Origin of the sequence: Oceanobacillus polygoni, from assembly GCF_008304605.1 — a bacterium.
Lineage (GTDB): Bacteria > Bacillota > Bacilli > Bacillales > Amphibacillaceae > Oceanobacillus > Oceanobacillus polygoni.
Genome location: NZ_PIJY01000030.1, coordinates 84,867 through 142,537, shown reverse-complemented (window position 1 = coordinate 142,537; position 57,671 = coordinate 84,867). Strand labels below are relative to the sequence as shown.

Annotated in this window: 51 protein-coding genes, 2 tRNA genes and 1 other annotated feature; of the genes, 47 read left to right on the top strand and 6 right to left on the bottom strand. The window is 37.8% G+C overall.

Annotated elements, in window-relative coordinates; genetic code table 11:
• Positions 1-24 precede the first annotated feature (24 nt).
• The 10 genes from polX (at position 25) to uvrC (ending at position 12,663) form a co-directional block, all read left to right on the top strand.
• Positions 25-1,743, top strand: a complete 1,719-nt coding sequence (gene polX, locus F1560_RS15440; RefSeq protein WP_149475541.1) for a DNA polymerase/3'-5' exonuclease PolX — start codon at positions 25-27, stop codon at positions 1,741-1,743.
• 40 nt (positions 1,744-1,783) lie between these two features.
• Complete coding sequence (locus F1560_RS15435) at positions 1,784-4,132, top strand: endonuclease MutS2 (RefSeq protein WP_149475540.1); 2,349 nt, start codon at positions 1,784-1,786, stop codon at positions 4,130-4,132.
• A 164-nt stretch (positions 4,133-4,296) separates the two neighbouring features.
• Positions 4,297-4,704 carry a DUF350 domain-containing protein gene (locus F1560_RS15430; protein ID WP_149475539.1) on the top strand — a complete coding sequence of 136 codons (408 nt, stop codon included), beginning with the start codon at positions 4,297-4,299 and terminating at the stop codon, positions 4,702-4,704.
• Between the two features lie 241 nt (positions 4,705-4,945).
• Entirely contained in the window at positions 4,946-6,649 is a 1,704-nt protein-coding gene (locus F1560_RS15425; RefSeq protein ID WP_149475538.1) for a long-chain-fatty-acid--CoA ligase, read from the top strand.
• A gap of 134 nt (positions 6,650-6,783) precedes the next feature.
• Positions 6,784-7,368 carry a fatty acid metabolism transcriptional regulator FadR gene (locus F1560_RS15420; RefSeq protein WP_149475537.1) on the top strand — a complete coding sequence of 195 codons (585 nt, stop codon included), beginning with the start codon at positions 6,784-6,786 and terminating at the stop codon, positions 7,366-7,368.
• Positions 7,369-7,417: 49 nt separating this feature from the next.
• Entirely contained in the window at positions 7,418-8,191 is a 774-nt protein-coding gene (locus tag F1560_RS15415; RefSeq protein WP_149475718.1) for an enoyl-CoA hydratase, read from the top strand.
• Positions 8,192-8,218: 27 nt separating this feature from the next.
• The gene (locus tag F1560_RS15410; protein WP_149475536.1) at positions 8,219-8,992 is read left to right on the top strand and encodes an electron transfer flavoprotein subunit beta/FixA family protein; all 774 of its coding nucleotides are present in this window, start codon (positions 8,219-8,221) and stop codon (positions 8,990-8,992) included.
• Between the two features lie 234 nt (positions 8,993-9,226).
• Positions 9,227-10,198, top strand: coding sequence for an electron transfer flavoprotein subunit alpha/FixB family protein (locus F1560_RS15405; RefSeq protein WP_149475535.1), 972 nt, complete (start codon positions 9,227-9,229; stop codon positions 10,196-10,198).
• A gap of 275 nt (positions 10,199-10,473) precedes the next feature.
• Entirely contained in the window at positions 10,474-10,788 is a 315-nt protein-coding gene (gene trxA, locus F1560_RS15400) for a thioredoxin (RefSeq protein ID WP_095307243.1), read from the top strand.
• A gap of 96 nt (positions 10,789-10,884) precedes the next feature.
• The gene (gene uvrC / locus F1560_RS15395) at positions 10,885-12,663 is read left to right on the top strand and encodes an excinuclease ABC subunit UvrC (RefSeq protein WP_149475534.1); all 1,779 of its coding nucleotides are present in this window, start codon (positions 10,885-10,887) and stop codon (positions 12,661-12,663) included.
• Between the two features lie 104 nt (positions 12,664-12,767).
• Here uvrC and F1560_RS15390 read toward each other — a convergent pair whose 3' ends face one another.
• The gene (locus tag F1560_RS15390) at positions 12,768-13,205 is read right to left on the bottom strand and encodes a YslB family protein (protein WP_149475533.1); all 438 of its coding nucleotides are present in this window, start codon (positions 13,203-13,205) and stop codon (positions 12,768-12,770) included.
• Between the two features lie 384 nt (positions 13,206-13,589).
• Here F1560_RS15390 and F1560_RS15385 point away from each other — a divergent pair, with 384 nt between their 5' ends.
• The 5 genes from F1560_RS15385 (at position 13,590) to F1560_RS15365 (ending at position 18,636) form a co-directional block, all read left to right on the top strand.
• Positions 13,590-14,210 carry a succinate dehydrogenase cytochrome b558 subunit gene (locus F1560_RS15385; RefSeq protein ID WP_149475532.1) on the top strand — a complete coding sequence of 207 codons (621 nt, stop codon included), beginning with the start codon at positions 13,590-13,592 and terminating at the stop codon, positions 14,208-14,210.
• A gap of 45 nt (positions 14,211-14,255) precedes the next feature.
• Positions 14,256-16,007, top strand: a complete 1,752-nt coding sequence (gene sdhA / locus F1560_RS15380) for a succinate dehydrogenase flavoprotein subunit (RefSeq protein ID WP_149475531.1) — start codon at positions 14,256-14,258, stop codon at positions 16,005-16,007.
• Positions 16,008-16,023: 16 nt separating this feature from the next.
• Positions 16,024-16,788 (top strand): succinate dehydrogenase iron-sulfur subunit, encoded by a 765-nt coding sequence (sdhB, locus tag F1560_RS15375; RefSeq protein WP_149475530.1) that lies wholly within the window; start codon positions 16,024-16,026, stop codon positions 16,786-16,788.
• 162 nt (positions 16,789-16,950) lie between these two features.
• Entirely contained in the window at positions 16,951-17,391 is a 441-nt protein-coding gene (locus F1560_RS15370) for an acyl-CoA thioesterase (RefSeq protein WP_149475529.1), read from the top strand.
• Between the two features lie 579 nt (positions 17,392-17,970).
• Complete coding sequence (locus F1560_RS15365; protein WP_149475528.1) at positions 17,971-18,636, top strand: Ltp family lipoprotein; 666 nt, start codon at positions 17,971-17,973, stop codon at positions 18,634-18,636.
• 261 nt (positions 18,637-18,897) lie between these two features.
• Here F1560_RS15365 and F1560_RS15360 read toward each other — a convergent pair whose 3' ends face one another.
• Positions 18,898-19,122 (bottom strand): helix-turn-helix domain-containing protein, encoded by a 225-nt coding sequence (locus F1560_RS15360; RefSeq protein WP_010651078.1) that lies wholly within the window; start codon positions 19,120-19,122, stop codon positions 18,898-18,900.
• A gap of 482 nt (positions 19,123-19,604) precedes the next feature.
• Between F1560_RS15360 and F1560_RS15355 the strand changes: the two genes are divergently transcribed.
• The 17 genes from F1560_RS15355 (at position 19,605) to F1560_RS15275 (ending at position 37,128) form a co-directional block, all read left to right on the top strand.
• Complete coding sequence (locus tag F1560_RS15355) at positions 19,605-20,021, top strand: MarR family winged helix-turn-helix transcriptional regulator (RefSeq protein ID WP_420874431.1); 417 nt, start codon at positions 19,605-19,607, stop codon at positions 20,019-20,021.
• Between the two features lie 21 nt (positions 20,022-20,042).
• A complete protein-coding gene (gene racE / locus F1560_RS15350; protein ID WP_149475526.1) occupies positions 20,043-20,867 on the top strand; it encodes a glutamate racemase in 825 nt (274 codons plus the stop codon).
• A 93-nt stretch (positions 20,868-20,960) separates the two neighbouring features.
• Positions 20,961-22,028 carry a GerMN domain-containing protein gene (locus F1560_RS15345; protein ID WP_149475525.1) on the top strand — a complete coding sequence of 356 codons (1,068 nt, stop codon included), beginning with the start codon at positions 20,961-20,963 and terminating at the stop codon, positions 22,026-22,028.
• Positions 22,029-22,232: 204 nt separating this feature from the next.
• Positions 22,233-22,991: a ribonuclease PH gene (gene rph / locus F1560_RS15340; RefSeq protein WP_149475524.1), complete on the top strand. Its 759-nt coding sequence runs from the start codon at positions 22,233-22,235 to the stop codon at positions 22,989-22,991.
• Positions 22,992-23,001: 10 nt separating this feature from the next.
• Positions 23,002-23,595: an XTP/dITP diphosphatase gene (locus F1560_RS15335; protein WP_149475523.1), complete on the top strand. Its 594-nt coding sequence runs from the start codon at positions 23,002-23,004 to the stop codon at positions 23,593-23,595.
• A 68-nt stretch (positions 23,596-23,663) separates the two neighbouring features.
• Positions 23,664-24,173: a metallophosphoesterase gene (locus F1560_RS15330; protein WP_149475522.1), complete on the top strand. Its 510-nt coding sequence runs from the start codon at positions 23,664-23,666 to the stop codon at positions 24,171-24,173.
• 212 nt (positions 24,174-24,385) lie between these two features.
• A tRNA-Gly gene (locus F1560_RS15325) sits at positions 24,386-24,459 on the top strand.
• Positions 24,460-24,471: 12 nt separating this feature from the next.
• Positions 24,472-24,545, top strand: a tRNA-Arg gene (locus tag F1560_RS15320).
• A 392-nt stretch (positions 24,546-24,937) separates the two neighbouring features.
• Complete coding sequence (locus F1560_RS15315) at positions 24,938-25,936, top strand: metal-binding protein ZinT (protein ID WP_149475521.1); 999 nt, start codon at positions 24,938-24,940, stop codon at positions 25,934-25,936.
• Positions 25,937-27,078: 1,142 nt separating this feature from the next.
• Positions 27,079-28,062 (top strand): tetratricopeptide repeat protein, encoded by a 984-nt coding sequence (locus F1560_RS15310; protein WP_149475520.1) that lies wholly within the window; start codon positions 27,079-27,081, stop codon positions 28,060-28,062.
• Between the two features lie 135 nt (positions 28,063-28,197).
• Complete coding sequence (gene tig / locus F1560_RS15305; protein WP_149475519.1) at positions 28,198-29,487, top strand: trigger factor; 1,290 nt, start codon at positions 28,198-28,200, stop codon at positions 29,485-29,487.
• A gap of 350 nt (positions 29,488-29,837) precedes the next feature.
• Entirely contained in the window at positions 29,838-31,115 is a 1,278-nt protein-coding gene (gene clpX, locus F1560_RS15300; protein ID WP_149475518.1) for an ATP-dependent protease ATP-binding subunit ClpX, read from the top strand.
• Positions 31,116-31,359: 244 nt separating this feature from the next.
• Complete coding sequence (gene lon / locus F1560_RS15295; protein WP_149475517.1) at positions 31,360-33,690, top strand: endopeptidase La; 2,331 nt, start codon at positions 31,360-31,362, stop codon at positions 33,688-33,690.
• Positions 33,677-34,264 (top strand): ribosome biogenesis GTP-binding protein YihA/YsxC, encoded by a 588-nt coding sequence (gene yihA / locus F1560_RS15290; RefSeq protein WP_149475516.1) that lies wholly within the window; start codon positions 33,677-33,679, stop codon positions 34,262-34,264. The genes lon and yihA overlap by 14 nt, the downstream gene beginning before the upstream one ends.
• A 563-nt stretch (positions 34,265-34,827) precedes the next feature.
• Complete coding sequence (locus F1560_RS15285; protein WP_187773747.1) at positions 34,828-35,637, top strand: transporter substrate-binding domain-containing protein; 810 nt, start codon at positions 34,828-34,830, stop codon at positions 35,635-35,637.
• Between the two features lie 70 nt (positions 35,638-35,707).
• Entirely contained in the window at positions 35,708-36,370 is a 663-nt protein-coding gene (locus F1560_RS15280) for an amino acid ABC transporter permease (protein WP_187773746.1), read from the top strand.
• Between the two features lie 17 nt (positions 36,371-36,387).
• Entirely contained in the window at positions 36,388-37,128 is a 741-nt protein-coding gene (locus F1560_RS15275; RefSeq protein ID WP_275955860.1) for an amino acid ABC transporter ATP-binding protein, read from the top strand.
• A 37-nt stretch (positions 37,129-37,165) separates the two neighbouring features.
• Here the strand turns inward: F1560_RS15275 and F1560_RS15270 are convergent, their stop codons facing one another.
• On the bottom strand, positions 37,166-37,645 hold the full coding sequence (locus tag F1560_RS15270; RefSeq protein WP_149475514.1) for a LiaI-LiaF-like domain-containing protein: 480 nt from the start codon (positions 37,643-37,645) through the stop codon (positions 37,166-37,168).
• A gap of 279 nt (positions 37,646-37,924) precedes the next feature.
• Between F1560_RS15270 and hemA the strand changes: the two genes are divergently transcribed.
• The 8 genes from hemA to F1560_RS15230 all read left to right on the top strand — a co-directional run bounded on the left by hemA (position 37,925) and on the right by F1560_RS15230 (position 46,805).
• Positions 37,925-39,298 carry a glutamyl-tRNA reductase gene (hemA, locus tag F1560_RS15265; RefSeq protein WP_149475513.1) on the top strand — a complete coding sequence of 458 codons (1,374 nt, stop codon included), beginning with the start codon at positions 37,925-37,927 and terminating at the stop codon, positions 39,296-39,298.
• A gap of 158 nt (positions 39,299-39,456) precedes the next feature.
• The gene (locus F1560_RS15260) at positions 39,457-40,266 is read left to right on the top strand and encodes a cytochrome c biogenesis protein (RefSeq protein ID WP_149475512.1); all 810 of its coding nucleotides are present in this window, start codon (positions 39,457-39,459) and stop codon (positions 40,264-40,266) included.
• 31 nt (positions 40,267-40,297) lie between these two features.
• On the top strand, positions 40,298-41,227 hold the full coding sequence (hemC, locus tag F1560_RS15255; RefSeq protein ID WP_149475511.1) for a hydroxymethylbilane synthase: 930 nt from the start codon (positions 40,298-40,300) through the stop codon (positions 41,225-41,227).
• A complete protein-coding gene (locus F1560_RS15250) occupies positions 41,227-41,982 on the top strand; it encodes a uroporphyrinogen-III synthase (protein WP_149475510.1) in 756 nt (251 codons plus the stop codon). Before hemC ends, F1560_RS15250 begins: the two co-directional genes overlap by 1 nt.
• 6 nt (positions 41,983-41,988) lie before the next feature.
• Positions 41,989-42,975 carry a porphobilinogen synthase gene (gene hemB, locus F1560_RS15245; RefSeq protein ID WP_149475509.1) on the top strand — a complete coding sequence of 329 codons (987 nt, stop codon included), beginning with the start codon at positions 41,989-41,991 and terminating at the stop codon, positions 42,973-42,975.
• 15 nt (positions 42,976-42,990) lie between these two features.
• Complete coding sequence (gene hemL, locus F1560_RS15240; RefSeq protein WP_149475508.1) at positions 42,991-44,280, top strand: glutamate-1-semialdehyde 2,1-aminomutase; 1,290 nt, start codon at positions 42,991-42,993, stop codon at positions 44,278-44,280.
• A gap of 284 nt (positions 44,281-44,564) precedes the next feature.
• Entirely contained in the window at positions 44,565-45,737 is a 1,173-nt protein-coding gene (gene spoVID / locus F1560_RS15235) for a stage VI sporulation protein D (RefSeq protein ID WP_149475507.1), read from the top strand.
• Positions 45,738-45,800: 63 nt separating this feature from the next.
• Positions 45,801-46,805, top strand: a complete 1,005-nt coding sequence (locus tag F1560_RS15230; protein ID WP_187773745.1) for a protein kinase family protein — start codon at positions 45,801-45,803, stop codon at positions 46,803-46,805.
• On the opposite strand, the gene F1560_RS15225 is transcribed toward F1560_RS15230, so the two are convergent.
• A complete protein-coding gene (locus F1560_RS15225; RefSeq protein ID WP_149475505.1) occupies positions 46,802-46,990 on the bottom strand; it encodes a hypothetical protein in 189 nt (62 codons plus the stop codon). The genes F1560_RS15230 and F1560_RS15225 overlap by 4 nt on opposite strands.
• A 147-nt stretch (positions 46,991-47,137) precedes the next feature.
• Positions 47,138-47,373: a binding site (T-box leader), on the top strand.
• A 49-nt stretch (positions 47,374-47,422) separates the two neighbouring features.
• Between F1560_RS15225 and F1560_RS15220 the strand changes: the two genes are divergently transcribed.
• A complete protein-coding gene (locus tag F1560_RS15220) occupies positions 47,423-50,068 on the top strand; it encodes a valine--tRNA ligase (RefSeq protein WP_149475504.1) in 2,646 nt (881 codons plus the stop codon).
• A gap of 52 nt (positions 50,069-50,120) precedes the next feature.
• On the opposite strand, the gene F1560_RS15215 is transcribed toward F1560_RS15220, so the two are convergent.
• Together F1560_RS15215 and F1560_RS15210 are read right to left on the bottom strand one after the other, a co-directional pair.
• The gene (locus F1560_RS15215) at positions 50,121-50,972 is read right to left on the bottom strand and encodes an ATP-grasp domain-containing protein (RefSeq protein WP_149475503.1); all 852 of its coding nucleotides are present in this window, start codon (positions 50,970-50,972) and stop codon (positions 50,121-50,123) included.
• The gene (locus F1560_RS15210) at positions 50,969-51,859 is read right to left on the bottom strand and encodes an ATP-grasp domain-containing protein (RefSeq protein ID WP_149475502.1); all 891 of its coding nucleotides are present in this window, start codon (positions 51,857-51,859) and stop codon (positions 50,969-50,971) included. The genes F1560_RS15215 and F1560_RS15210 overlap by 4 nt, the downstream gene beginning before the upstream one ends.
• A 56-nt stretch (positions 51,860-51,915) precedes the next feature.
• Between F1560_RS15210 and F1560_RS15205 the strand changes: the two genes are divergently transcribed.
• The 6 genes from F1560_RS15205 to mreD all read left to right on the top strand — a co-directional run.
• The gene (locus tag F1560_RS15205) at positions 51,916-53,187 is read left to right on the top strand and encodes a bifunctional folylpolyglutamate synthase/dihydrofolate synthase (protein WP_149475501.1); all 1,272 of its coding nucleotides are present in this window, start codon (positions 51,916-51,918) and stop codon (positions 53,185-53,187) included.
• 141 nt (positions 53,188-53,328) lie between these two features.
• Positions 53,329-54,210 carry an SPOR domain-containing protein gene (locus F1560_RS15200; protein ID WP_149475500.1) on the top strand — a complete coding sequence of 294 codons (882 nt, stop codon included), beginning with the start codon at positions 53,329-53,331 and terminating at the stop codon, positions 54,208-54,210.
• Between the two features lie 197 nt (positions 54,211-54,407).
• The gene (radC, locus tag F1560_RS15195; protein ID WP_149475499.1) at positions 54,408-55,097 is read left to right on the top strand and encodes a RadC family protein; all 690 of its coding nucleotides are present in this window, start codon (positions 54,408-54,410) and stop codon (positions 55,095-55,097) included.
• Positions 55,098-55,323: 226 nt separating this feature from the next.
• Positions 55,324-56,361 carry a rod shape-determining protein gene (locus tag F1560_RS15190; RefSeq protein WP_149475498.1) on the top strand — a complete coding sequence of 346 codons (1,038 nt, stop codon included), beginning with the start codon at positions 55,324-55,326 and terminating at the stop codon, positions 56,359-56,361.
• A gap of 16 nt (positions 56,362-56,377) precedes the next feature.
• Positions 56,378-57,259, top strand: coding sequence for a rod shape-determining protein MreC (mreC, locus tag F1560_RS15185; RefSeq protein WP_149475497.1), 882 nt, complete (start codon positions 56,378-56,380; stop codon positions 57,257-57,259).
• Positions 57,259-57,671 (top strand): rod shape-determining protein MreD (mreD, locus tag F1560_RS15180; protein WP_246811942.1); only part of this gene is annotated, 413 nt, incomplete at its 3' end. The genes mreC and mreD, both read left to right, overlap by 1 nt.

The window sequence follows — 57,671 nt, the reverse complement described above, 5'->3', positions numbered from 1 at the left end:
TTACTTTGGGAATAGGTGATAGTTGTGGCAATTAATAAAAAAGATGTTATTCAATTATTAGAAAGAATAGCAATTTATCTAGAGTTAAAAGGAGAAAATCCATTTAAAACATCTGCATATCGCAAGGCAGCTCAAGGATTAGAACAAGATGATCGATCTTTAGCAGACATTGAGGATTTTACGAAAATAAAAGGGATTGGTAAAGGAACAAGTACCGTCATTGTAGAATTTATTGAACAAGGCGAATCCAAGACATTGAAGGAACTTACTGAGCAAGTTCCACCGGGGTTAATTCCGCTATTAAACTTACCTGGTCTTGGTGGGAAAAAACTTTCTAAGCTTTATCAAGAACTTGGTGTTATTGATGCGGATACATTGAAAGAAGCGTGTCTAAGCGGGAAAGTAGAAAATCTTGCAGGTTTTGGCAAAAAGACAGCAGAGAAAATTGTTGCAGCACTAGAGGAATCAGGAAAACGTCCAGAGAGACTGCCAATAGCAATCATGCTTCCGTTAGCTGAAAGAATTGAAGCGTATCTCGCTGAAATTGAAGAAATTGAATCCTTTTCACGAGCTGGAAGTCTTCGCAGAATGCGGGAAACGATAAAGGACCTTGACTTTATCATTGCAACTTCCAATCCACCTGCTGTAAGAGAAGCGCTGCTTGCCATCCCTAATTTAAAAGAAGTCATCGCTAAAGGGGACACAAAGGTATCGGTGACATTGGAGGATGTGTATGATATCAATATCGATTTCAGAATGGTCTCAAAAGCAGAGTTTGCAACGACATTGCATCACTTCACAGGTTCAAAGGATCATAATGTAGCATTAAGACAGCTTGCTAAATCTAGAGGTGAGAAAATTAGCGAATACGGAGTAGAAGTAGAGGAAACAAATGAAATGCTTACATTTTCGAATGAAACAGAATTCTTTCAACACTTTGGACTACAATTTATCCCACCAGAGGTAAGAGAAAATACGGGAGAAGTTGAAGCATTTAAAAAAGAAAAAAGATTGATTGAGCTTAACGATATAAAAGGCGATTTACATATGCATACGACATGGAGCGATGGAGGACAATCACTAGAAGAAATGGCAAACCAAGTTCGGGCAATGGGGTATGAATATATGGCAGTTACAGATCATTCCAAATACCTTCGAGTAGCAAATGGACTAGATGAATCGCGTTTATGCAAGCAACGAGAAGAAATTGCAGCATTAAATGAAAAGTGGACAGACTTTCATATTTTCGCAGGGGTAGAAATGGATATTTTACCGGACGGATCTCTTGATTTCTCTGATGATTTTCTTCGCGAAATGGATTTTGTGATCGGCGCCATTCATTCGAGTTTTAATCAATCACAAGAGAAAATTATGAAGCGACTTTATACAGCATTAGAAAATCCATATGTATCCTTAATCGCCCATCCAACCGGAAGACTAATAGGAAGACGCGCTGGATACAACGTAAATGTGGAGAATTTGATTGAAAAAGCAAAAGAAACAAATACAGCGTTAGAAATCAATGCTAATCCAAATCGACTTGATTTATCTGCTGAATGGGTGCGTAAAGCCCAAGAGGCTGGTGTAACAATCGCAATCAATACAGACGCGCATAGCTATCAAATGCTCGACCACATGTCTTATGGGGTTGGTATAGCTAGAAAAGGATGGATCCATAAAGATACTGTTATGAATACGTGGTCGAAAGAGAAACTGATGGATTATTTTAACCGTAATAAATAAAAGAATTAATAAAGAAGCCTATTTAAAGGAGTAAATAAGCATGAACGAACGGATTCTCCGTGTACTCGAATTTAAAAAAATAATAGAAAATCTATCCACACATGCAGCTACAACATTAGGAAAAGGGCTCGTATCTCAGTTAAAGCCCGCAACAGAATTAGAACAGGTTATCGAGCTGCAGGATGAAACAGACGAAGTGACCCAAATTGTTCGCTTAAATAAAGCTATTCCATTAGGGGGCATTACAGATATTCGTTCCAGCATAAAGCGTAGCGCAATCGGTGGTGTGCTTTCAACAGAGGAATGTCTAGATGTTGCCAATACCATTTATGGTGGAAGACAAGTCAAGCTGTTTGTTGATAATCTCGATCTTGAAGAAAAAGAATTACCTATTCTTGAAGGATTGGTGGAACAAATAACACCGCTTCGTGAATTAGAAATGGAAATAAAAAATTGTATTGATGACCGTGGTTATGTAATGGACAGCGCATCAGCCAGCTTACGTAGTATTAGAACCTCCATTCGTACGTTTGAGAATCGAATTCGGGAAAAATTAGAGAGCTATACAAGAAATAATAGCAATCTGCTTTCTGATGCGATCATAACGATCCGAAATGATCGTTATGTGCTTCCGGTTAAGCAAGAGTATCGAGGTGCAATTGGTGGAATCGTCCATGATCAATCTTCCTCAGGGCAAACATTGTTCATGGAGCCTAAAGCTATTGTCGACTTAAATAATCAATTGCACGGAGCGATTACAAAAGAAAAGCAGGAAATTGACCGGATTTTAAGAGAATTAAGTCAGAAGATCGCAGCTGAGGAGCATGATTTAGATCAAAATGTCACCATACTCGGACAAATTGATTTCATTTTTGCGCGTGCTAAATTAGGTCAAGAAATGAAAGCTGCCCGACCAAAAATGAATAATCATGGATTTATTCAAATGAAGCAGGCAAGACATCCATTAATTCCAATCGATGAAGTGGTTGCAAATGATGTGGAGATTGGAAAAACGTATTCCTCGATTGTAATTACCGGCCCGAACACGGGAGGGAAGACAGTCACATTGAAAATGGTTGGTCTTTGTACATTAATGGCCCAATCGGGATTACAAGTACCAGCACTCGATGGCTGTGAGCTCGCAGTATTCAACGAAGTGTTTGCAGATATCGGGGATGAACAGTCGATTGAACAGAATTTAAGTACATTTTCATCCCATATGACAAATATTGTAGATATTATCAAACATGTAGATGATCGATCACTTGTACTTTTCGATGAGCTTGGTTCAGGAACAGACCCACAGGAAGGTGCAGCACTAGCGATGGCAATTCTCGATGAAGTTGTATCTCGTGATGCGCGTGTCATTGCAACAACACATTATCCAGAGTTAAAAGCATATGGATACAATCGCAGCAACGTTGTCAATGCATCCGTTGAATTTAATGTTGAAACCCTACAGCCTACCTACCGATTGCTTATCGGTGTACCCGGTCGAAGCAACGCATTTGAAATATCGAACCGGTTAGGCTTGGAAAGTCGTATTATCGAACGGGCGAAAGGACTTGTCGGTGTCGATTCGAAAAATGTTGAGACAATGATCGCTTCTTTAGAAAAATCTCATCTTGAGGCGGAACGAGATTATGAAAAGGCCCACGAAGTACTACTTGAAACCGAGAAATTACGAGAAGATATCGCAAAAGAATGGAAGCAATTAGAGCAAAAGAAAGAAGAGCTATATAAAAAAGCAGAAGAAAAGGCAGAAAAAGCACTAACGAAAGCTCGAAAAGAGGCAGAGCGAATTGTTAGTGAGATCCGTCAAATGAAATCAAATGTATCTCTAAAAGAACATGAGTGGATTGAAGCTAAGAAAATGCTTGAGGAAGCTCAGCCGCACCTAACGAAAAAGCAAACGAAACAGCCTGACAAAAAAGCTGCTGAACAAAAAGAGCTTCAGCCAGGTGATGAAATTAAATTATTAACCGTAAATCAAAAAGGTGAAGTTTTAGAAAAAGTAAGTGATAATGAGTTTTTAGTTCAAGTAGGAATCATGAAGGTTAAAGTGAAACGACATGAATTGCAGTTTCTCGGAAAACCAAAGCAAACAATGGATAAACCAGTAGCTACGATTAAAGGATCGAATTATCATGTAAGTACAGAGTTGGATTTGCGTGGAGAGCGCTATGAGGATGCCTTGTTAAAATTGGAAAAGTATATCGATGATGTCCTATTAGCTGGCTATCCGAAAGCTTCTATTATTCATGGTAAAGGAACTGGCGCTTTAAGAAAAGGAGTCCAGGAATTTGTAAAACGACATCCTCAAATTAAAAATGCACAGTCTGGTGGAAGTGGTGAAGGCGGAAGCGGCGTAACCGTGCTTGAATTTTGATGGGCTTGCAAAAATCACCTAGCAATAACCGGATTTTGATGCAATCTATTCATATTCTCCTTTTACAGTTAGGGAAGTATACAGCTTTCTTAACTGTATCAGTAGAATTAAAGAAATTTTCAAAGAGGACGAATATACAAATGAAATAGGAGAGGTCGACTGTTATGGAAGGATTTTGGGAACATGTCATCGTAGTTACAGCAGCTCGCTACAGTGTATTTGTTTTATGTACACTTGTGTTTTTAGCAGTATTTGAACTGGTAACATCCTATAAAAATTGGGAAGAGATAAAAAAAGGTAATCTTGCTGTTGCGATGGCAACGGGAGGAAAGTTATTTGGAATCGCAACGATTTTCCGTTATTCGATTGAACATAATGATTCTTTATTGCAGTCTGTTGGATGGGGAGTACTTGGGTTTGTTTTATTATTAATGGGTTACCTCATGTTCGAATTTCTTACACCAATTATGAAAGTTGATGAAGAAATCGGAAATGGAAATAAGGCTGTTGGCTTCATTTCGATGATTATATCTGTCGGACTAGCATTTGTTATCGGAGCAAGTATTGGATAAAGAGAGGGGAGACCAACAGTGGTACTAGATCGATTAGCAAAAATATTATTTGTTGTAGCAGTTATTTTTGTAGTGGTAGGTATTTTTTACTTGATTTAAGCGGTTGTTCAATGGCACGCTTCTCACTCACTCCTCTTTTATTTTGATACATAATAAAAAATCAAAAATTAATTAAAAAGATTTCAAAAAATAGAAATTAATCGGTATAATAGTTATAGTATAGTATAAAGGGGAGTGAAAAATGAAATTTAACCGAAAATGGCATGAACATTACCCGTCTGAAATACCTACGTCAATGGAGTATGAGAAAAAAGCCCTGCATGTTTACCTGGAAGAAAGTGCTAAAGCGTACAAAGAAAAGAAAGCGCTTTATTTTATGAGGAAGGAGCTTTCCTATAACGAATTGTTTGTAAAATCCAAACAAATGGCGAACTATTTACAGTCCCTCGGAGTGAGAAAGGGGGATAAAGTAGCCATTATGCTGCCGAACTGTCCGCAGGCAGTGATTAGCTATTATGGAATTCTTATGGCCGGAGGAATTGTTGTTCAGACAAACCCACTGTACACAGAACGCGAATTGGAATATCAGCTAAATGATTCTGGTACTTCGGTGATTATTTGTTTGGATATTCTACTTCCACGGGTAACAAAAGTAAAAGGAAATACGGAATTAAAGCATACGATTGTTACAGGAATAAAAGACTACTTGCCATTTCCGAAGAACCTAATTTATCCGTTTATCCAGAAGCGAGAGTATAATATGGTCGTAAAAGTAGAACAAAGTGCGGACACCCATGTATGGCAGTTAATTATGGAAAAGGCACCTTCAGACTATCTGGAGCCAGAGATAGACCCAGTTGAGGACCTAGCATTATTGCAATATACAGGTGGTACAACTGGTCATCCGAAAGGGGTTATGCTTACGCATTATAACCTTACATCGAATGTTGAAATGTGTGAGAGCTGGTTGTATAAAACGGAAAACGGCAGTGAAATCGTGATGGGCGTACTCCCGTTCTTCCATGTATATGGGATGACGACTGTCATGAATTTATCTATTAAGCAAGGTTCAAAAATGATTCTCATGCCAAAGTTCAATGCGCTTGATGTACTTAAGGCAATTGATAAACAGAAGCCGACCTTATTTCCTGGTGCCCCGACCATTTATGTTGCTTTATTGAACCATCCAGAATTGAATAAATACGATCTTTCATCGATTAAAGCCTGCATTAGTGGATCAGCTCCATTACCAATTGAGATACAGGAGCAGTTTGAAAAGGTAACTGGAGGAAAGCTAGTTGAAGGTTACGGATTAACTGAATCGTCACCAGTAACGCACGCGAATTTTGTCTGGGAAAATCGTGTTAATGGTAGCATTGGCGTACCGTGGCCTGACACAGATTGTAAAATATTCAAAATGGACGCAATCGAAGAAGAAGCTGAAGTTGGGGAAGTTGGGGAGATTGCTGTAAAAGGTCCACAAATCATGAAAGGCTATTGGAATAACCAAGAAGAGACGGATAATGTATTAAAAGACGGATGGTTATTTACGGGAGATTTAGGTTATATGAATGAAGAAGGATACTTTTATATTGTTGATCGTAAAAAGGATATGATTATTGCGGGAGGATATAATATTTATCCACGTGAAGTCGAAGAGGTACTTTACGAGCATGAAGGTATTCAAGAAGCAGTTGTAGCAGGTATTCCAGATGCTTATCGCGGAGAGACAGTTAAAGCGTATATCGTGCTGAAAGAAGGTTACAGTCTCACTGAGGAAGCGTTAAATGAATATTGCAGAAAACATCTCGCAGCATACAAAGTTCCCCGAATATACGAATTTCGCAAAGAGCTTCCTAAAACTGCAGTCGGTAAAATCTTACGTAGGAAGTTAATTGACGAAGAGGTAGACAAACAGACGCAAGAATCCGTAACAACGATTTGAGCCTCGTGCTCTTTTTTCTTTAGTTGATAATGGACAAGGTTGTTATTGACAGAATAATCTGTAGGAGTTACAATAAAATTATGAATGACTATTCACTCAGTTTGTGGGGTTAAACACATCTTAGGAGAAGACGCATGAAAAATAATAAACCGAAATATAACCAAATAATAGAAGCAGCGGTAAAAGTTATCGCAGAAAATGGCTATCATGGATCCCAAGTATCTAAAATTGCTAAAGCAGCTGGTGTTGCAGATGGTACGATCTATCTTTATTTTAAAAATAAAGAAGATGTACTTGTATCTGTTTTTGAAGAGAAGATGGGGGAATTTATTAAGCGGATCGAAGAATCAACCAATCTAAAGCAGAATGCAAATGAGAAATTATTTACATTGATCCAGATGCATTTTGAACAGCTTTCTGCTGATTATCATTTAGCGATTGTTACCCAGCTAGAATTAAGGCAATCCAATTATGACCTCCGGATTCAAATCAATAACGTTTTAAAACGATATTTAACTGTCTTAGACAATATCCTTAAAGAAGGAATTGAGCAACGGTTGTTCCGGGATGATATAACGATTCCATTAGTACGGCAAATGATATTTGGTACCTTAGATGAAATCGTAACAAATTGGGTTATGAATGAGCAGAAGTATGATCTTAAGAGTCAAGTACCAGCCGTTCATGATTTATTAATGAAAGGGCTTTCTCGAGGTTGAAAACGAAACAAATTATTTCTCATGTATATAGAAGGAGGATATGAATAAATTGACAATGATCACGTATGAAGTTGAAGGAAATGTAGCACACTTAACGATTAAAAGTCCACCTGCAAATGCATTATCACGCGGACTTCTAAAAGATCTAAGTGAACAGCTTGACCGAATTGAACAAGAAAATAGTGTAAAAGCTGTTGTGTTAAAAGGGGAGGGGAGATTTTTCTCTGCAGGAGCGGATATCAAAGAATTTACCGAATTACAGAATGCATCCGATTATACATCACTTGCGACAAACGGTCAGCGTGTTTTTAGTCGAATGGAGCAGTTTCCTATACCGATTATTGCGGCAATTCATGGTGCAGCATTAGGTGGAGGATTGGAACTAGCGATGGCTTGTCATATCCGCCTCGTAACAGAGAAGACAAAACTTGGCTTACCAGAGGTGAATCTTGGAATTATACCTGGGTTTGCAGGAACGCAGCGCTTGCCTAGATATGTTGGTGCTGCAAAAGCATATGAAATGATACTTACTGGTGAACCAATAAATGGAAAGCAGGCAGTTGAATGGGGACTTGCAAACCATGTAGTCGCTGAAGAAAATCTTTTGAACGAAGCTACGAAACTAGCAGAGAAGATAGCAGCTAAAAGTAAGCCTGCTATTCAGCATATTATGCATCTTGTTTCTGTATCAAAAACAGAAGCATTTTCCAAAGGAGAAGAAGAAGAAGCGAAGGCTTTTTCACAAGTGTTTGGAAATGAGGATGCAGGAGAAGGAATCCAAGCCTTTTTAGAAAAGCGTCAAGCTAATTTTCTAGATAAATAATAGTTTAATTGATTAGGAGGATACTAGATGAATATTTATGTGCTTTTAAAGAAGACATTTGATACAGAAGAAAAAATTACTGTATCTGGTGGTGCTATTGAGGATGATGGTGCTGAGTTCATCATTAACCCATATGATGAGTATGCGGTTGAAGAAGCAATTACACAGCGTGATGCGCATGGTGGTGAAGTAACCGTAGTCACAGTTGGGGACGAGGACTCTGAAAAACAGTTGCGTACAGCCTTAGCAATGGGAGCAGATAAAGCAGTGTTAATTAATACAGAAGAAGACTTAGAAGAAGGTGACTCTTTTACAACCGTAAAAATTTTAGAAGCTTTCTTTGAAGATAAAGAAGTCGACCTAATTCTAGCTGGAAACGTGGCAATTGATGAAGCTAGCGGGCAGGTGGGACCACGATTAGCTGAATTACTTGGATTCCCATATGTTACAACCATTACGAACCTGGAAATTCAGGATAAGACCGTTACGATTGAAAAGGACGTTGAGGGTGATGTAGAAATCCTTGAAACAAGCTTGCCTTTATTAGTAACTTGTCAACAAGGCTTAAACGAACCACGTTATCCATCGCTTCCAGGGATTATGAAAGCAAAGAAAAAGCCATTGGAAGAACTTGAAATTGACGATTTAGACTTAGATGAAGATGATGTGGAAGCAAAAACGAAAACAATCGACATTTATTTACCGCCTGAAAAGGAAGCTGGAAGAGTGCTAGAAGGCGAAATATCGGATCAGGTTAATGAGTTAGTATCGCTACTTAAAAATGAAAAGAAAGTATTGTAAAGCCATAAAAACGAGTTCAAAAAGAAGATAACAAGGATCGCGAAGTTCGAGGCGGTGAAGCTCCTCGTAGCGGAACGTATGTAATTAATACGTGAGGAAGGGGCTTATACAGGATGTACTGACTTCGACGTTCGACACAGGACGTGTCGGTAGTTAGTCGAAGGCCCCTTGTACGATGTGTCATTTTTACTGGACTTTTTGAACAACCTCTTTAAGGATGAAAGGAGTAATGACATGAGTGATAAATATATAGTAGTTAGTGAAGCGAGAGACGGGGAATTACGTCATGTATCATTTGAAGCAATCGCAGCAGCAAAAGAAATTAATTCTGATGCTGAAATCGTTGGTGTAGTTGTTGGTGATGGCAGTTTGGAAGACTCGGCAAAGGAACTAATTTATTATGGTGCAGATCGTGTAATCAGTGTTTCGCATGAAAAGTTGAAAACGTATACATCAGAAGGCTATGGGCAAGCGATAATGGCCATTGTTAATGATGAAAATCCATCCGGTATCGTTATGGGTCATACTTCTATTGGGAAAGACTTATCTCCGAAGTTAGCGAGTAAATTAGAGACCGGGCTCATTTCAGATGCTGTTGCAATTGAGAAGGACGGAGATCAGTCCGTATTTATTCGTCCAATTTATTCAGGTAAAGCTTTTGAAAAGAAGATTATTACTAATGGAATTACCTTTGTGACAATTCGACCGAATAATATCGCGGCACTAGAAAAAGACGAATCGCGCTCTGGAGATATTAGCACGAAAAGTGTGGATGTAACAGATATCCGAACAATCGTAAAAGATGTTGTTCGTAAAGCTGCTAAAGGAGTCGACTTATCAGAAGCAAATGTAATTATTGCAGGTGGTCGTGGTGTTAAAAGCGAAGATGGATTTAAGCCATTATATGAGCTTGCAGAGGTTTTAGGTGGAGCAGTTGGTGCTTCACGCGGGGCTTGTGACGCAGAGTATTGTGATTACGCTTTACAAATTGGGCAGACTGGAAAAGTTGTAACACCGGATCTCTACATTGCGGTTGGAATCTCAGGTGCTATCCAGCATTTGGCTGGGATGTCTAACTCTAAGGTAATTGTTGCAATCAATAAAGATCCCGAAGCAAATATCTTCAATATTGCTGATTATGGAATCGTTGGTGATTTATTTGAAGTAATTCCACTATTGATTGAGGAAATTAAAAAAGTAAAATAACCCTTTGGGGCTGGGACATAACGAAAGTGTTAAACGTTAAAAAAAGAACGATGCACAAACTTAGCTCCGGAAATATACTCCGCGTATCCAGCGGAGATATTTCCGGAGCAAGTTCTTTTCGCCAAGCATGTTCGGATTTTATACGATAAAAACACTTATGTCTTGGCCTCATCTTTTTTTATCAATTGAAGCAAACTATTAGGAAGTATATACATCAGGTGATATACTCATAATAAGATTCACTTAATCTTGACTTTATTAGGAGGTATATAATAATGGCAATTAAAAATGTATCAGATCAAAACTTCGCACAAGAAACTTCTAAAGGACTTGTATTAGCTGATTTTTGGGCACCATGGTGTGGACCATGTAAAATGATTGCTCCAGTATTAGAAGAAATTGATGGAGAAATGGAAGAAAAAGTTCAAATCGTTAAGTTAGATGTGGACGAAAATCAGGAAACTGCTGGTAAGTTCGGTGTAATGAGTATTCCAACACTACTATTATTCAAAGATGGTAATGTAGTGGACCAAGTAGTAGGTTTCCAACCGAAAGAAGCTTTAGTAGACTTAATTAACAAACACGCGTAAAACGTGTATAATAAAAGTAGAACAAATCCCTTGTTACGAATGTGACAAGGGATTTTCTAAAGAAAAAGGGGATTACTTAAAGGATTTGAATGCAGAATGAATGAAACGATAAAAAGCAAACTGGCTATATTGCCAGCACAGCCGGGCTGTTATTTGATGAAGGACAGGCACGGAGTCATTATATATGTCGGTAAATCAAAAATGTTGAAAAATCGAGTTCGCTCTTACTTTAGGGGTGCGAATGACCGGAAAACGCAACGTCTTGTACAAGATATAGTGGACTTTGAATACTTTGTAACTTCTTCTGAAATCGAAGCACTTATACTTGAAATGAACTTAATTAAAAAATATGACCCGAAATACAATGTAATGCTAAAGGATGATAAGTCTTATCCATATTTGAAAATTACATCGGAACGGCATCCGCGTTTACTCATTACACGCAAAGTTAATAAGGATAAAGGAAAATATTTCGGTCCGTATCCAAATGTCTTGGCTGCGAGAGAAACAAAGAAGTTGCTTGATCGACTTTACCCACTAAGGAAGTGTAATAATCCAGCAGGACGCCCTTGCTTATATTATCATATGCATCAATGCAAGGCATGCAGTGAAAATCCCCCATCAAAAGAGGAATATCAATCCATTGTTCAGGAAATTACTTCCTTTCTACAAGGTGGATTTAAGGATATTAAGTCGAGAATCACTACGAAAATGTATGATGCGAGTGAGCAGCTTCAATTTGAACGTGCGAAGGAATTGCGTGACCAAATTCAGCATATTGAAATCGTAATGGAACAACAGAAAATGACGATGAATGATCGAGTGGATCGAGACATATTTGGCTATAGTTACGATAAAGGTTGGATGTGTATTCAAGTCTTCTTTGTGAGACAAGGGAAGTTGATTGAAAGAGATGTAACAGTTTTCCCGTTTTTTGATGATCATGAAGAAGCTTTTATTAGCTTTATTGGAAGATTTTATTTACATGAAAATCACTTAAAACCAAAAGAAATTCTCGTCCCAATTGGTACGCAAGATGAGTTGCTTAGAAAGCTACTCGAAATCGATGTGCATACACCATTGCGCGGAAGGAAAAAAGAACTGGTCGAGCTAGCTACAAAAAATGCTGAAATTGCTTTAGAAGAAAAGTTTCTATTAATTGAACGAGATGAAGAACGAACGATTCAAGCTGTTGAGAAGTTAGGAGAAAGACTTCATATTGAAACACCTCGTCGAATTGAGGCATTTGATAATTCCAATATTCAAGGGACAGATCCGGTATCAGCGATGATCGTTTTTGAAGATGGCAAACCGAATAAAAAAGCATATCGTAAATATAAAATTAAAGATGTAGAAGGACCGGACGATTATGAAACCATGCGCGAAGTAATTCGCAGAAGATATACAAGAGTATTGAAAGAAAATCTGCCACTACCTGATTTAGTTATTGTTGATGGTGGAAAAGGTCAAATGTCAGCAGCATTAGATGTATTGGAAAATGAGCTTGGTCTTGATATTCCGCTTGCAGGACTTGCTAAAGATGATAAACATAAAACAAGTGAGTTACTGTATGGATTGCCTCCCATTGTCGTTCCACTAGAACGACAATCTCAAGAATTTTATCTTGTACAGCGTATCCAGGATGAAGTACACCGTTTTGCCATTACATTTCATCGTCAGCTTCGCGGTAAAAATTTATTCCAATCGGAGTTAGATAAAATACCTGGAGTTGGAGAGAAGCGGAGAAAGTTATTGTTAACACATTTCAAAACGGTAAATGAAATTCGGAATGCGGAAATAACAGACATTACAAAATTGGGGATTCCTAGTAATATAGCAGAAATTGTGATTAGTCACCTAAATAAAGAAGATTAACAGAAAAGGCAGAAGCACGTTTTATATAACATGCTTCTGCCTTTTCAATGATAAGCCACACTGCGCTGGTAAAACTATATGTTGCGTACGAATGGTTTTGTAATTTAATTTGTTATGAAAACGGAAAACTCAATTTGATGAATGCGTTTGTTGGTTTCCTCTACACATTCACACTCGATTCCTTCTACTTGTTGAATAGCTTCTGCTAGAAATCCAGCTTCAAGACGAAAGTCAACATGGAAAGGAGCGTTTAACCGTAAAACGACGGAGTCAGATAATAAGTGAAAAACAAACATTTTTTTATCCTGTTTGATCAAGTCTAGTGTTCCCCAGCCAAGTTTTTCGAAGAGATATACAACATCGTCAAGTGTCGTAATTTCAAACTTACGTGCCAGATTTCTTCCCATAAAATAAAGGATTGGCTCTGTTTCTTGTCCAAGTAGGTCAGGTAAGCTTACATAACGCAGGATGTCGTAGCCAGCCCCTGGTGTGTGTAATTCTTCAAGATGTGACAGATTTAATGGTTGATGCTTTTTTGACATCCTTTTCATCCTCTCTAACAAATACAAAATAGTTTCCTTTCTCACTAGGAATACGATCAGAAGAGCTACCCATATTATCTATTTAAATTGATAAAAAAACAAGTCATGCTATTCATTTTTACATATTCTCAATTAAAATAACAGTCTGTTATCCATTATTTTAGTGGGAAAGTGCAAACTTATTGAACTAGAAATCTCGACTCTAGGTAACTCTAATTGAGAATCTAGTTTTCTTGACGCTTTTTGTAGTTAGAAGTACAATTAATGTGTTGCGAATTTGTGCTATTTTATAAAGTTCTGCTTTTTTAAATAAAAGCGCTTCACTGCTTTGTAAATAGCTACATATTTATTTTAAATTATTGAATGAGACTAAGGGGGGTAAACATGGCAGAGCATCGTGAGTTTTTTTACAGAAGATTGCATTCATTGTTAGGTGTTGTTCCAATCGGTCTTTTTATGGTTCAGCATTTAGTAATCAATCATTTTGCTGTGTATGGAGAAGAGAGTTTTAATCGGGCAGCAGGATTTATGGCAGGGCTTCCATTTGTATTGCTATTGGAAATCTTCGTTATCTATCTACCAATTTTGTTTCACGCAATCTTAGGGGTATATATTGTTTTTGTTGCACGAAACAATACGAGAACTTATGGCTTCTTCCGTAACTGGATGTTTAGGTTGCAGCGAATCACTGGTATTGTAACGCTTGTTTTCATTGCATGGCATGTATGGGAAACGAGAGTGCAAATCGGCTTAGGTAATGCAGACCTTGATTACAGCTTGATGGAAGGGATTTTAACAAACCCGTTCATGTTCTGGTTCTACGTTATTGGGGTAGTTTCCGCAGTATTTCACTTTGCTAATGGTTTATGGAGCTTTTTGGTTTCATGGGGCATTACGCAGTCACCGAAATCGCAGAAGATTGCTACATATGCTGTAATCGTTGTCTTTTTTGCAGTCAGCTATCTCGGTGTTAGAACATTGATTCAATTTGCGTACGGTGTTTAATAGAAGGAAGAACCTCTAGAAAGAGAATAGGAGTGAGCTAACAAAATGAATAATCGTAAAGTCGCTGTTGTCGGCGGTGGATTAGCTGGTTTAATGGCTACCATAAAAGCAGCCGAGGCAGGCGTAAAAGTAGATGTTTTTTCTATCGTTCCTGTTAAACGCTCTCACTCTGTGTGTGCTCAAGGTGGTATTAATGGTGCTGTTAATACAAAAGGAGAAGGGGACTCTCCGATGATCCACTTTGACGATAGTGTTTATGGTGGAGATTTTCTAGCAAACCAACCGCCAGTAAAAGCAATGTGTGAAGCGGCACCTGGAATTATACATATGCTCGATCGTATGGGAGTTATGTTTAATCGTACACCAGAGGGATTACTAGATTTTAGACGTTTCGGTGGTACACAGCATCACAGAACAGCATATGCAGGTGCAACAACAGGGCAGCAGTTATTATACGCGCTTGATGAGCAAGTTCGCCGATTTGAAGTAGAAGGCCTAGTTACGAAATACGAAGGCTGGGAGTTCGTAAAAGCAATACTTGATGAAAAAGGTGTTAGTCGAGGACTCGTTGCTCAGGATATTAAGACACATGAAATTAAAGCATTTCGATCAGATGCAACGATTTTTGCTACCGGTGGACCAGGAATTATATTTGGTAAGTCAACAAACTCCATGATTAATACAGGGTCTGCAGCAAGTATTCTCTATCAACAAGGAGCTAAATATGCCAATGGTGAGTTTATCCAAATTCATCCGACTGCAATTCCGGGTGATGATAAGCTCCGCTTAATGAGTGAATCTGCTCGTGGTGAAGGTGGTCGAGTTTGGACGTATAAAGATGGTGAACCATGGTATTTCTTAGAGGAAAAATATCCTGCATATGGAAACCTTGTACCACGTGATATCGCGACACGTGAAATCTTTGACGTATGTGTAAATCAAAAGCTTGGTATCAATGGCGAAAATATGGTTTATTTGGATTTGTCGCATAAGGATCCAAAGGAATTGGATATTAAACTAGGTGGAATTATTGAAATCTACGAGAAGTTTGTTGGTGAGGATCCACGTAAAGTACCAATGAAAATCTTCCCGGCAGTTCATTATTCCATGGGTGGACTTTGGGTTGATTATGATCAAATGACAAATATTCCAGGGATTTTTGCAGCGGGAGAATGTGATTATTCTCAGCACGGTGGAAATCGTCTTGGAGCAAACTCTCTATTGTCTGCAATCTATGGCGGAATGGTTGCGGGACCGAAGTCAATCGAATATATTGATAAGCTTGACGTCCATGTCGATGATTTATCTGAAGAAATGTATACATCCTATGAAAGTGAAGAAAAAGCTAACTTTGAAGCGCTTATGAATATGGAAGGAACAGAAAATGCGTACCAAATTCATAAGGAACTTGGCGAGTGGATGACCGATAACGTAACAGTAGTTCGGGAAAATGCGAAGCTTGAGAAAACCGACGAGAAGATAAAAGAGCTGCTCGAGCGCTGGAATAACATTAATATTAATGATACATCTCGCTGGAGTAACCAGGGCGTTATGTTTACACGTCAGTTGAAACAAATGCTTCATCTTGCTCGTGTTATTACGATTGGTGCTTTAAATCGTAATGAGAGTCGTGGAGCACACTACAAACCGGAATTTCCGGAACGTAACGATGAAGAATGGCTGAAAACAACAATTGCTGCATTTAATGCAGAGACAGAGTCACCAGAATTCAGCTACGAGGAAGTCGATGTATCGTTGATAAAACCTCGTAAACGTGACTACACTACAAAACACTAAGGGGGAGTAAGTGGAAATGGCTGAGCAAAGTACAGTTACTTTTATTATAACTAGACAAGGCGGCCCGGATTCTACTCCTTATGAGGAAACGTTTGAAATACCTTACCGGAAAAATATGAACGTTATATCCGGACTCATGGAGATCAGACAAAATCCAGTGAACGCAAAAGGGGAAAAATCAACACCTGTTATGTGGGATATGAACTGTCTGGAAGAAGTTTGTGGGGCATGTTCCATGGTTATCAACGGAACGGCTAGGCAATCATGCGCAGCTTTAGTAGATCAGCTCGAACAACCGATTCGTTTAGAGCCAATGTCAACATTCCCGGTTATCCGCGATTTAATCGTAGACCGTGATCGTATGTTTGACGCTCTGAAACAAGTGAAAGCATGGATTCCAATCGATGGAACACATGATTTAGGACCTGGCCCAAGAATGCCTGAAAAGAAACGCCAATGGGCTTATGAGCTTTCTAAATGTATGACGTGTGGGGTTTGCTTAGAGGCTTGTCCGAATGTTAACGATAAATCGAATTTCATTGGACCTGCTGCTATCTCTCAAGCGCGTTTATTTAATGCGCATCCAACAGGGGAAATGAATCAAAGTGATCGTTTGAATGGATTGATGGAAGACGGCGGGATTGATGGTTGTGGAAACTCACAAAACTGTGTACAGGTTTGTCCAAAAGGTATTCCACTAACAACATCTATTGCAGCAATGAACCGTGCGACAAATATTCAAGCGTTCAAAAATTTCTTTGGTAGTGACAACGCACATTAATTACTAGGTTGATAGATTATAAATGACCCTCTCCGTATTGGTGGTGAGGGTCATTTCTTTAACCTCATAATTCGGGTCTGTTATATAAACTTAGACGGCATGACTATTTTTTACTTATGTTGTTGATAGAGTTTTGATAGTAACTAGGTAGGAGGTGATCGCGTGAAATCGGTTAATTATATTGAAGATATGGATAAATGGCGTTCTGAGTTTAGCTTTTATACCCCTATAAAAGTACGCTTTTCAGAAACGGACTTGTATGGACATGTAAATAATGTCTCTGCGTTTATTTATTTTGAGGAAGCACGAATCGACTTTCTAAATTCACTCGGTATTTTCAATAATTTCAAGGCAGAAGAGGAAGCAATCATTGTAGCAGATTTGCAATGCGATTATTTTCAACAAATGTATTTCGATGAACGTCTAAAAATGTATGTAAAAGTAGCGACGATTGGCAATACCTCGTTTGATGTGCACTATATGGGTGTAAAAGAAAACGAAGAAATTGCGTTAACAGGACGAGGACGAATCGTTTACATCAATCCACAGAAAGGTCGTCCCACCCCAATGCCAGACGAAATGAAACAGCTTATAGCCAAATAAATTCGAGTCTCCTTTTAATAGGGAACTCGAATTTTCCAAAGATTTAATTCTCCCCATGCGAAGAAGTTCAACTACGGCTTGAGACTGCCTTTTACCAACTAAATCTTTGCATGGCATTTGTAATGCATACCATTAGCAGACAGCTTGAACCATTGATATATCAACATTTTAAATTTCAGAAACAATCTTTTAATGAAAAAGGATATTTCATTAAATTTGATCCATTCTTTCCTAGCATAATTCTTCGCTTACTTTGAAATTGAGTGAAAGATTCTGTATTATATATGGATTCTTAAAAATTATATTTTTTACCGTGAAATGGGGAGTAGCATACAATGTAAATCGATTTGCTCTCATTCTTGTATCTCCCTGAAAGCCTTTAGCATCAAAGATTGATGACCAATATGACGTAATATATGGAAGAAATACTTTTTGAAATACAAGAGATATTGCATTAATCTACCAGATATCTAATAACGTAGGCAAAAGAAAGATAATTTAGGTCAAAGGTCTTGCAAGTATTCATTTAATGTAAGATAATATACCCATAAATACGTACATACATATGGGGGATTACAAATGAAAAAATTATCAGTTTTATTGCTGTCGTTACTTGTTATTTTTGTTTCGACAGCATGCGGAGAAACGGAAGAAGCAGAAATTGATAAAGTTGACTCAGCAGGTGAAAATCAAACAGAAGAAGATGTAGAGAGTGAAGAAGAAATTGAGGAAGTAGAAGAAGTCATTGAAGAAACGTCAGAGGAAGAAATAGTAGAAGATTTGGCTACAGAAGAGACTGCAGTAAACACTGATGAAACATTATCACAAAAAAATGCAGTAGATATGGCAGAAAGCTATTTGAGCTATACAGCTTTTTCTAAAAGTGGTCTAATAGATCAATTAAAATTTGAAGGCTTTGATGATGAGGACGCTACTTATGCAGTAAACCAAATAAGTGTTGACTGGCAAGATCAAGCATTAACAATGGCTCAAGATTACTTAGGCTATACAGCTTTTTCTGAAAGTGGTCTAATAGATCAATTAAAATTTGAAGGGTTTAATGATGAGGACGCTACTTATGCAGTAAACCAAATAAGTGTTGATTGGCAAGATCAAGCAGCAATAATGGCTCAAGATTACTTAGACTACTCAAGTTTCTCAAGAAGCGGTTTAATAGAACAGTTAGAGTTTGAAGGTTTTAGCAATGAGGATGCTACTTACGCTGTAGATGAAATAGGACTTTAAAAATTCCATTTAGTATTCTCAAGATCGATAATAGTAGAGTAAATAAAGAAACAAAGGCATCCACATCTATATTTAGATAAAGAATTAAAAAATTGGCTCCGCTTAAAATATAATTTAATTAATTACATTTACTCTTACTTGGATTCATAAAGCAGTTAATTTTATAGTGCGAACAGCCCGTCCCACTCCAATTCCTGAAGAAATGAAACAGCTTCTAGCCAAACAAATTCGACTCCCCTTTTAATTGGGAAGTCGAATTTTTCAAAGCTTTAATTCCCCCATGCGAAGAAGTTCAACTACGGCTTGAGACCGCCCCTTAACTCCCAATTTTTGCATAGCATTTGAAATATGGTTCCGGACAGTTTTTTCGGAAATAAACAATTCTTGTGCTATTTCTTTTGTTGTCTTATCCTGCACTAATAGTTCAAACACTTCTTTTTCGCGTTTGGTCAGTAATTGCTTCGGTTTATACTCGTTGTCCTTCAAATGTTACCCCCTCCTTGCTCTATAGAGCTACAGTTATGAAGGGAAATTATTTAGTCAATAATAGCTTATGAAGACTGCCAGAATCGGTGCGTACATTTATCGGAAATGTACAATTAAAATGGAATAACTCGTTTTTGAAACGGTTTATAATAAAAATCACGAGTGACACCTATACATATCTTTTTCAATTGAAATTATTGGGAAAAGTAATGATTAGTTCCCAATTTAACGGATATCGTTTAAGATATAATAAAGTAATTCATAAAATGTGTGTTTATTAATGAACTGTTTTTTAAATTATGCTTATTTTGGACAAGTCGTTACTTTCCTCTGATAGGCAAATTATCTCATTTTGAATATACTGTGCAAAGAATATATTCTTTTTTTAGGATAACGTGTGATAAACTACTCGTTAAGGAAAGATCTAGGGGGTAACACTTTTGGAAAAGGAAGTATTAGAAACAGCTGAATCTGTAAAAAAAATGGAGAAGCAGCTCCGTTATATATCTGGAATGATCAAGCAGAATGGTCGGAAAATCTTAAATAATTATCCAATCACATCACCGCAATTCGTTGCTTTACAATGGTTATTAGAGGAAGGTGATTTAACGATAGGAGAGCTATCCAACAAGATCAGTCTGGCTTTTAGTACAACAACGGATTTGGTTGATCGCATGGAGAAAAATGAACTTGTTGAAAGAATACGCGATACAAATGATAGAAGGGTCGTTCGGATCCATTTATTAGATAAAGGGAAAACCATTATTCGTGAAGTAATTCAGGAAAGACAAGACTATCTAGGCAAAGTCCTCAATAAATTCAGCGAAGAAGAGAAACATTCACTAAATCAATTGTTAGATTTTCTCTACCAGGAAATGAAAATAGTGAATGGAAAATAACAACAAAGAGGAGAAACAAATTTGGATAGAGCAATTGGTGTAATCGACTCTGGGGTTGGTGGCTTAACGGTAGCTCATGAGCTCATGCGTCAGCTGCCAAAAGAGAAGTTAATTTATTTAGGGGACACTGCTAGGTGCCCATACGGACCAAGATCTGAAAAGGAAGTAATGCAATTCACATGGGAAATGGTAGAATTTTTATTAACAAAAAATATTAAAATGCTTGTTATTGCATGTAATACCGCAACAGCATTTGCGTTGAAGGATTTAAAGGAAAAATTAGATATTCCAGTCATTGGTGTCATAAAGCCTGGTGCAAGGGCAGCAATTAAATTTACTACGAATAATCAAGTTGGGATTATCGGAACAGAAGGTACGGTAAGAAGTGGTGCATATGAATTAGCGTTAAAAAAAATTAAGTCAGATATTCAGGTAAATGCACTTGCATGTCCTTTATTTGTCCCGATGGTAGAAAAAGGGATCCTGACAGGAAACCAAGCGGAAGAGGTAGTTCAGGAATCGTTGAATCCACTAAAAAAAGATAAAAATATGGATGTATTAATTTTAGGGTGTACACATTATCCTCTTTTAAAAAATACGATACAAGAAGTTATCGGAAAACATGTGACAGTGATTTCTTCAAGTGAAGAAACTGCAAGAGAAACAAGTACCATTTTGGATGTTCACCATTTGTTGAATAAAGAGGAGCATACTCCTGTTCATCAATTTTATGCAACAGGTGATTTGGAAATTTTTATCGAAATTTCGAAAAGTATTTTTAAGGATGCGAATTTCCAAATGCTTACAATCAAAAAAGCAAATCTCAATAAAAATCAGGTATTCTGAAAAAAACAGATGCCTGATTTTTTTCATTGATTGGTCTATTTTCGTAGGGGGCTCGTATATATAATAGTACAAACCATCGTAGGAGGTAATGGCATGCACAAGCGAGCAAAGCTTTTGATTGGTACAATTAGTATTTCGGTGATTCTATCTGGCTGTTTTCAGGGAGAGCAATCGATGGAAGAGATGGACCCACCTCCGAATGCTGAGGCAGTTGATAATTTGGAACATATATCTGAGGAAGACGTTATGGATGAAGAAAATGTTGAAGGAGAGGTCGATCCGGAAGAAACAGTTGCAAGGCAGTTATATTTGGTTGATGCAAATGGGATGGTGGCTCCGCAAACGATTGAATTGCCAAACACAAAACAAGTTGCTCATCAGGTAGTTGAGTATCTTGTCAAAGGTGGTCCGGTAACAGAGATATTACCGAATGGTTTCCAAGCTGTCTTGCCTGAAGGAACAGAGGTCCTCGGGGTAAATCTACAAGAAGATGGTACATTAATTGTTGATGTTTCAGAGGAATTTAAAGACTATGAAGCTGCGGAAGAGCTTAAAATTTTAGAATCGATTACCCATACACTGACGCAATTTGAAAATGTATCGAAAGTCAAGCTCTGGATAAATGGGCATCCACAAAACGAAATGCCGGTAAACGGTACACCGATTGGTGAAGGATACTCGCGAACAAATGGCATTAACATTGCAGACACAGACACGTTAGATTTACTTGAAAGTCAAGCAGTAACCATGTACTACCCATCGGAACATGGAGAAACACGCTATTATGTACCGGTTACACAATATATTGAAGTGACGGAAGAGAATGAATATAGTTCGATTGTCCAAGCGCTTATTGATGGTCCTGGATTTAAGACAAATGTTGTTCATGTGTTTAACCCCGATACACTATTAACAAATGCCCCTGATTTAAACGATGGTGTACTTGAACTTGTTTTTAGCAAGGATATTTTACAGGATTCGGACCAAGCTGTAATCGCAGATGAAGTGATGGAAACACTTGTAAGGACATTAACGGAACAAGAGAATGTCGAGGCAGTTGATGTGAAAGTGGAAGATGTAGATCAACTCGTCAATGAAAATGGTGAGGAATATACAGAACCAGTAACAAAGCAAGCGTTTACTCCAACAGAAAAGCTTTAATCTAGAGAGGCTGCAAAATTTTTGCAAGCCTCTTTCTTAAATAGAGGGTGCAAAATTAGCTAATGATTAGAAAACTGTCCATTCAAGCGAGTTAACTTCTAGGCGTTATCTATAAGTACGAAAGTTACATAATATAAAATGTATCAGCGTGTTGCTTTTGCAGAAAATATGATAAGCTATTGATTGTATGAGGAGGAATTTTTTATGAGAAATGATCAACGAGAAGTGAATAATTTAAGACCCATAACAATTACAAAAAACTATATCAGTCATCCGGAGGGGTCTGTCTTAATAGAGGTTGGCGATACGAAGGTGATTTGTAATGCCAGTATTGAAGACCGTGTTCCTCCGTTTATGCGAGGGCAAGGTAAAGGATGGATTACCGCAGAATATGCAATGCTGCCACGAGCAACCGCTCAACGTAATATTCGTGAATCGTCAAAAGGGAAAGTAAGCGGAAGAACGATGGAAATCCAACGATTAATCGGTCGAGCGTTACGTGCAGTAGTTGATTTAGATAAAATTGGTGAGCGAACAGTATGGGTAGATTGTGATGTTATTCAAGCAGATGGAGGCACACGAACGGCATCGATTACAGGAGCATTTGTTGCAGTTGTTCTTGCTTTTGGAAAGCTGCTAGAAACAAAAGCGATCTCAAAAATGCCAGTACGTGATTACTTAGCTGCAATTTCCGTAGGTGTTTTACCGGATGGTATGGAAATATTAGATTTAAATTACGAAGAAGACTTTCAGGCGCATGTCGATATGAATATCGTCATGACTGGTTCCGGTGAATTTGTAGAAATACAAGGTACCGGAGAGGAAGCGACGTTTTCTAATAAGCAGTTACAGGCGATGTTAGGCCTAGCTGAAGAAGGGCTACAACAAATCGTTGAAATTCAGAAGGAAATGATTGGTGATCTTGCAGGTCGCATTGGAGAAACAAATCCCGTGAAAAAATAGGAGAACGATCATGAAACAAATTATTATTGCTACAAAAAACAAAGGAAAAGCAAAAGAATTCAAGGAATTTTTTGCAAAGAAATCAATCGAAGCATTATCTTTGCTTGATTTAGATCAAGCAATTCCAGATGTGGAGGAAACAGGATCTACCTTTGAAGAAAATGCTGCTTTAAAAGCGGAACAAATTTCTAGTTTGTTAAAAATACCAGTACTTGCCGATGATTCTGGTTTAATGATTGATGCATTGGATGGGCGTCCCGGCCTATTTTCTGCAAGGTATGCTGGTGAGCCGAAAGATGACAAGGCAAACATTAAAAAAGTTCTAGAGGAATTGAAAGAAGTAAGTGAAGACAAACGTACTGCACGGTTTATTTGTGTGTTAGCTGTTGCTATTCCTGGTGAAGCGACAACTTTCCGGACAGGGTACTGTGAAGGGAAAATAACGGATTCGGAAAAGGGAGAAAATGGTTTCGGCTATGACCCAATTTTTGTACCTGAGGGGTATGACGTGACGATGGCAGAATTGGATTCAGAAGAAAAAAATCAAATCAGCCATCGTAGAAATGCGATTATTCAATTGGAAAAATGGATACATACGTTATAAGTACTTGTATAGAATTCGCACCTCTGTAAAGTGCTTAAGTGTAAAGATGCAAAGCTGGAGGTGATTATTTGGCAGAGGTCTTAATTTTAAGTGATAGTCATGGGCTGGCGAAAGAAGTGGCTACAATTAAAGAAAGGCACGATGTGAAGTGGTTGATTCATTGTGGCGATTCGGAGTTAGATTTTGATGCGGAGGAGCTACAAGGATTTTACCGAGTAGGTGGGAATTGTGATTTCGATATCCGGTATCCAGATGAACAAACAATTGAACTTGATGGATTAACCTTCTATATTACACATGGGCATCTTTATGATGTGAAAATGAATCTCATCCGACTGTCGTATCGAGCGGAAGAAGAAAATGCACAAGTAGTTTGCTTTGGACATTCGCATATTGCCGGTGCAGAACAAGTGGATAATAAGCTTTTTATCAATCCAGGGAGTATCCGATTACCAAAAAACAGAGTTGAAAAGACGTATGCGATTATGCGTTGGAATGACCCGTCTAATATAATCGTTCAATTTTATAATTTAGATGGAGAACGTGTGGAAGATTTGACGATACATGCATCGTTATAAGGTATAAATGCTTTTCAGGAAGTGTTGAAACACTTCCTGAAAACTTTTTTGTGGAAAGTGTTGACAAAAGATTAATTACTGCCTATAATAATTCTTGTCCGCTAAAAACGGCAGAATAAAATCGAAACATCTTTTACATAATTGTAAGTTGATACAACTTACCAACCGTTAAGAAAAACATATTCTCACTTATAAAAAAGATAAAATTTGATGCGGGTGTAGTTTAGTGGTAAAACCTCAGCCTTCCAAGCTGATGATGAGGGTTCGATTCCCTTCACCCGCTCCAAAATATTTAATTGTCCCAGTAGCTCAGCTGGATAGAGCAACAGCCTTCTAAGCTGTGGGTCGCAGGTTCGAATCCTGCCTGGGACGCTACTTAAAGCCTTGTAAACATTTGTTTATGAGGCTTTTTTTGTTGTTTTTTAGTGATTGCAGTACAAGATACCGATTCGATATCAATCACGCTTATCTCTAATAATGAATCAGAAACTTCGACTACTTGAATTGAAAATCTAGCATTCTTCATTCATTCTTAGCTACCCTCATTCGTCATCTATCATTTTCAAACATTGTTCAAATTCGCTAACCTACCGTTTCTATTTCGTTTACTTTCTTTTATTTCTAATCTACTTCAACTTATAAATTAACTATTATTTTAAAGTTTATATTGACGCATATGAATAGAAGTGTGTATAATTTAAATCGTAATAATTACGAATAGTAATAGTTACGGTTTAAAATAAATGGTAGAGGAGAGATTATGAATGAAATTTTTATCTGTAAAGGGGTTAAGTGTATTAACGCTTAGTATTCTGTTATTGATTGGTTGTCAGAATGCTGATTTACAAGAAGGAGAAGAGCAAAAGGCGTCATCTGCTACGGAACATGAACATGACAACAGTAACGATCCTCAAGCTCCTGAGGAAGTTGATATCCAAGGGGTGGCTGACCATTATCACACAGGAGATATTGTTGAACTAACTGCAGTATTAGAAGAAGAAAGCGATTTTGATCATTGGCACTGGTACATAAGAGATAATCAAGATGATGAGTGGGATCTTGCCCCTGAGCAAGAAACTAGCAATTTTAAAGGTGAGGCAACTAATAATGGTCAACAGATAAAAGTAGTTCTATATAATGATGAACATGAAGCTTATGTACAATCAGAACCGATAGAAATTGTTATTGATGACCATGATGATCACGACCATAACCATTCACATGATGATGAAATTTACAATGGCTATTTTGAGGATAGTCAGGTTAAGGATCGTGCACTCTCTGATTGGGAAGGAGACTGGCAGTCTGTTTATCCATATCTGCAAGATGGGACACTAGACGAAGTATTTACTCATAAATCAGAACAAAGTGGAGATATGACTGCTGAAGAATATAAGGAGTATTACGATTATGGGTACGAAACAGATGTTGACCGTATTATTATTCAGGAAGATACTGTAACGTTCTTTAAACAGGATAATGAGTTAACAGGTGAATATGTTTATGATGGATATGAAATTTTAACATATGAAGCAGGAAATAGAGGAGTTAGATTTATTTTTAAATTAGCAGAGGATAACGATGAGCTTCCTCAATTTATTCAATTCAGTGATCATAATATCTATCCTACAGATTCTGGACACTACCATCTATATTGGGGCAACGATCGTGAAGCATTATTAGATGAAGTAGAAAACTGGCCGACTTACTATCCAACAGAAATGGATGGGGATGCTATTGTTCATGAAATGATAGCTCATTAAAAAAGTTATACGATTTAATTAAGTTGACTGAAGTTAAAGGTAGTAAATGCATAAGATAATGAAGTTAATCTTGAAAAAATAGAGTTTGAAAGTAAGAGAATGGATTGGCAGGTAAATCTGATATGAAATCGGAATCATACCTGCCCATTTTTTTGCGAAAAATCTGCAGCATAGAAGGCTGTTACTCTATCCAGAAAAAGAAACGCGCCAACTTCATTTTCCCTCTTGCTATATTGCAAATGGTTTAGCTTTTTTATCTCAAACAACTTGCCTATAAAATGGATTAGTTAGCGCAAAACGTGATATATCTTACCCCGCTAAAATGTTCATTTACCCTAGACGGTTTGTCCAATCAAACCGCTCGGTTCTACAATATATTATTAGTATGGCCGGCCGATATTTACGTTTTAAGGGAGGGAAAAGTATGTGTTGTTTTGATAATTTCTTTTTCGGAGATGTCAGAGGTCGCAGAGATCGTGACCGCGATCGCGATCGATTACGATTTGTTTGTGAATGCCGAGAAGTGAGGGGAGATCGTGACAGAGACCGTGATAGACGGGGTGACAGACGCGACAGTTGCGGATGCAATAGCCGTAGGCGCTCTCGTAGATGCTAGAGTTTTCTAGAATTCCAGATTAACGTTATAAACGGACTTTTCCTCACAGACAGGTGTTGTATGTGGTTTAAAACAGTCAGCTCACATCCCTTAATGTATTAGTTCGGACCCTCGCCAGGATTTGGCGGGGGATTTTCATTTCTGTCATCACATCTTTATGCACTTCAATTAATGGTTAGAAAGGAGGCTTAGATCTGATGTATTTTCTGAATAATCAACTAGATACCTTTGTTGCGCATTGCAATCATTTTCATCTTCATTTATACTTAAATCAGTTAAATGATCAAGCTTCGGAGCTGATTGTTACATAAGCAAGTGATAATGAGTCGAAATAGTAGCGCTTACAAATGGTTTATTTCCTAATTTGTAGCATGGCATCTTACTTGGAACGCTGCTAAAGAGAAACCTATCATCATAAATTAGGTTTCTCTTTCTATATTCTTATGTTTAATTTCTTTAATTTGGGGTATTTATACGAATTAAAGAAATTTATATACTAAAGGTTAGAGAGAAAAGAGGTGAATAAATGAGTTCGAATTCAGAAAATGTAATTCTTTTTCCGAAGCTGCAGAAAAGACTTGAAGAAGAAAGCTTGTTTGCTTTACAAGAGAAACGCTATGAAGAGGCTTTGGGGAAGCTTGATCTCCTGTTAAGTTACCATATCGATAATCACGAAATTCTAATCGGTAAGTTAATTTGCCTAATGGAACTAGGTCGAACAGCAGAGGCGCAAGATTTATGTGAAGAATTGCTTCAGCTTAAGAACGAGGATTATTATCACTATGTACATATTTATTTAACGATCCTATTTCAGACCAATCAGTATGACTTGTTGATGGAACAGGTAAAATATGAATTTGAAAATGGTCCTGTTCCCGATTTGCTTGAGGAGCAATTTAAGCAGTTGTACGATATGAGTGAAAAGATGAAAATGGATTTAGCGGTAGAAAATAAAAGCTCTATTATAGAAGAATTGTATGAAGCTATTAATCAGGATAATCATCTAGAGCAGTGGCGTATTGTTGATCGAATGCGGAGTATGAAAGTACAGCCAGATCGGGAAGTTCTTCCACTTCTAACGAATGAACATGTTCATCCCGTTATTAAAACGGCTCTCCTAATTTGGTTGAAAGAAAATAAAGTCTCTGATGAAATAGAAATACATAAATTTAGTTTAAGTATGTATGTAGTGCCATTTGATTTGCAGGATATGAAGAGCAATGACATTTATAAGCGAATCTTAACTATTTTAAGAGATATGGAGCAAGCGAATCCGACTTTATTTCAATTATTGGAGCAGCTTTTATATCGCTATGTTTATGTTGTTTATCCGTTCATGCCATCCCCTAATGAGGCAGGTGATATTGCAGAAGCGATAAAGAAAATAGGAGAACAGTACTTACATATACCTACAAGTTATGACGAAGAAGAAGTATCTGAAACAATAGCACGTATAATGAAAGAAATTAGTATGTGTGATTCTTTATACTTAAGTATCATCGAAGAATAGACTAACTCGCAGTAAATGCTTGAAAGCCATGCGAATTATGTTATAATGAGATGGTTGCAAATTCGAATATATCTATCATTCACACATTAAATTATGAAAAATGGATTGATACAATAGATTTTGGAGGGATTTTTAATGACAGCAAAATGGGAAAAACAAGAAGGTAACAAAGGACAACTAACGTTTGAAGTACCTGCAGATGAATTTAATCTTGCATTGGACAAAGCGTTCAAAAAAGTATCGAAGGATGTACAAATTCCTGGATTCCGTAAAGGGAAAATTCCACGCGGAATGTTTGAAAAACGTTTTGGTGTAGAGTCACTTTATCAAGATGCTGTAGATATCGTTTTACCTGAAGCATACTCTAAAGCAATTGACGAAACAGATATTTTCCCAATTGCACAGCCAGAGGTAGACATTGAGCAAATTGAAAAAGGAAAAGATTTGATTTTCACTGCTATTGTTGAAGTGAAACCTGAAGTTACATTAGGTGACTATAAAGGACTTGAAGTTGAAGAAGAATCTGTAGAAGTTACAGATGAAGATGTTGAAAACGAAATTAATGCGATCCGTGAACGTCATGCAGAGCTTGTTGTGAAAGAAGAAGGGAAAATTGAAGATGGCGATACAGCTGTCATCGATTTTGAAGGATTCTTAGATGGCGAAGCATTCGAAGGCGGTAAAGGTGAATATCATTCCTTAGAAATTGGTTCAGGTTCATTTATTCCTGGATTTGAAGAAAAATTAATTGGTAAAGAAGCAGGAGAAGAAACAGAAGTCGAAGTTACTTTCCCTGAAGAATACCATGCAGATAACTTAGCTGGTAAAGATGCTGTGTTTAAAGTTACTATTCATGAAGTGAAATCAAAAGAACTTCCAGAGCTTGATGATGAGTTTGCTAAAGATGTTGATGATGAAGTAGAAACACTTGATGAACTTAAAAATAAAAAGCGTGAAGAACTTGAATCACAAAGAAAACAAGATGCAGATAATAAAAAACGTGAAGCTTTAATCGGGCAAGCGTCTGATAATACGGAAGTTGAAATTCCTGATGCAATGGTTGAGACAGAACTTGATCAAATGGTAAGAGAATTTGAACAGCAATTACAAATGCAAGGTATGACACTTGAAATGTACGCTCAATTCTCTGGCCAAGATAAAGATGCATTGAAAGAGCAAATGAAAGAAGATGCAGCAAAACGTGTTAAAACAAATCTTACACTAGAAGCAATTGTTAAAGCTGAAAACATTGAAGCGTCTGATGAAGATGTTAATGCAGAGCTTGAAAAAATGGCTACTATGTACGGCACAGAGGTTGATCAGCTTGTACAAATGCTTGGTGGAAGCAATGAAACAATTAAAAACGACTTAAAAATAAGAGCAGCAATTGATTTCCTTGTGGACAACAGTAAGGTTGCAAAGTAATAACATCAAATTAGTAAAACAAGGTGCGATTCATATCGCACCTTGTTTTCCATTATTAAGAGATATAAATAAGTGAAATTTATCTTGTGCCTACATCATATAGTAACAATAACCGAAATGTTGAAGTTAAATTTATTGACTTTTTCTGTTATATATCCATAATAGATAAAACAAGGTAATTTAATTGCTGATTTTTTACATTTGTTGTTTTTTAACACTTGAAGAAGACAAGTTTATCGTGTTTAGCTTAATGGAAGAAGTATATTGTTTTGTTTTTTAAATTGTATCTGATATGATGACTATAAAAGTTGATAGCTGAATTTATTTAGCTCGTTTAGGGGTGAAATGGAATGTTTAAATTTAATGAGGAAAAAGGACAATTGAAATGTTCATTTTGTGGAAAGAGTCAAGAACAAGTACGTAAACTGGTCGCCGGACCTGGTGTTTATATATGTGACGAATGTATTGAGCTTTGTACAGAAATCGTTGAAGAAGAGCTAGGTACAGACGAGGATATGGAAATGAATGAAATTCCAAAACCGAAGGAAATCTGCAATATTCTTGATGACTATGTAATTGGTCAAGATAAAGCAAAACGAAATCTTGCTGTAGCAGTATATAATCATTATAAACGGATTAATTCCACAAAGAGTACGGATGATGTTGAAATATCAAAAAGTAATATCGCGATGATCGGACCAACAGGTAGTGGGAAAACATTACTTGCTCAGACGCTCGCTCGTATTATTAATGTTCCGTTTGCGATGGCAGATGCAACTTCATTAACTGAAGCTGGTTATGTTGGGGAAGATGTCGAGAATATTTTGCTCAAACTGATTCAAGCTGCAGACTATGATGTTGAAAAGGCTGAAAAAGGGATTATTTATATTGATGAAATAGATAAGGTTGCTCGTAAATCCGAGAATCCTTCGATTACACGTGATGTATCTGGTGAAGGGGTACAGCAAGCATTGCTGAAAATCCTAGAAGGTACAGTTGCAAGCGTGCCACCACAAGGGGGACGTAAGCATCCACATCAAGAATTTATCCAAATTGATACGACTAACATTCTATTTATTGTTGGTGGAGCATTTGATGGAATTGACCAAGTAATTAAGCGTCGTCTTGGTAAGAAAGTAATCGGATTTGGCTCAAATGAAAAACAAGAAGACCTGGATATGGGTCAATTACTTTCCAAAGTATTACCGGAAGATTTATTACGTTATGGTTTAATTCCGGAGTTTATTGGACGTATTCCAGTAATCGGAAGTTTAACTCCATTAGATGAGGATGCGTTGATTCAAATTTTAACAAAACCAAAAAATGCGCTTGTTAAACAATATCAAAAATTATTCGATATGGATAATGTTGAATTAGAATTTGAAGATGATGCGCTGATTGAAATTGCTAAAAAAGCAATTGAACGTAAAACAGGTGCTCGTGGATTACGCTCCATTATTGAAGGAATTATTGTAGATGTAATGTTTGACCTTCCTTCTCGAGAAGATGTGGAGAAATGTATCATTACGAAAGAAACAGTTGCCGCTGAAAATGGTAGCCCTAAACTGATTTTTCATGATGGAACAATAAAAGAAGGAAATGAAAAGCATCCAAAAGAAAGTGCATAATAAGATTTTGAAGCTGACTGAGCAGATACTTCATTTCTAATAAGGATCTGACTCAGTCAGCTCCTTTTTGTTTATAATGATAAACATAGGTAATACTAACGATGAAATAAATAGAATATAATTTTGGAAATGAAACCATTTACAAGAGGAAGATTTTTCTATAAACTGAAGAAATACATAATGAGATTTGTATATTAACTTATTACGATAGCTAATAAATACATAGATCACGGAGGTACAAACAATGGTGAAAGAAAACATTCAAGTCCCCCTCCTTCCATTACGCGGACTACTCGTGTTTCCGTCTATGGTTTTACACTTGGACGTAGGCAGAGATAAATCGATCGCAGCATTGGAAAAGGCAATGATGGATAATCAACTGATTTTCCTAGCGACACAAAAAAAAGTGAGTTTAGATGAACCAGAACCAAGCGATATTTATAATGTAGGTACTTTGGCAAAGGTAAAGCAGATGTTAAAGCTCCCAAATGGTACGATGCGTGTACTAGTGGAGGGACTTTCTCGTGGAGAAATTCTCCGTTATACGGAATCGGAAGATGAATTTTTGGTTGAGATCAGTAATTTGGAAGAAGCGCATGGCGAACAGCATGAAGAAGAAGCATTAATGCGTTCTTTACTTGAGCAATTTAAACAATACATAAAGCTTTCCAGGAAATTAACAGATGAAACCTATGCAACCGTTTCGGATATCGAGGAATCAGGAAGACTTGCAGATATCGTTGCTTCTCATTTAACATTGAAAATAAAGGATAAACAGCAAATATTAGAAATAATTAATGTGACTGACCGAATGAAGCATCTCATTAAAATCATTTCTAACGAGAAGAAGGTTCTTGATTTAGAAAAGAAAATTGGTCAACGCGTAAAAAATTCCATGGAAAAAACGCAAAAGGAATACTACCTTCGAGAACAATTAAAAGCAATTCAAAAAGAGCTAGGCGATAAAGATGGTAAAACAAGTGAAGTGGATCAATTAAGGGAGAAAATTGAAAAATCCAATATGCCAGAGCATATTATGGAAGTTGCCCTCAAGGAATTGGGAAGATATGAAAAGGTACCGCAAAGTTCTGCTGAAAGCTCTGTGATCCGTAATTATTTAGACTGGCTTATTCTTTTACCTTGGACTGAAAAAACACAGGATACAATTGAAATTAAGCATGCAGAAAAAGTATTAAATCATGATCATTATGGACTTGAAAAAGTAAAGGAACGAATATTAGAATATTTAGCTGTTCAAAAGCTAACGAATACGATAAAAGGACCAATTCTCTGTCTTGTTGGTCCACCAGGAGTAGGGAAGACTTCCTTAGCAAAATCAATTTCCAAAGCAATTAATCGGAATTTCGTACGGATTTCGTTAGGCGGTGTCCGTGATGAAGCTGAAATACGTGGACATCGTAGAACCTACATTGGTGCAATGCCAGGTCGTATTATACAAGGAATGAAGAAAGCTGGAACGATTAACCCAGTATTCTTGCTCGATGAAATTGATAAAATGTCAAATGATTTTCGTGGCGATCCTTCTTCAGCGATGCTGGAAGTGTTGGATCCGGAACAAAACAGTACGTTTAGTGACCATTTTATCGAAGAAAATTACGACCTATCCAATGTCCTATTTATTGCTACTGCGAATAATGTAAATAGCATACCTGGGCCATTATTGGATCGTATGGAGCTCATTTCCATTGCAGGCTATACGGAAGTAGAAAAGCTGCATATTGCTAAACAGCATTTATTACCGAAGCAATTGAAGGAAAATGGTCTTAAAAAAGCTAATTTACAAATTCGAGAAAATGCCATTCTCAAGTTGATTCGCAGGTATACACGAGAGGCTGGAGTACGTAGCTTGGAGAGGGAATTAGCGAAATTATGCAGAAAAGCAGCTAAAATCATCATTTCAAACGAGAAGGAAAAAGTGATTGTTACGGAAAAAAGCTTAGAAGAACTACTAGGTAAGCCGATTTTCCGCTATGGACTAATGGAACAAGAGAACCAAGTTGGAACGGCAACTGGTTTAGCATATACTTCTGCTGGCGGTGATATCCTCTCAATTGAAGTAACCCATTATCCAGGTAAAGGGAAATTAACGTTAACCGGTAAATTGGGTGGGGTAATGCAAGAGTCCGCTCAAGCTGCATTCAGCTATGTACGTTCTAGAACGAAGGAATTTAATATCGAGACCAATTTTTACGAGAAATATGATATTCATATTCACGTTCCCGCAGGGGCAACACCAAAGGATGGCCCGTCTGCAGGAATAACGATTGCTACGGCCTTAGTATCTTCATTAACAGGTAGGGCAATTAAGAAAGAAGTTGGGATGACTGGAGAAATTACACTCCGCGGACGTGTATTGCCGATTGGTGGCTTAAAAGAGAAATCATTGAGTGCGCATCGAGCGGGGTTAACGACCTTGATTATCCCGGAAGAAAATGAAAAAGACATAGAAAATATACCAGAAAGCGTTCGAAGTGACTTGACATTTATTAAGGTGAATCACCTTGATCAGGTACTTGAGCACGCACTCGTGGAGGAGAAAAATGAAAGTAACTAACGCCGAAATTGTCATCAGTGCTGTTAGCCAAAAACAATACCCTGGTGATATGCTGCCAGAAATAGCATTAGCAGGTCGCTCGAACGTCGGGAAATCGTCGTTCATTAATAAATTAATCAATCGAAAAAACTTAGCTCGTACATCATCAAAGCCGGGGAAGACACAAACTTTAAATTTTTATAAAATTAATGAAGGCTTTTATTTTGTAGATGTACCGGGCTACGGATATGCAAAGGTTTCAAAAAAGGAACGAGAAAAATGGGGAGGCATGATGGAGGAATACTTTACGACAAGAGAAACTTTAAAAGCCGCTATCCTTGTCACCGACCTACGTCATGAACCAACAAAAGATGATTTGCAAATGTATGATTTTCTTAAATATCATGAGCTTCCAGTAATTATCATCGCAACGAAGCTTGATAAAATACCGAAGAATAAACGAGCACAGCACGTAAAACGAACAAAGCAAACATTTGAAGTAGCACCGGATGATATTGTCATCCCATTCTCATCTGAGACTGGTGAAGGTAAAGATGAATCTTGGTCTATCATTAGTCACTATTTGAAAAATTAATGAAACATCACCTTGTCTGAGAAACTTGTCTCGGACAAGGTTTTTTTAGTATAACGAATACGTAGTAACTAAATATCCTCGACGATTTTAATCCGATTAATAAATAATCGATCGCATTCCAACCTAATCCGATTACAGATAAGTCAGAAACTCCCACCATCTGCTAGTAATTGATCACGAGACTGCTGTAACCGTGTAACCCCATGTCAAACACAATCGCTGTCTATCATATCCGTATCCCGACTGCAGCTAGCTTTGATGATCTATCAACCACATTAACCAGAATTCTTAATGATTTCCTAACAATGTGAAAAATTTTTAGAAAACAAGAGTATCATTTAGTAAAAATGGGTATATGTATGCTGAAGGGAGTTATTATACTGTAGAATCTGTAAATGTACATATACTGATGGATATCGTTGAATAGCCAATTCGTGTGCTATTTCTATTATTGCTATACTTAAATACATGGCAAAATTGATATGGAGATGGCTGATACCATTTCATGTTACAGAGCAGAGATAATAGCTGTAATTCAAATGAAAAAGGGGATGGGAAGACGGATGAAAAAACTGAAAATTGCGTTATTTTTAATGGTATGTATGTTTTGGTTAGCTGCTTGTGGGAACAGTGATTCTGCTAATGGTGATTCGAACGCTGCGGGTAATGACAATGCGTACAATTTAGTTGCAGATGGCAAGCTAACATTTGCAGCTTCTGGTGAATTTAAGCCATTTAGTTACATGGAGGGCAGTGAAATGGTTGGCTTCGATGTAGCTGTCGGGGAAGCAATTGCTGAAAAACTTGGCTTAGAGCCAAATCCACAGCGTGCGAAATTTTCGGGAATTGTTACAGGAGTAACAGAAGGGCGTTATGATATTGCGGTTGCAAGTCATACGATCACAGAAGAGCGGCTGCAGCAGGTCGATTTCTCAGAGCCTTATTACTACTCCGGACCAGTCATTTATACGAGAACTGACAGTGATATTCAAACGGAAGACGACTTGGAAGAGAAAGAAATTTCTGTCGCTAGAGGTACGACGTATCTTGAAGTGGCAGAGCAATACACTACAAATATACCCCAAGTTGATAGTGATGTAGTTGCACTTCAAGCGCTAGCAAGCGGTCATCATGATGCTGTGATCACGGATGATGTAACAGGCTTTACAGCTATTGATGCTGGACTGGAAATTGAAGGGAGATTCCAGCTTGGCGTCGCTGATCAAGCCGTTGCAGTAAATAAAGATAATAGTGCATTACTTGAAGCTGTTAATGAAGCCCTTGAGGAAATGAGAGAAAGTGGTGAGCTTGCCGCCCTTTCTGAAGAATGGATTGGCGGTGACATCACCGAAAAACCTGAAATCGAAGAATAAAATTTGAATATGAAGATGTGAATGTGCGCATCCAAGTATGCGCACATTCTGTTTAAGGAGGCTGAAGCACTTGGAGGACATATTACACTTTTTCGATGTTTTCATTAGTAGTTATCATGTGTTTCTCGATGGCTTATGGATTACGTTGAAGCTATCTGTCGTATCCTTGTTAATCGCTATCGTTATTGGATTATTTGTAGCATTACTTAAAATATCAAACATAAAAATTCTCGAATGGATTGCAGATGCTTACATATGGATTGTTCGCGGTACTCCATTAATCGTCCAAATCTTTATCCTGTATTACGGTTTAACCGATATTTTGCTGATTCCGATGTTCTGGGCTGGTGCTGCAGGTTTAGCATTTCACAGTGGAGCCTATATCGCAGAGATTATTCGCGGAGCCATTCAATCAATTGATAAAGGTCAACGAGAAGCAGGTTTATCACTTGGAATGAATAAAGGATTGACGATGAAAAGAATTATATTGCCACAGGCATTTCGCAGAGCAGTTCCATCACTGGGAAATCAGTTTATTATTGGGATTAAAGATTCATCGTTAGTTTCCTTTATAGGTATGCAAGATTTATTCGGTGTGGCAAGTACGATGGGCTCGAACAGCTTTGATTATTTGCCGTACTACGTAACCGTTGCAGTATATTATTTATTAATTGTACTCCTTTTAACATTTATTGTTAATAAAATTGAAAAACGGTTAGCAGTTAGTGATTAAGAAAGAGGTGAACCTAGATGAGTGAAGAACAAGAAATGATTCGTGTAGAACATTTAAATAAGTCATTTGGTGAATTACACGTATTAAAAGATATCGATCTTACCGTGAAAGAAAGTGATGTCGTCGTATTAATTGGAGCTAGTGGTTCTGGTAAAAGTACATTGCTGCGCTGTCTTAACTTTTTGGAAATGAAAAATAGCGGAAGCATTATTATTGGCGGTGAACAAATCGAAAAAAAATCACATGATTTAAATAAAATCCGGCAAAAAGTTGGGATGGTTTTTCAACATTTTAATTTGTTTCCTCATAAGACTGTCATTGAAAACGTGATTGAAGCACCGACACAAGTAAAAGGTGTGAAAAAAAGCGAAGCAATAAAAGAAGGAAAAGCATTACTTGATAAGGTTGGGTTAGGAGACAAATACGATGTATATCCATCTAAATTATCAGGTGGTCAAAAACAGCGTGTCGCCATTGCGCGTGCATTAGCGATGAAGCCAGATGTGATGCTTTTTGATGAGCCAACCTCAGCACTTGATCCAGAGCTTGTGAACGAAGTACTTACAACGATGAAGGAACTGGCTGAAGAGGGCATGACAATGGTTGTTGTGACCCATGAGATGGGATTTGCTCGTGAGGTAGCGGATTGGGTCGTATATATGCATGAAGGAAGAATTGTAGAGTATGGTCATCCAGATGAAATTTTTAATGAGCCGAAAGAACAGCGAACAAAGGATTTCCTGAGTTCTGTATTGTAATAAAAATCCCGGGATAAAGAGACACCCGGGATTTTTATTATTTTCGTTTTAACAGGAACAGACCAATGATGATTAAGAGCACTGGCCAAAAGCGTTCCAATAAATCGATAACAGTATACAACCAATCAAAATAGATTGGTAGATTAACAGAAAAAATTAAAAATACAGCTAGGGCGATAAGAATTAGACCAGTAAATAACCCTTTCTTGGTTTTCATAAATCGGACAAGAAAGGCAATCCCGACAATCAGTATGTAAACAGCCCAATGGTCAATCCAAAAAGAATAATGCTGGACGCCATGTAAATGAATGCCTATCCCTAGTACAATCGTACCTGCTAATAAATTTTGATAATATTTTGAGCTATATCCATGAATTAACAATGCAAGGCCAATAATAATGAGTAAGGTTTGCCAAGAATAAAAATCCGTTAAGATTGGTATTTTCAACTCGCGAAGCAGAAAATAAATCCCGATACCAATTAATAAATAAGCAAGTAATGAATGTTGTTTTTTCACTTTCCTAAAACTCCTCTGCACATGAGTTGAATTCTTGATTATCCGTGTGCAATATGATAAAGTACACACTAGTTAAAATAATTATTATGTAGAAACTATTTTAATACTGTAATTTGAAAGAAGCATTTATAGAACACGTTTCTATACTAACATATTGTTTCCTTTTCTGTTCACAATTTCAGAAAATGGAAAAGGGAATACATGTTATAATGGATGTTGAGTTATTATATAGCATATACAATCGTTTAAACCGTGTAAATTATTTTGGGGGTAGACAAATTGCATATTTTAAAAGTTGGCTTCAATTATAAAACAGCCCCTGTAGAAGTTAGGGAAAAGCTCACATTTTCAGAGCAATCGCTACATGAGGCAATGACTGAATTAAAAAAGCGGAAGAGCATTCTGGAAAATGTGATCGTTTCGACATGTAACCGTACAGAAGTTTATGCGGTTGTTGATCAATTGCATACTGGCCGTTATTATATTAAACAATTTTTGGCTGATTGGTTTCATCTCGATAAAGAAGAGTTCTCCTCCTATTTGCGAATTACGGAAGATGACGGCGCGATGGAACATCTTTTCCGTGTATCTACAGGCCTTGATTCTATGGTACTTGGAGAAACCCAAATCCTAGGTCAAGTGAAACAGGCTTTTTTAACATCACAAGAAATGAAAGCAACCGGAACGGTCTTTAATGAGTTATTTAAACAGGCAATTACATTTGGAAAACGCGCTCATAAAGAAACAGCAATAGGTGAACATGCAGTATCCATTAGTTATGCTGCTGTCGAGCTTGCAAAAAAGATATTTGGAGATTTACAAAATAAGCACGTTGCTATTCTCGGTGCAGGTAAAATGGGCGAGCTTGCTGCTAAAAATCTGCAAGGGTCTGGAGCAACGAAAATAACCGTTATCAATCGTACATTAGCAAAAGCAGAAGACTTAGCTGCGAAATTTCAAGCGAAAGCGGAAAGTATGGATAACTTATTACCTGTTATTCAAGAAGCGGATATTTTAATCAGTTCTACTGGATCGGATTCAATTGTACTAACGAAAGAAATGCTTGAGCCTCTTCAGAAGAAGCGTAAGGGAAGAGCTTTGTTCCTTGTAGACATTGCTGTACCAAGAGATATCGATCCGGAAATCAGCAATATGGATAACGTCTTCTTATATGATATTGATAATTTAAAACATATCGTGGATGAAAACTTAGAAACACGAAAAGCTGCTGCAGAACAGATTGAGATAATGATGGAAGAGGAAATTGTGCTGTTCAAGGAATGGATGAAAACGCTTGGTGTTGTACCAGTTATTTCTGCTTTACGTCAAAAGGCACTCTCCATTCAAGCAGAGACAATGAAAAGTATTGAAAGAAAAATCCCTGATTTGACGGTTAGGGAGAAGAAAGTAATTAGCAAGCATACAAAGAGTATTATTAATCAGCTGTTGAAGGAACCAGTGACACAGGCAAAAGAGCTTGCAGGAACGGATAATGCGGATCAGTCCTTACAGTTATTCATCGATATTTTTGGTATTGAAGAAGAAGTGAAAGCAGAATTTGAAAAACAAGCAAAAAAAAATGAAACGATGAAGCTATTAGCAAAAGAGGAGCAATCATCCTTTCCAGCACAAAAAAGGTTTACAACGGCTTAGAAATGTATAGGCATCGTTGGTGCACTTGGAAATGTGTGGGTATTGTTATGCGATTCGACTGCGAGTTATGTATCAATTTTATGCTTCGTGGACGTTAATCCTTCAAGATTATAAGATTATTTACGATTCTATCTTTACAGAAAGGATTATAACATGAAATGAAGTGGCTCTACGAAATAATTCTTATTCTATATAGCCTTAGTTTAATTGGGTTCTTTATCGATTTCATACATCACAACCGGAAAGCTAATAAAATTGCTTTCTGGTTGATTTGTATGGTTTGGGTACTGCAAACCGTTTTTTTCTTTTATGAAGTATTTGGGGAGAAAGGCTTTCCTGTTACGAGCCTAGTGGATAGTCTATTTTTCTATTCATGGGTATTAATTACGCTTTCGATTATAATAAATAAGCTATTTCAAATTCGTTTTATTGTGTTTTTCATCCAAGTATTTGGCTTTTTTATTTTACTATTGTATTTTGCTGCGAGCACCAAAAATAATCAGTTGAATGATTCGATTCAATTTGTACATGAAATATTAATTGCCCACATTACACTTGCAATCGTTTCCTATGGTTTCTTTACGGTTGCGTTTTTACTCTCCATTATGTATTTAATTCAATATCGTTTCTTAAAAAGCAAAAAAGGGTTAAAATGGATGTGGCAGTTAGGAGACTTGAAGCAATTAGATAACTATAGCTTTATTGCAATCTCGATTGGGGTGCCATTATTATTAATTGCGATTATATTAGGGGTAGTTTGGGCGCATGTTTCTGCCTCCGAATTTTATTGGTTTGACATGAAAACGATTGGTTCATTACTTGTTCTAATTGTATATGTCGGATATTTAGTATTGCGCCTCGTTGTAGGATATGTGGGAAAACCATTAGCTACATACAATACAGCGGCATTTTTAATATTGTTAATGAATTTCTTTTTATTCAGCACGTTATCGAATTTTCACTTCTAAAGAGTAAGTAATTTAAGGAGGTACACAACGAATGCGTAAAATTATCGTTGGTTCAAGAAAAAGTAATTTAGCAATAACACAGACCAAATGGGTGATTGATCAGCTAAAAGCAGCTGGTGTAAAAAATGAATTTGAAATCAAGGAGATTGTTACAAAAGGAGATCGAATTTTGGATGTAACATTATCCAAAGTAGGTGGGAAAGGTCTCTTTGTCAAAGAGATTGAGCAAGCTATGTATGATAAAGAAATTGATTTAGCAGTACATAGTATGAAGGACATGCCATCCGAGCTACCCGAAGGCTTAATGATTTCATCGATCCCAATAAGAGAAGATCATCGAGACGCATTTATTTCTAAAAACAATGTGAAGCTGAGCGACTTACCAAATGGTGCGGTTGTAGGTACGAGTAGCTTACGTCGTTCAGCGCAAATACTTGCGGAACGTCCAGATATTTCGATCAAGTGGATCCGTGGCAATATTGAAACAAGGCTTCGCAAATTGCACGAAGAGGACTATGATGCGATCATTCTTGCTGTATCTGGATTGAAACGTGTTGGTTTAAGCGAAGAATTGATTACAGAATACCTTGACCCGGAAATCGTTGTTCCAGCTGTTGGACAAGGGGCACTCGCAATTGAAAGTCGAGCAGATGACGAAGAGATTCAGGGAATCCTGCAAGCTATTAATGATGATTTGACAACGAGAACGGTTTCTGCTGAACGAACGTTTCTACATTTACTCGAGGGTGGCTGTCAAGTACCAATCGGTGGCTATGCATACCTCGATAAAGACGATATAATACTGACTGCACTTGTAGGAACGCCAGACGGCAAAACGATTTTAAAAGAAACAGTAAGAGGAACAGATCCTATAGCTGTAGGAAAAGAAGCTGCAGAAGCTTTAATTGGTCAAGGGGCAAAGGAAATTGTAAATCGTGTAAAAGAGGAGCTTGAAAAGTAATGGAAGAGTCCTTACATGAAAGCAAAATTCTAATAACGAGAGAAGCAAGCCAAGCAGAGGAATTCTCTAAAAAGGTACGAGAGCTTGGTGGTATACCGATCGAGGTTCCTTTGCTTGCGATTTCATGTAAAGATGAACAATCAGCCAAGTACACCTTTTCCAAAATGGATGATTTCAGGTGGATCTTCTTCACAAGTGCAAATGGCGTTCATTGTTTTTTTAGTCTTGCGGAAAAATATAATAGGAAACAATTGCAGCATCACAGGTTAGCAGTTGTTGGCCATAAGACCGATTTAGCACTAAAAAAATATGGCTATCAAGCGGATTTTATTCCTAATGTCTATCACGCAGAGGCAATGGCAGAGGAGTTTTTACAGCAGTTTCCTAATGAAGGACCGATATTGCTCATTAGAGGGAATCGTTCGCGTGATACGCTACCTGAGGAATTTACGAAGCACAACGTACCACATGATTTGTTGGAGGTTTATGATACCGGATATAATTATGAAATGAAGGATCGATTAAACGAACTGTTAACAGGGGACGCCATCGATTTCATCACATTTACAAGCCCTTCAACGGTTGAAGCATTTGTAGAAATGGCCAATACAATTCCAAAGAAAAACTATGTATGTATTGGCACGACAACAGAACAGCGTGCAACAGCATTAGGTATCCAATCTTTAAACCCACCTAAGGAATTTACGGTTGAAGCCATGCTGGAAACGATATGTACCTACATAAAGAAAGGATAGATTACGATGTCACAATCAATCAATTTTAAACGCCATCGTCGCTTACGATCTTCGAATGCTATGCGTTCGATGGTACGGGAAAATCATGTAAGAACAGAAGATTTTATTTATCCGATTTTTGTTATTGAAGGTGAAAAGATAAAGAATGAAGTTCCTTCCATGCCTGGAGTTCATCAGTTATCCTTTGATTTATTGCTTGATGAGGTAAAGGAAGTGTACGAACTCGGTATTCGTTCGGTAATCTTCTTCGGTGTTATTTCAGAGAAGGATGAGATTGGCACAGGAGCTTTTGCTGAAGATGGCATCATTCAACAAGCAACAAGGCTTGTTAAAAAGGAGTTCCCGGAATTGCTCGTTGTTGCAGATACATGTCTTTGTGAATATACGTCACATGGTCACTGTGGTGTGATTCATGATCACGACGTTGACAACGATGAATCCCTAAAGCTTTTGGCAAAAACAGCCGTGTCGCAAGCTGAAGCAGGTGCGGATATTATTGCACCTTCCAATATGATGGATGGTTTTGTTGCTGTTATTCGCCAGGCGCTAGATGAAGCAGGTTACTCACACATTCCGATTATGTCCTATGCTGTCAAATACGCTTCGGCTTACTATGGTCCTTTCCGTGATGCGGCAGATAGTACACCGCAATTTGGTGATCGGAAAACATACCAAATGGATCCAGCAAATCGACTGGAAGCGCTTCGTGAAGCGGAATCAGACGTTGCAGAAGGCGCGGATTTCTTAATTGTAAAACCTGCTATGTCATACTTGGATATTGTTCGTGAAGTTCGTGATAATTTTAATGTGCCTGTAGTTGCTTACAATGTTAGTGGTGAATATTCCATGGTTAAAGCAGCTGCACAGAATGGCTGGATTGATGAGAAAGCATTAGTAATGGAGAAGCTAACATCTATGAAGCGTGCAGGAGCAGATTTAATTATTACCTATTTTGCAAAAGATGTTGCGAAATGGCTAAAAGAAGATAACTAGAGGGGGCGGATTAAAGTGGTAAGGTATAATCAATCAGTAGATGCGTATAAAGAAGCAGTTGATCTAATGCCAGGCGGGGTGAACTCCCCTGTACGTGCATTTAAGTCTGTAGGTATGTCACCAGTATTCATGGAATCTGGTAAAGGGTCAATGATTTACGATATTGATGGCAATGCATATATTGATTATGTGTTAAGCTGGGGGCCATTAATTTTAGGTCATGCTGCGGACCATGTTGTAACGAAGTTAAAGGAAGTTGCTGAAAAAGGGACAAGCTTTGGTGCGCCAACACTGCTTGAAAACAAGCTAGCAAAATTAGTGATTGACCGTGTACCTTCAGTTGAAATGGTTCGAATGGTAAACTCAGGAACGGAAGCAACGATGAGTGCGATTCGTCTTGCTAGAGGTTATACCGGTAGAAATATTATTCTTAAATTTGAAGGAAACTACCATGGGCATGGAGATTCGTTATTAATTAAAGCTGGCTCAGGTGTTGCAACACTTGGATTGCCAGATAGTCCAGGGGTTCCAGCTTCCATTGCTCAGAATACAATTACGGTACCATATAACGATGTAGAAAGTGTTAAACTTGCTTTTGAGAAGTACGGGAAAGATATTGCAGCAGTTATCGTTGAGCCAGTATCAGGAAACATGGGTGTTGTACCACCTAAAAATGGTTTCTTGCAAATCTTGCGACAGATCACAGAGGAAAATGGTACACTCCTTATTTTTGATGAAGTAATGACTGGATTCCGTGTTGGCTATTACTGTGCGCAAGGACACTTTGATGTTACGCCAGATCTAACTTGTCTTGGTAAGGTTATCGGTGGTGGGCTACCTGTTGGAGCTTATGGTGGTAAGCGTGAAATTATGGAAAGCGTTGCGCCTGCAGGTTCCATTTATCAAGCAGGGACCTTGTCAGGAAACCCACTTGCAATGACAGCTGGTTATGAAACCTTATCCGCATTGACAGAGGGATCTTATGAGGAGATAAGCAAGAAAATAGATCGACTTGTAGAAGGATTCCAACAAGCTGCAGCGGAATTTGATATTCCTTTACATGTTAATCGGGCAGGTTCGATGTTTGGTGTATTTTTTACAAATGAAGAAGTCATCGACTTTGAAACAGCTCAGCAATCAAACTTGGATTACTTTGCACAATATTATCGTGCCATGATGGAAGAAGGAGTTTTCCTACCACCATCACAGTTTGAAGGGTTATTCCTATCGACTGCACATACCGATGAAGATATTGAAAAAACAATCCAAGCAATTCGCACAGCTTTTTCAAAAATTGAAAAGTAAGCTTAAAAGCGTAACGACTTTATGTCGTAGCTTCTTGCACACATAACAATAAAAAGCTATTTCAGGATAGAAATCACCTTGGTAAAGAGGGTGTTTCATATTGGAATAGCTTTTTTCATGCATATCTCTGTAGGTGGATTCATATAGATTATAAAGACATATCGGCATATTGGTTATATGTTGGCAGATATGGACGTAAAGCATTCCTATCTGCATAGTGCAGGCGAAGGCATTCGTTCAGGATGTTAATGAATGCTAAGTTTTCTAAAGAGGAGGGAATTGATTTGGCAGGCGATTCCAAAGCGTTCACTTTTGATTTAGAGGAATCACTCTATTTTGAAAAGGGACAGGAAGTTGCGGAGTTACGAGGGATAGCATTAGAACCTGAAATATCCATCCAGCCCTATGAAGAATACATCTCGATTCGTGGAAATATTGAACTTCAAGGAGAATACGAAAAAATAGCTTCTGTGGAAGTTGATCGTTCACTAGACTTTGAAGATTTCCAAGCGAAGCGTTATGTGGAAAAGGTAATAGACGAGGAAGGATTGGCTTCATTTTCTCACCGATTTCCTGTAGAGATTTCTGTCCCGCCATACCGAGTAGCAGACTTAAATGATGTTACGGTTCATGTAGAGTCCTTTGATTATGAAATTCCAGAACCAAGTCATTTGAAATTGTGTGCAACCATTGAAATCCATGGGATTAACAGCGAGGTAGAGTACCCACGTCATGAAGTGGACTCAGTTGAGGAAATAGAACAAACGGAAGTGGAATCAGTAGTTGAAGACACTTCTAGCGCTGAGGTGGATTCATTTGAATTTGAAATTAGAAAACCACAGGAAGAGGAACAGACCGTTTCTGATTTAGTGGAGCCAGAACTTGATGCAGGTCCATTAGATGAACAAAAAACTAATGATGCAGAAGAAATTAAAATGGAAGCAAGAGAAGAACTAGATTCCGTACAAGTGGAAGAAATTGAAGAAGAACCAGAAGAGGCAGATGTTATAGAAATCGTAGACGAGATTAGGGCAGAAGAAGAGGAACAAAAAGAACAAGAAGATAATGATCCAGATCGATGGAAGAAGAAATCCCAAACATTAGCAGAGTTCTTTAATAATTTGTCAGATGAAGACGCAGAGGCTACTGAAACAGAGACTGAGGAAGCAGAAGAGCTAGCCTATGAGGATGATATCGTCGCATCTGATGTAGATGAGTCGGAAGCTTATGAAGAACGTGAACCAGAGGATGCCAGTTTATTATCTGATATTTTCAGAGAAGCAAAAGATGAGCAGTTTACGAAAATGAGGATCTGTATTGTACAAAATCAAGATACCATTGAAACAATTGCGGAGCGATTTTCTGTAAGTCCGCTTCAACTGATTAAACAAAACCAGCTTGAGGATGATTTTGAAGTTCATGAGGGGCAACTGCTGCATATCCCCGTTAATAAATAATCGAAAATACCCCCTTCATGCAAAGAACAAGGGGGTATCTCCTTTGGTAGGTGGTGATAAATGATGGAAGTAGTAAAAGAGATATTGCAGGCGTATCGAATCTATCCAACAGAAATTGAAAAGGTTACCGAACATCTCTTTCATATTAAAGATGGACGGCGTGATTATGCATTGAAAAAAAGCTCATTGAAGCAAGATGATATTGCTGCATGGGAACATGTTTATTATATAGCAAATGAGAAAAACCTTTCGGAAATTGTCCCCGTTTACGTAACGAAAGATGGTAAGCTTTATGAAAACACCAGTGATTCCATATACTATCTTAGCCCTTGGCTGCTATTTGCGCCTCGCTCAAGTAGCGAAAATTCGATTGAACGAACGATGGGAATTTTGGCACATATCCATGAAAAGACACAGCAAAGTCAACGTATTTCGAAATCCACCTTAAATAAAAATTTTCATACATACCAAACATTTTGTGAACAGCTGCCAAATGAATTATATTCCTATGTGCTTCGTTTTGAACAGCAAGCCTATATGTCTCCATTTGAATTACAGGTTTGTACACATTATCGAGATATTGAAATTGCGTTAAATCGGATAAATAGTGAGATAAGCGAATTTCTCGATCAATCAGAAGAAGAATTAACATGGAACCTTTCTCTATGTCATGGGAATCTTGAACTGGATCATATACTGAATAAGCATGTTATTAATTGGGAGCAAGCCCGTTATGATCACGTTGCAGTGGATTTGGTAAACTACTTCCATCAGTTGACAGGAGAATACGATCAACCAAATGAGTTACTTATGGAAGGTTTCAACGTATATAAACGAAAATACGATCTCGATATGTTTGATATGAAATTGTTATCCATTTATCTACTTAATCCAGCCTCTTACATGACGATCATCCGAGACTATGTGAGAAGTCCAAAAGAAAAGACACTGACTTATCAAGTCAGTGAATTACAGAAACAATATCGCAAGCTAATTTTCGCATTAAAGTGGACGGATTTTATCAAGGATGAATATGAAACGTTATCCTTTGATGATCCTTCTATTTAGATCCACTCCAAATAAAATGCAATAATTAGTCCAATTAGTATGCCTGATAAAAGAACATCAAAAGTCGTTGGAATTAATAATGTGCGGATCAACTGAAAAATCACGATTGGTAAAAGAACTTTCTCGAACACAAAAAGGCAGTGTCTTGCCCATGGTGGCAGCTTATATCGATAATACCTAGCCACAGATAGCACCTCTTTCTTAGCACATTTTACGCTTTATTTCTATACTATGTATAAATACACCAAATTGGTGCAATAACAATAATAATAGTTGACGGTAATGTAAGGAAGCTATAAAATAATACCTATATAACAATAAGCAATTATATTTTAAACGCGATGAAAGGGAAGAGTACAAAATAAACGCCTTTAGAGAGGGAAATCCTGAGCTGAAAATTTCCTAGGTAGGTTGTTTTGGAAGGTCGCCCTTGATGCAGCTTCTTTGAAATTATTTTTTAACGTAGAAGAAGCCGGTAATTGACCGTTATCAAACAATGAAGTGTGCAAACGATTATCGTTTGTAAACAAAGGTGGTACCACGGAATCTAACCCTTTTCGTCCTTTATTTTTAGGATGAAAAGGGTTTTTTGGTTTTTTATTATAGGAGGTAGTGCAATGAGTAAAAATGAACAAACGTCCCTTCCATCAAAATACAATCCGCAGGAAGTGGAAAAAGGTCGATATCAATTTTGGTTAGAAGGAAAATATTTTGAAGCAACTGGTGATCCAGATAAGGAGCCATTCTCGATTGTTATTCCACCACCAAACGTTACAGGTAAGCTACATTTAGGTCATGCATGGGATACGACGATGCAGGATACCATTTCTCGCATGAAGCGAATGCAGGGGTATGATGTATTATGGTTACCAGGTATGGACCATGCTGGTATTGCAACCCAGGCTAAGGTAGAAGCGAAATTAAAGGAACAAGGTACAACTCGCTACGAATTAGGCCGCGAGAAATTTTTAGAGAAATCTTGGGAGTGGAAGGAAGAGTATGCCGATTTTATCCGTTCCCAGTGGGAAAAGGTAGGTCTTGGGCTTGATTATTCCCGTGAGCGTTTTACACTAGACGAAGGTTTATCCGATGCAGTGAAAGAAGTATTTATAAAATTGTATGAGAAAGGTCTCATCTATCGTGGGGAATACATTATTAACTGGGATCCGCAAACGAAGACGGCGTTATCTGATATTGAAGTAATCTACGAAGAGGTTCAAGGTAAGTTTTATCACATGCGTTATCCAATTAAGGATAGTGATGAAACAATCGAAATCGCGACAACACGTCCAGAAACAATGCTCGGTGATACAGCAGTGGCAGTTCATCCGAAAGATGAGCGTTACAAGCATCTAATTGGGAAAAAAGTAATGTTACCAATTGTTGGTCGTGAAATTGAAATTGTTGCAGATGATTACGTTGATATGGAATTTGGTTCAGGTGCGGTTAAAATCACACCTGCCCATGACCCGAATGACTTTGAAATTGGTAATCGTCATAACTTAGAACGTGTCCTCGTTATGCATGAAGATGGGTCCATGAATGAGAATGCCGGTAAATATCAAGGACTGGATCGTTTTGAATGCCGTAAGCAAATTGTAAAAGATTTACAGGAGCAGGGCGTCCTATTCGAAATTGAAGACCATACCCATCAAGTTGGACATTCGGAGCGTAGTGGTGCAGTTGTTGAGCCATACTTGTCAACACAATGGTTTGTTAAAATGGAACCACTGGCTAAAGAGGCACTGGAATTACAACATGAAGAAGGTAAAGTTAACTTTGTACCAGAACGCTTTGAGCGGACGTACTTTAACTGGATGGAGAATATTCGAGATTGGTGTATTTCTCGTCAGCTTTGGTGGGGACACCGCATTCCAGCATGGTACCATAAAGAAACAAAAGAAATATATGTTGGAAAAGAAGCCCCGGCTGATATCGAAAATTGGGAGCAGGATGAAGATGTGTTGGATACATGGTTCTCCTCTGCACTATGGCCATTTTCAACGATGGGTTGGCCGAATGAAGAATCCGAGGACTTTAAACGTTACTTCCCAACTGATGTACTTGTAACAGGCTATGACATTATTTTCTTCTGGGTAGCTCGGATGATTTTCCAATCGAAGGAATTTACTGGCGAGAAGCCGTTTAAGGATGTACTAATTCATGGATTAATCCGTGATGCAGAAGGTCGGAAAATGAGTAAGTCACTAGGAAACGGTGTTGACCCGATGGATGTTATCGAAAAATATGGTGCCGATTCCTTACGTTATTTCTTATTAACCGGATCAACGCCTGGTCAGGATTTACGTTTTCATTGGGGAAAAGTCGAGTCAACATGGAACTTTGCGAATAAAGTATGGAATGCATCTCGCTTCTCCTTAATGAATATGGAAGGTTTCACGTATGAAGATATTGATTTAACTGGAGAGTTAACGCTCGCAGATAAATGGATTTTAACGCGTTTAAATGAAACGATTGATCATGTAACGAAAAACACGGCAAAGTATGAGTTTGGTGAAGCAGGTCGTCATTTATATAACTTCATTTGGGATGAGCTTTGTGATTGGTATATTGAAATGGCAAAACTTCCGTTATACGGTGACGATGAAGCGAAAAAGAACACAACGAGATCTGTACTTGCACACGTTCTTGATCAGACAATGCGGATGCTGCATCCATATATGCCATTTATTACAGAAGAAATTTGGCAGCAGCTTCCACACCAAGGTGACTCCATTACCGTTGCTAAATGGCCGGAAGTAGAAGAGAAGTATCATGATGAGGCGGCTGCAGCAGAAATGAAACGACTTGTGTCCATTATTAAATCGGTTCGTAATAGTCGTGCAGAAGTAGACACACCAATGTCGAAGCAAATTCAAATGCTAATTCAAACTGAAAACGAAACAGTGATGCAGGAGCTAGAAGGAAACCGTGACTATTTAGAGCGTTTCTGTAACCCGAGTGAGTTAACAATTGCTGTAAATGTAGATGTTCCAGAAAAAGCAATGTCTGCAGTTGTTACTGGCGCTGAAATTTTCCTTCCGTTAGAGGGGCTGATTGATTTTGATAAGGAAATCGAACGGTTAGAAAATGAGCTTACAAAGTGGACGAAAGAAGTGGAACGTGTACAGAAGAAGCTTTCCAACCAAGGATTTGTTAGCAAAGCACCAGCAGCGGTTGTAGAAGAAGAAAAACGAAAAGAAGCAGATTATCTTGATAAACAAGCAAAAGTAAAAGCAAGACTTAATGAGTTAAAAGGCTAAGCGTGCCAATAGATTTCAAAAAAGCGGAAATCCAAGTGAGGATTTCCGCTTTTTATGTAATACACCGTTTTATATGACCAATATATGCTTCAAGAATATTTATATCACTGCATGCACTTAATGTTCTAGAGCCAACAACATCCTCAATTTCATTGAATAATAACGTACCATCGTGTCCAATTAAAAAGTCAATTCCGACCATACCAAAATCAAAATGATCGATAATTTTCTTAATCAGTTTTTCCTCCGAGCCATTTAGTAAATAGAGTTCGGCTTCTCCACCTAATGTAAAATTTGCGCGAAAATCGGTCGAGCTTTTGCGTAAGACAGAACCAATAATTTCTTTCCCAACGACAAACACACGTAGATCTTTTCCAAGCTGAACTGCAGTTGATTGCATAATGATGTTTCCTTGGATTGTCTTTCTACATGTAAGCCAATCCTGCTCGTTTGTTATATAAAAAACTTGCCTGCCACCTCTACCACTCACTTCTTTCACAATAAATGGATAGTCAAGTGGCGGAATGTCCTGCATTAATTCCTTTTTGCTGTATATCGTATCAACCATTGGTAACCCAAGTTGATGGATATAATGATGCGTGAGTGCTTTATCATTACAAATCGTAGCTACGGAGGAGGAATTAAAAACGGTAACTCCCATTGTCTCCAAATGAAGGTTCAATAAAGGTTCAATTGTCCTTACAATTGCAAAATCTGGTAGTTGAACAGGTTCGCTATCAATAAGCACTTGTTGCTTGTTTTGTACAACTCCCATTTTCATCGCTTCCCGGTGAACAAGCTGTAGCGATAATGCTTGTAATCTTGCTTCTTCAATAAACCATTCAATGTAGGTGCTATTTTGAATCGCATCTTTTTCTTGATAAATAAGCCAGCCTGTTTTCATGATAGGACCTCCAAAATATGCACTATAATAAAGTCGGCTGCATTAATACCAGTACAGTCTAGTAAGTTTCGGATATGTGCATTCGAATTAATTTCACAAACAAGACACTTATTATCTGGACCAATTAATAAGTCGACTCCAGCAAAATCTGCACCAATTGCTTTCGTTGCTGTAATGGCGAGTGTAGCTTCTTCTTTTGTTGGTGTATACTTCTTCATCGTTCCTCCAGAAGTTACGTTAGCGCGAAAGTCATTTGTATTCGTTCGCTCCATAGCTGCAACAACTTGATTTCCAACCACTTGTAATCGTAAATCCTTCCCATAACTGGAGGGGATAAATTGTTGGAATAAGTAAGGTCTGCTTTGAATAACTTCAATCTTAGCAATAACCTCTTCTAGACTATGTAATAAATAGACCTGTTCTCCAAAGGAGCCAAAGGCCTCTTTAATAATTAACGGAAGGCCTAACTGTTCGACTGCTTTTTCAACTAATTTATAATCAACTTTTCCAGTAGTAAAGATTTTCGGTGCGATGATCGTTTTGGGCATTGGGATGTTCTTGGATGCCAAGAATTGATAGGAAGCGATTTTATCATCGCTAATTTCAATTGCTTTTGAGCTGTTAAAAACCGGTATCCCTATTAGTTCAAGCTGTCTTGCCAAATAAATATCTTTATCAGCAAAAACGACAAAATCTGGAAGCTCTGCTTTATCTAGTTGAACAATTCCAAGTTGATCTGTGGCTAGTAGACTGAGTAATGCATTGTTTTTATAGATTTTCATATCACTGCCTTGCTTTGCTGCGGCTTCCTGGATCATTTCAGCGTAATCAATAAACTTAGAGCCTGGCAGATTTCCATTATATATAATCCATCCATTGGGTTTCATTTATTTCTATCCTTTCTGCTATAATAACGTTACTTACTATTGAAAGTGGTGTAACCATGTTTACGACGTTTCAAGAAATTGAAGCCTTTTTCAACAGCCGAAAAGCTTTTGGTATAAAGCCTGGCTTAGACCGAATTCACCGGCTGCTTGCATTATTAAATCATCCAGAGAAAAGTGTTCCGGCTATTCATGTAGCGGGTACAAATGGAAAAGGATCGACCATCCAATTTATAAAAAATGCCCTACAAGCAAACGATGTTAAAGTTGGTGTTTTTACTTCACCAAGTTTAACTGGGTTAACTGGACATCTACTGATAGATGATTCGGAAATAAGTGAACCAACCTTTATTGATCTATGTAATGAACTGTATCCGCATGTGTTGCAGCTCGATCAAGAACATAATCCCCCTACAGAATTTGAGATTATAACTGCGATTGGTTTTCTCTATTTTTCACAAGGCGTTGATATTGCATTAATTGAAGCTGGAATGGGTGGAAGAGAGGATACGACAAACTGTTTCCATCCAATCCTATCCATTATAACAAATGTTGCCAAAGACCATACAGCTTTTCTTGGAGATTCTATTTCTGAAATTGCCTATCAGAAAGCGGGAATTATTAAAGTTAATTCTCCGGTGATTGTAGGTGACTTAGAAGCAGAAGCACTCGCAGTGATTATAGCAGAAGCAAATAAATGCAATGCACCTGTCTATCAATTAGGGGAAAATTTCTCCTATAATCGAAATAAGGATAGAAGCATGACTTGGTTTAATAATGGAAGAACTGTAAAGACAAATCTTCAGATGTATGGTGAGTACCAATTCCAAAATGCATCTATTGCTCTCATGGCACTTGAGAAACTTGTTGATGCTGGTTATCAAATTTCTTTTACCAAAGCAGCGTTAGCAATTGGACAAACAAAGCTGGCAGGGCGGTTTGAAATAGTGAATAAAGATCCACTTGTTATTCTTGACGGTGCACATAACTCTGCTGGAGTTGCTGCATTTATTAAAACCGTTAACGAACACTTTACTGCAGACGAAAAGCATGTACTAGTGGCTGTATTTAAGGATAAAGAGCTTGATGCCATGCTTGAGCAACTCGGTGCATCCTTTACGTCGATTACGCTAACTAGCTTTCAGCACCCACGTGCTGCTAACGCAGAGGATCTCTATCAACTAACTTCTACTAGTGAAAAACACATTGCTACGGATTGGAAAGAGGAAGTAAATCAAATACTGCAAGGTAAGGGTTCTGGCGTAAGGTTTATTACAGGTTCTCTAAACTTTATTTCACTTGTTAGAGAATATATTCTTTCTAGGAAATAAAACCGAAGAAAAAGCAAGATTATGTTGAACGATTTTTTAATGGCTTGTCATTTTTCGTCTTACTTTTCAAATGTGCTGTGCTAGAGTTATATAGACTAGCAATTCAACCTCTATTCATAACCAGTCACAGGAGGGAAAAAAGTGGACAAAAATAAAGCTATTCTTGTAGAAAGAAATGGAGAGCAGCTTAAATATAAGCTGCATGATAAAACACATTCTTCTACAACAGATAAACAGACAGCAGCTGCAGTCGAAGATTCTGATAAATCAATTCCTGTACTAACTGGGTCTAGTAAATCAAAAAAAATATTTAGTAAAAAGAGCCCTGGGAAGGGTCAATCGTTTAAACCACTGGTCGTTGCGGTCATATCTGCGATTATGATAGGATCCTTGCTCGGATTTTTTATGTTGCGTTTATTTGTGGGAGTGGAAGGAGAAATGGTTGGTGGAGCGGCGGATGCGGATCAATCACAAAATGCAATGGCAGTAGCAGAGGATAATTCATCTTCATCGGTTGCAGAATCCACGTCTGTTCCACTAGAATCGTTACAAGCGCATGTTTTACAGGCAGGGATTTTTTCGGAAGAAGCGAATGCAGTTGAATGGGCGGACGGCTATATTGCAAAAGGGATTCCAATGATGATTTGGGAACAGGATAATCAGTACTTTCTTTTAGCTGGAATTGCGGCGACAAAGGAGCAGGCGAAACAAATAGCAGATAGCTTGCAAGCAAAGGGGTCCGTTGATATTTATGTGAAGGAATGGAGTACGTCAAGTGGTGAAGTTGAACTAACGGCGGAAGAACAAGAGTGGATGAGTGCATTCCAGGATGTTTGGCAAACCTCATTAGCTAACTGGTCGGAACAGCAGAACTTGTCAATGGAGACTTGGAACGAGCTTACAGATACCGCTCCTGAAAGTACCGAGACCTTAGCGCCGCTTTTAACGTCTATTAATGAATCTGATGAACAAGGAACACAGCTTTTACAGTGGATGTATGATTATGAACAACTAATTCAATAATTTTAATTCAAAAACAGGTGATAAAATTACCTGTTTTTCTATTTTTACATGGTATTTAGCTATTAAAAAGCTATTTTCTTTTAGAAAAAATTAGATTTTGTACGTTATGTTCCTTGTTAGAACAGTGTTTTTGTGAGTTGTTGGCTGTCCTGGAGGAGGATATGATAAGCATAATCAAAAAGAAAGGAGGAGTCATAATGAATATACGAGAGATTATGATAAAAGATGTACCAAAAGAAGATCGACCACGAGAACGGTTACTAACACATGGAGCTGATCATTTATCGAATCAAGAATTACTATCTATTCTTCTTGGTAGTGGCACGAAAGATGAATCCGTTATGTCGGTTGCTAACCGTGTGCTCATGCATTTTGAAGGGTTGAAACTGCTAAGAGGTGCTACAATCGAAGAATTAACTTCTATTAAAGGAATTGGTACAGCTAAGGGTTTACTAATTTTGTCGGCAATTGAACTGGGAGGACGAATGCATGCATATAAGTCGAATGATAAGTATGTCATTCGCTCACCAGAAGATGGTGCAGATTACATTATGGAGGAGATGCGAAGTTTAAACCAGGAGCATTTCGTCGCTTTATTTTTGAATACGAAGAATCAAATTATTCACAGGCAAACTATTTTTATAGGAAGTCTCAATGCAGCAATCGTACATCCTCGTGAAATTTATCGAGAAGCTGTTAAACGATCAGCCGCATCGATCATTGTTGCTCATAATCATCCCAGTGGAGACCCCGAACCATCCCAAGAAGACATTCATGTAACAAGACGATTAGTAGAATCAGGAAAAATGATTGGAATCGATCTTTTGGATCATTTAATTATAGGAGATCGAAAATTTGTATCTTTAAAAGAAAAAGGCTACTTATAACACTATCTATTTTGTAGATTTTTTCGTATAATTATAGAAGGACTGACAGATCAGCGCCATTTTTCAAGTTTAGCATGAAAGTGGCGCTTCTTATGATTACGAGATTAGAATGGTATACGTCAGCTTTTTAACGGACATCGTGATGAGTGGTTGCAACTGATAAAATGAATCGATATAGTTAGACTACATAGGAAGAGCGAAAGGTGATTCGGAGAGGGAGATTTTATTGGGTATTTTTAGTTTTTCACAGGACTTTGGAATCGATTTAGGTACTGCTAATACATTGGTTTATGTAAAAGGAAAGGGCATTGTTGTGCGTGAGCCGTCAGTTGTTGCAAGAAATACAGAAACTGGTCAGATTGAAGCCGTCGGTGGAGCGGCTAAAAATATGATTGGAAGAACTCCTGGAAATATTTCTGTTATACGTCCGATGAAGGATGGTGTCATTGCGGATTACGATACGACAGCAGCGATGATGAAATATTACATTAAAAAGGCGATGAAAAATCGTTCTATTCTTGCCAAAAAGCCAAATGTTATGATCTGTGTTCCATCTGGTATTACGATGGTTGAAGAACGTGCAGTTATTGATGCAACAAAACAGGCGGGGGCAAGAGATGCATTTCCAATTTCTGAACCGTTTGCTGCGGCGATCGGGGCAGGATTACCTGTTTGGGAGCCGACTGGTAGTATGATTGTTGATATCGGTGGTGGAACAGCGGAAGTAGCTGTTATTTCTCTGGGCGGTATTGTCACAAGTCAATCCATTCGTGTTGCTGGCGATAATATGGACGAGTCCATTATTAGTCATATACGTAAAAAATATAGTTTGCTTATTGGTGAGCGTTCTGCGGAATCCATTAAAATGGATATTGGAATGGCTCGAAAAGCTGATCCTGATGTCGAGATGGATATTCGTGGGCGAGACTTATTGACAGGTTTACCAAAAACCGTTACGGTAACAGCGGAAGAAATTTCCCTCGCTTTGGATGACACAGTTGATGCCATTGTTGATGCAGTTAAAGTTACACTGGAACGAACACCACCTGAACTTGCTGCTGACGTAATGGATCGCGGAATTGTCCTATCAGGTGGAGGAGCATTGCTCAAAAATTTAGATCAAGTAATAAGTGATGAGACGAAAATTCCTGTTTTTGTTACAGAAGAACCTTTGGAAAGTGTAGCAATCGGTACGGGGAAATCATTGGACTATATTCAACAGTTCCGCTCTAGCCCAAGTATATCATCTCGTCCTTTAAATTAATAAGTAGGTGTCTTAGGTGCAATTTTTTCGTAATAAACGACTTTTTATTCTATTAATTGGTTTTATAGTTCTAGTAGCTTTAATTGGCTATTCATTAAATAACCGGGAAAATTTAAGTACTCCCGTTAAATTTATTAATGATGCAGTTGGGTGGACGCAGGAAGTGATTCACACCCCTGTCAAATTCATTACTGATATTGTTTCAAATATTAATGATTTCAAAAACACGTATGAAGAGAATCAATTATTGAAAGAACAGCTATCGCAATATCAAACACTGACTTATGAAGTTCAGGAAATAAAAAAAGAAAATGAAGAACTCATGGCATTGTTAGAAATCGAGGATTCAGCTAGAGATTATGATCCAATTCAAGCTACGGTTATATCTAGATCGCCAGAGCGTTGGGTGGAACAGGTGACAATCAATAAAGGAAGGCAGGATGGTGTAACTAATAATATGGTTGTCATCACAGCAGAAGGTATGGTCGGAAAAATTCAAAGTGCTTCCGAATTTACCTCAACAGTGCAGCTGCTTACTGGATTTGATCAGTTTAATCGAATTTCTGCAACGATTTCTAGAGGTGACGATGAAAAAAGTATCTTCGGTATGATTGAAGGATTTGAAGACGAAACGAATTCGTTACTATTCCGAATCATTGAAGAGTCTGATAAAAATTTAGAAGAAGGAGAACTAGTTGTTTCTTCTGAGTTAGGTGGGGAGTTTCCTGCGGGGCTTCCAATCGGTACGGTCAAAGAAGTTGTTTCCGATCAATATGGGTTAACTCGCATCGCGATGGTTGAGCCAGCAGCTGATTTATATGAATTAAGTCATGTAATTGTTGTTGACCGCGCTTTGGGGTCACCAGAGGAAAACAGTGATGAGGAGGAAGATGAGTGATGAAACGTTTATACTTTCCTCTCATTCTTTTTCTGTTAACCATTTTAGAGGGTGTTGCACTAGAACTTTTGCCATCTAATCTTGTGATGAGTGATATGCTAATGGTCCCGCATTGGGTTTTTGCATTTCTAGTATACATGACCGTTTTCTATGATAATGACAATACCTATCATTCTCTCGTCTATGCTTTACTCTTTGGATTATTAATTGATATTGTATATACGGGTATACTTGGTGTTTACATGTTTATGTATGCATTGACAATCTATATTATCCATGGCTTCAAGAAAATTCTCCAAGGAAACTTCTATGTATTATTGTTATTGGGAGCCGTAGGATTCTTATTAGTGGATCTTTCGATTTACTTTATTTATATGGTTGTAGGGTTAACAGATATGGTCTGGGAGAGTTA

What these genes read in the sequence shown, in the direction of transcription:
- lon (WP_149475517.1), top strand. Translation starts at nt 31,360, where the DNA reads ATGGTGAAAGAAAACATTCAAGTCCCCCTCCTTCCATTACGCGGACTA.
- uvrC (WP_149475534.1), top strand. Translation starts at nt 10,885, where the DNA reads ATGAATGAAACGATAAAAAGCAAACTGGCTATATTGCCAGCACAGCCG.
- F1560_RS15365 (WP_149475528.1), top strand. Translation starts at nt 17,971, where the DNA reads ATGAAAAAATTATCAGTTTTATTGCTGTCGTTACTTGTTATTTTTGTT.
- tig (WP_149475519.1), top strand. Translation starts at nt 28,198, where the DNA reads ATGACAGCAAAATGGGAAAAACAAGAAGGTAACAAAGGACAACTAACG.
- sdhB (WP_149475530.1), top strand. Translation starts at nt 16,024, where the DNA reads ATGGCTGAGCAAAGTACAGTTACTTTTATTATAACTAGACAAGGCGGC.
- F1560_RS15425 (WP_149475538.1), top strand. Translation starts at nt 4,946, where the DNA reads ATGAAATTTAACCGAAAATGGCATGAACATTACCCGTCTGAAATACCT.
- yihA (WP_149475516.1), top strand. Translation starts at nt 33,677, where the DNA reads ATGAAAGTAACTAACGCCGAAATTGTCATCAGTGCTGTTAGCCAAAAA.
- sdhA (WP_149475531.1), top strand. Translation starts at nt 14,256, where the DNA reads ATGAATAATCGTAAAGTCGCTGTTGTCGGCGGTGGATTAGCTGGTTTA.
- rph (WP_149475524.1), top strand. Translation starts at nt 22,233, where the DNA reads ATGAGAAATGATCAACGAGAAGTGAATAATTTAAGACCCATAACAATT.
- F1560_RS15390 (WP_149475533.1), bottom strand. Translation starts at nt 13,205, where the DNA reads ATGTCAAAAAAGCATCAACCATTAAATCTGTCACATCTTGAAGAATTA.
- F1560_RS15285 (WP_187773747.1), top strand. Translation starts at nt 34,828, where the DNA reads ATGAAAAAACTGAAAATTGCGTTATTTTTAATGGTATGTATGTTTTGG.
- F1560_RS15260 (WP_149475512.1), top strand. Translation starts at nt 39,457, where the DNA reads ATGAAGTGGCTCTACGAAATAATTCTTATTCTATATAGCCTTAGTTTA.
- F1560_RS15230 (WP_187773745.1), top strand. Translation starts at nt 45,801, where the DNA reads ATGGAAGTAGTAAAAGAGATATTGCAGGCGTATCGAATCTATCCAACA.
- F1560_RS15345 (WP_149475525.1), top strand. Translation starts at nt 20,961, where the DNA reads ATGCACAAGCGAGCAAAGCTTTTGATTGGTACAATTAGTATTTCGGTG.
- F1560_RS15410 (WP_149475536.1), top strand. Translation starts at nt 8,219, where the DNA reads ATGAATATTTATGTGCTTTTAAAGAAGACATTTGATACAGAAGAAAAA.
- F1560_RS15275 (WP_275955860.1), top strand. Translation starts at nt 36,388, where the DNA reads ATGAGTGAAGAACAAGAAATGATTCGTGTAGAACATTTAAATAAGTCA.
- F1560_RS15435 (WP_149475540.1), top strand. Translation starts at nt 1,784, where the DNA reads ATGAACGAACGGATTCTCCGTGTACTCGAATTTAAAAAAATAATAGAA.
- F1560_RS15385 (WP_149475532.1), top strand. Translation starts at nt 13,590, where the DNA reads ATGGCAGAGCATCGTGAGTTTTTTTACAGAAGATTGCATTCATTGTTA.
- clpX (WP_149475518.1), top strand. Translation starts at nt 29,838, where the DNA reads ATGTTTAAATTTAATGAGGAAAAAGGACAATTGAAATGTTCATTTTGT.
- F1560_RS15315 (WP_149475521.1), top strand. Translation starts at nt 24,938, where the DNA reads ATGAAATTTTTATCTGTAAAGGGGTTAAGTGTATTAACGCTTAGTATT.
- F1560_RS15205 (WP_149475501.1), top strand. Translation starts at nt 51,916, where the DNA reads ATGTTTACGACGTTTCAAGAAATTGAAGCCTTTTTCAACAGCCGAAAA.
- F1560_RS15220 (WP_149475504.1), top strand. Translation starts at nt 47,423, where the DNA reads ATGAGTAAAAATGAACAAACGTCCCTTCCATCAAAATACAATCCGCAG.
- F1560_RS15335 (WP_149475523.1), top strand. Translation starts at nt 23,002, where the DNA reads ATGAAACAAATTATTATTGCTACAAAAAACAAAGGAAAAGCAAAAGAA.
- hemB (WP_149475509.1), top strand. Translation starts at nt 41,989, where the DNA reads ATGTCACAATCAATCAATTTTAAACGCCATCGTCGCTTACGATCTTCG.
- F1560_RS15430 (WP_149475539.1), top strand. Translation starts at nt 4,297, where the DNA reads ATGGAAGGATTTTGGGAACATGTCATCGTAGTTACAGCAGCTCGCTAC.
- hemC (WP_149475511.1), top strand. Translation starts at nt 40,298, where the DNA reads ATGCGTAAAATTATCGTTGGTTCAAGAAAAAGTAATTTAGCAATAACA.
- F1560_RS15420 (WP_149475537.1), top strand. Translation starts at nt 6,784, where the DNA reads ATGAAAAATAATAAACCGAAATATAACCAAATAATAGAAGCAGCGGTA.
- trxA (WP_095307243.1), top strand. Translation starts at nt 10,474, where the DNA reads ATGGCAATTAAAAATGTATCAGATCAAAACTTCGCACAAGAAACTTCT.
- radC (WP_149475499.1), top strand. Translation starts at nt 54,408, where the DNA reads ATGAATATACGAGAGATTATGATAAAAGATGTACCAAAAGAAGATCGA.
- F1560_RS15355 (WP_420874431.1), top strand. Translation starts at nt 19,605, where the DNA reads ATGGAGAAGCAGCTCCGTTATATATCTGGAATGATCAAGCAGAATGGT.
- F1560_RS15405 (WP_149475535.1), top strand. Translation starts at nt 9,227, where the DNA reads ATGAGTGATAAATATATAGTAGTTAGTGAAGCGAGAGACGGGGAATTA.
- F1560_RS15215 (WP_149475503.1), bottom strand. Translation starts at nt 50,972, where the DNA reads ATGAAAACAGGCTGGCTTATTTATCAAGAAAAAGATGCGATTCAAAAT.
- F1560_RS15310 (WP_149475520.1), top strand. Translation starts at nt 27,079, where the DNA reads ATGAGTTCGAATTCAGAAAATGTAATTCTTTTTCCGAAGCTGCAGAAA.
- F1560_RS15210 (WP_149475502.1), bottom strand. Translation starts at nt 51,859, where the DNA reads ATGAAACCCAATGGATGGATTATATATAATGGAAATCTGCCAGGCTCT.
- F1560_RS15250 (WP_149475510.1), top strand. Translation starts at nt 41,227, where the DNA reads ATGGAAGAGTCCTTACATGAAAGCAAAATTCTAATAACGAGAGAAGCA.